Origin of the sequence: Tetragenococcus muriaticus DSM 15685 (genome assembly GCF_000423785.1) — a bacterium.
In the GTDB taxonomy this organism is placed as follows: domain Bacteria; phylum Bacillota; class Bacilli; order Lactobacillales; family Enterococcaceae; genus Tetragenococcus; species Tetragenococcus muriaticus.
In genome coordinates this window covers 1-57,671 of sequence record NZ_AUIQ01000001.1, presented here as the reverse complement: position 1 = coordinate 57,671, position 57,671 = coordinate 1, and the positions used below count along the sequence as shown (strand labels likewise).

52 protein-coding genes, 1 tRNA gene, 4 pseudogenes and 1 riboswitch (1 of these 58 running past the window's edge) are annotated in these 57,671 nt (G+C 35.6%); of the genes and pseudogenes, 4 read left to right on the top strand and 53 right to left on the bottom strand.

The annotated features are described in order from the left end of the window. The 48 genes and pseudogenes from clpB to G577_RS0100050 all read right to left on the bottom strand — a co-directional run. Positions 1–111, bottom strand: the 5' end (the start) of a protein-coding gene (clpB, locus tag G577_RS0100280; RefSeq protein ID WP_028789404.1) for an ATP-dependent chaperone ClpB. The gene continues 2,505 nt to the left of window position 1, outside the view; the window shows 111 of its 2,616 coding nt (coding positions 1–111); its start codon is at positions 109–111; its stop codon lies off the left edge, out of view. A 157-nt stretch (positions 112–268) separates the two neighbouring features. Continuing rightward, on the bottom strand, positions 269–1,294 hold the full coding sequence (locus G577_RS0100275; RefSeq protein WP_028789403.1) for a lysylphosphatidylglycerol synthase transmembrane domain-containing protein: 1,026 nt from the start codon (positions 1,292–1,294) through the stop codon (positions 269–271). Between the two features lie 80 nt (positions 1,295–1,374). Further along, positions 1,375–2,604: a peptidase T gene (gene pepT / locus G577_RS0100270; protein ID WP_028789402.1), complete on the bottom strand. Its 1,230-nt coding sequence runs from the start codon at positions 2,602–2,604 to the stop codon at positions 1,375–1,377. A 12-nt stretch (positions 2,605–2,616) separates the two neighbouring features. Beyond that, complete coding sequence (locus G577_RS0100265) at positions 2,617–3,738, bottom strand: Nif3-like dinuclear metal center hexameric protein (RefSeq protein ID WP_028789401.1); 1,122 nt, start codon at positions 3,736–3,738, stop codon at positions 2,617–2,619. Beyond that, complete coding sequence (locus G577_RS0100260; RefSeq protein ID WP_028789400.1) at positions 3,735–4,433, bottom strand: tRNA (adenine(22)-N(1))-methyltransferase; 699 nt, start codon at positions 4,431–4,433, stop codon at positions 3,735–3,737. The genes G577_RS0100265 and G577_RS0100260 overlap by 4 nt, the downstream gene beginning before the upstream one ends. 68 nt (positions 4,434–4,501) lie before the next feature. After that, on the bottom strand, positions 4,502–5,428 hold the full coding sequence (gene dnaI / locus G577_RS0100255) for a primosomal protein DnaI (protein WP_028789399.1): 927 nt from the start codon (positions 5,426–5,428) through the stop codon (positions 4,502–4,504). Then, positions 5,428–6,816: a replication initiation and membrane attachment family protein gene (locus G577_RS0100250; protein ID WP_028789398.1), complete on the bottom strand. Its 1,389-nt coding sequence runs from the start codon at positions 6,814–6,816 to the stop codon at positions 5,428–5,430. Before G577_RS0100250 ends, dnaI begins: the two co-directional genes overlap by 1 nt. A gap of 18 nt (positions 6,817–6,834) precedes the next feature. Then, positions 6,835–7,305: a transcriptional regulator NrdR gene (nrdR, locus tag G577_RS0100245; protein WP_028789397.1), complete on the bottom strand. Its 471-nt coding sequence runs from the start codon at positions 7,303–7,305 to the stop codon at positions 6,835–6,837. A 141-nt stretch (positions 7,306–7,446) separates the two neighbouring features. After that, entirely contained in the window at positions 7,447–8,043 is a 597-nt protein-coding gene (coaE, locus tag G577_RS0100240) for a dephospho-CoA kinase (protein WP_028789396.1), read from the bottom strand. Then, positions 8,040–8,885 carry a DNA-formamidopyrimidine glycosylase gene (gene mutM / locus G577_RS0100235; protein WP_028789395.1) on the bottom strand — a complete coding sequence of 282 codons (846 nt, stop codon included), beginning with the start codon at positions 8,883–8,885 and terminating at the stop codon, positions 8,040–8,042. The genes coaE and mutM overlap by 4 nt, the downstream gene beginning before the upstream one ends. A gap of 15 nt (positions 8,886–8,900) precedes the next feature. Then, on the bottom strand, positions 8,901–11,546 hold the full coding sequence (gene polA / locus G577_RS0100230) for a DNA polymerase I (RefSeq protein ID WP_028789394.1): 2,646 nt from the start codon (positions 11,544–11,546) through the stop codon (positions 8,901–8,903). Positions 11,547–11,691: 145 nt separating this feature from the next. Then, positions 11,692–12,372, bottom strand: coding sequence for a Bax inhibitor-1/YccA family protein (locus G577_RS0100225; protein WP_028789393.1), 681 nt, complete (start codon positions 12,370–12,372; stop codon positions 11,692–11,694). Next, positions 12,365–12,835, bottom strand: coding sequence for a MaoC family dehydratase (locus tag G577_RS0100220; protein WP_028789392.1), 471 nt, complete (start codon positions 12,833–12,835; stop codon positions 12,365–12,367). The genes G577_RS0100225 and G577_RS0100220 overlap by 8 nt, the downstream gene beginning before the upstream one ends. A 62-nt stretch (positions 12,836–12,897) precedes the next feature. Beyond that, positions 12,898–14,235 (bottom strand): UDP-N-acetylmuramate--L-alanine ligase, encoded by a 1,338-nt coding sequence (gene murC / locus G577_RS0100215; RefSeq protein ID WP_038027543.1) that lies wholly within the window; start codon positions 14,233–14,235, stop codon positions 12,898–12,900. A 98-nt stretch (positions 14,236–14,333) separates the two neighbouring features. Continuing rightward, positions 14,334–14,795, bottom strand: coding sequence for a SprT family protein (locus tag G577_RS0100210; protein WP_028789390.1), 462 nt, complete (start codon positions 14,793–14,795; stop codon positions 14,334–14,336). After that, positions 14,792–16,969, bottom strand: coding sequence for a Tex family protein (locus G577_RS0100205; protein ID WP_028789389.1), 2,178 nt, complete (start codon positions 16,967–16,969; stop codon positions 14,792–14,794). Before G577_RS0100205 ends, G577_RS0100210 begins: the two co-directional genes overlap by 4 nt. Positions 16,970–17,049: 80 nt before the next feature. Next, positions 17,050–17,784: a metallophosphoesterase family protein gene (locus G577_RS0100200; RefSeq protein WP_028789388.1), complete on the bottom strand. Its 735-nt coding sequence runs from the start codon at positions 17,782–17,784 to the stop codon at positions 17,050–17,052. 21 nt (positions 17,785–17,805) lie between these two features. Then, complete coding sequence (locus G577_RS0100195) at positions 17,806–18,177, bottom strand: VOC family protein (RefSeq protein WP_028789387.1); 372 nt, start codon at positions 18,175–18,177, stop codon at positions 17,806–17,808. A 13-nt stretch (positions 18,178–18,190) separates the two neighbouring features. Further along, positions 18,191–18,574, bottom strand: coding sequence for a DUF1149 family protein (locus tag G577_RS0100190; protein WP_028789386.1), 384 nt, complete (start codon positions 18,572–18,574; stop codon positions 18,191–18,193). Positions 18,575–18,685: 111 nt separating this feature from the next. Continuing rightward, a complete protein-coding gene (locus G577_RS0100185; RefSeq protein ID WP_028789385.1) occupies positions 18,686–19,729 on the bottom strand; it encodes a SepM family pheromone-processing serine protease in 1,044 nt (347 codons plus the stop codon). Then, positions 19,719–20,213, bottom strand: a complete 495-nt coding sequence (gene coaD / locus G577_RS0100180; protein ID WP_028789384.1) for a pantetheine-phosphate adenylyltransferase — start codon at positions 20,211–20,213, stop codon at positions 19,719–19,721. The genes G577_RS0100185 and coaD overlap by 11 nt, the downstream gene beginning before the upstream one ends. Beyond that, positions 20,210–20,791, bottom strand: coding sequence for a 16S rRNA (guanine(966)-N(2))-methyltransferase RsmD (rsmD, locus tag G577_RS0100175; RefSeq protein ID WP_342341847.1), 582 nt, complete (start codon positions 20,789–20,791; stop codon positions 20,210–20,212). Before rsmD ends, coaD begins: the two co-directional genes overlap by 4 nt. Positions 20,792–20,989: 198 nt before the next feature. After that, positions 20,990–21,277 (bottom strand): YlbG family protein, encoded by a 288-nt coding sequence (locus G577_RS0100170; RefSeq protein ID WP_038023334.1) that lies wholly within the window; start codon positions 21,275–21,277, stop codon positions 20,990–20,992. A gap of 62 nt (positions 21,278–21,339) precedes the next feature. Then, positions 21,340–22,458, bottom strand: coding sequence for a CAP-associated domain-containing protein (locus G577_RS0100165; protein ID WP_028789381.1), 1,119 nt, complete (start codon positions 22,456–22,458; stop codon positions 21,340–21,342). A gap of 18 nt (positions 22,459–22,476) precedes the next feature. Beyond that, on the bottom strand, positions 22,477–25,905 hold the full coding sequence (locus G577_RS0100160) for a pyruvate carboxylase (protein WP_028789380.1): 3,429 nt from the start codon (positions 25,903–25,905) through the stop codon (positions 22,477–22,479). A 73-nt stretch (positions 25,906–25,978) separates the two neighbouring features. Continuing rightward, positions 25,979–27,154: an FtsW/RodA/SpoVE family cell cycle protein gene (locus tag G577_RS0100155; protein ID WP_028789379.1), complete on the bottom strand. Its 1,176-nt coding sequence runs from the start codon at positions 27,152–27,154 to the stop codon at positions 25,979–25,981. Positions 27,155–27,157: 3 nt separating this feature from the next. After that, positions 27,158–27,457: an Fpa/YlaN family protein gene (locus tag G577_RS0100150; RefSeq protein ID WP_028789378.1), complete on the bottom strand. Its 300-nt coding sequence runs from the start codon at positions 27,455–27,457 to the stop codon at positions 27,158–27,160. A gap of 151 nt (positions 27,458–27,608) precedes the next feature. After that, a complete protein-coding gene (typA, locus tag G577_RS0100145; RefSeq protein WP_028789377.1) occupies positions 27,609–29,444 on the bottom strand; it encodes a translational GTPase TypA in 1,836 nt (611 codons plus the stop codon). 182 nt (positions 29,445–29,626) lie between these two features. Beyond that, positions 29,627–30,403: an inositol monophosphatase family protein gene (locus tag G577_RS0100140; protein WP_038023333.1), complete on the bottom strand. Its 777-nt coding sequence runs from the start codon at positions 30,401–30,403 to the stop codon at positions 29,627–29,629. Positions 30,404–30,408: 5 nt separating this feature from the next. Further along, positions 30,409–30,684, bottom strand: a complete 276-nt coding sequence (locus tag G577_RS0100135; protein ID WP_028789375.1) for a UPF0223 family protein — start codon at positions 30,682–30,684, stop codon at positions 30,409–30,411. A 256-nt stretch (positions 30,685–30,940) separates the two neighbouring features. Then, positions 30,941–32,347 (bottom strand): dihydrolipoyl dehydrogenase, encoded by a 1,407-nt coding sequence (gene lpdA / locus G577_RS0100130; protein WP_028789374.1) that lies wholly within the window; start codon positions 32,345–32,347, stop codon positions 30,941–30,943. A 7-nt stretch (positions 32,348–32,354) separates the two neighbouring features. Beyond that, positions 32,355–33,104, bottom strand: a pseudogene (locus G577_RS12680) (2-oxo acid dehydrogenase subunit E2); the annotation flags it as partial. A 71-nt stretch (positions 33,105–33,175) separates the two neighbouring features. After that, a pseudogene (locus G577_RS12675) lies at positions 33,176–33,962 on the bottom strand (biotin/lipoyl-containing protein); the annotation flags it as partial. A 96-nt stretch (positions 33,963–34,058) separates the two neighbouring features. Next, positions 34,059–35,036: an alpha-ketoacid dehydrogenase subunit beta gene (locus G577_RS0100120; RefSeq protein WP_028789372.1), complete on the bottom strand. Its 978-nt coding sequence runs from the start codon at positions 35,034–35,036 to the stop codon at positions 34,059–34,061. A gap of 2 nt (positions 35,037–35,038) precedes the next feature. Next, positions 35,039–36,145, bottom strand: coding sequence for a pyruvate dehydrogenase (acetyl-transferring) E1 component subunit alpha (pdhA, locus tag G577_RS0100115; protein WP_028789371.1), 1,107 nt, complete (start codon positions 36,143–36,145; stop codon positions 35,039–35,041). 497 nt (positions 36,146–36,642) lie between these two features. Beyond that, positions 36,643–37,755 (bottom strand): non-hydrolyzing UDP-N-acetylglucosamine 2-epimerase, encoded by a 1,113-nt coding sequence (gene wecB / locus G577_RS0100110; RefSeq protein ID WP_028789370.1) that lies wholly within the window; start codon positions 37,753–37,755, stop codon positions 36,643–36,645. Between the two features lie 49 nt (positions 37,756–37,804). Further along, complete coding sequence (gene guaC, locus G577_RS0100105; protein WP_028789369.1) at positions 37,805–38,782, bottom strand: GMP reductase; 978 nt, start codon at positions 38,780–38,782, stop codon at positions 37,805–37,807. Between the two features lie 150 nt (positions 38,783–38,932). Then, a complete protein-coding gene (locus tag G577_RS0100100; protein ID WP_028789368.1) occupies positions 38,933–39,847 on the bottom strand; it encodes an aldo/keto reductase in 915 nt (304 codons plus the stop codon). A 10-nt stretch (positions 39,848–39,857) separates the two neighbouring features. After that, positions 39,858–41,156: an adenylosuccinate lyase gene (purB, locus tag G577_RS0100095; RefSeq protein WP_028789367.1), complete on the bottom strand. Its 1,299-nt coding sequence runs from the start codon at positions 41,154–41,156 to the stop codon at positions 39,858–39,860. A 16-nt stretch (positions 41,157–41,172) separates the two neighbouring features. Further along, positions 41,173–42,276, bottom strand: a complete 1,104-nt coding sequence (purK, locus tag G577_RS0100090; RefSeq protein WP_028789366.1) for a 5-(carboxyamino)imidazole ribonucleotide synthase — start codon at positions 42,274–42,276, stop codon at positions 41,173–41,175. 188 nt (positions 42,277–42,464) lie between these two features. Continuing rightward, the gene (locus G577_RS0100085; RefSeq protein ID WP_028789365.1) at positions 42,465–43,046 is read right to left on the bottom strand and encodes a xanthine phosphoribosyltransferase; all 582 of its coding nucleotides are present in this window, start codon (positions 43,044–43,046) and stop codon (positions 42,465–42,467) included. A 62-nt stretch (positions 43,047–43,108) separates the two neighbouring features. Next, a riboswitch (purine riboswitch) is annotated at positions 43,109–43,204 on the bottom strand. Positions 43,205–43,348: 144 nt separating this feature from the next. Then, a complete protein-coding gene (locus G577_RS0100080) occupies positions 43,349–44,848 on the bottom strand; it encodes a carbon starvation CstA family protein (protein ID WP_028789364.1) in 1,500 nt (499 codons plus the stop codon). Between the two features lie 156 nt (positions 44,849–45,004). Continuing rightward, the gene (locus G577_RS0100075; RefSeq protein ID WP_028789363.1) at positions 45,005–45,733 is read right to left on the bottom strand and encodes a LytTR family transcriptional regulator DNA-binding domain-containing protein; all 729 of its coding nucleotides are present in this window, start codon (positions 45,731–45,733) and stop codon (positions 45,005–45,007) included. After that, complete coding sequence (locus G577_RS0100070) at positions 45,734–47,482, bottom strand: sensor histidine kinase (protein ID WP_028789362.1); 1,749 nt, start codon at positions 47,480–47,482, stop codon at positions 45,734–45,736. It lies immediately after the preceding gene. Between the two features lie 376 nt (positions 47,483–47,858). Next, positions 47,859–48,550: pseudogene (locus tag G577_RS10780) on the bottom strand (beta/alpha barrel domain-containing protein). 15 nt (positions 48,551–48,565) lie between these two features. After that, positions 48,566–49,174 (bottom strand): glycoside hydrolase family 73 protein, encoded by a 609-nt coding sequence (locus G577_RS0100060; protein ID WP_028789361.1) that lies wholly within the window; start codon positions 49,172–49,174, stop codon positions 48,566–48,568. A gap of 7 nt (positions 49,175–49,181) precedes the next feature. After that, the gene (locus tag G577_RS0100055; protein WP_028789360.1) at positions 49,182–49,973 is read right to left on the bottom strand and encodes a M15 family metallopeptidase; all 792 of its coding nucleotides are present in this window, start codon (positions 49,971–49,973) and stop codon (positions 49,182–49,184) included. Between the two features lie 19 nt (positions 49,974–49,992). After that, entirely contained in the window at positions 49,993–50,505 is a 513-nt protein-coding gene (locus tag G577_RS0100050; RefSeq protein WP_028789359.1) for a hypothetical protein, read from the bottom strand. A 137-nt stretch (positions 50,506–50,642) separates the two neighbouring features. On the opposite strand from G577_RS0100050, the gene G577_RS0100045 reads away from it, so the two are divergent. Continuing rightward, entirely contained in the window at positions 50,643–51,596 is a 954-nt protein-coding gene (locus G577_RS0100045) for a Gfo/Idh/MocA family protein (protein WP_028789358.1), read from the top strand. Positions 51,597–51,687: 91 nt separating this feature from the next. Next, positions 51,688–52,296 (top strand): FUSC family protein, encoded by a 609-nt coding sequence (locus G577_RS0100040; RefSeq protein ID WP_028789357.1) that lies wholly within the window; start codon positions 51,688–51,690, stop codon positions 52,294–52,296. 29 nt (positions 52,297–52,325) lie between these two features. On the opposite strand, the gene nagA is transcribed toward G577_RS0100040, so the two are convergent. Beyond that, a complete protein-coding gene (gene nagA, locus G577_RS0100035; protein WP_028789356.1) occupies positions 52,326–53,474 on the bottom strand; it encodes an N-acetylglucosamine-6-phosphate deacetylase in 1,149 nt (382 codons plus the stop codon). A gap of 219 nt (positions 53,475–53,693) precedes the next feature. Here nagA and G577_RS0100030 point away from each other — a divergent pair, with 219 nt between their 5' ends. Next, positions 53,694–53,876, top strand: coding sequence for a hypothetical protein (locus tag G577_RS0100030; protein WP_028789355.1), 183 nt, complete (start codon positions 53,694–53,696; stop codon positions 53,874–53,876). A gap of 48 nt (positions 53,877–53,924) precedes the next feature. Here G577_RS0100030 and G577_RS0100025 read toward each other — a convergent pair whose 3' ends face one another. The 4 genes from G577_RS0100025 to G577_RS10770 form a co-directional block, all read right to left on the bottom strand. Next, a complete protein-coding gene (locus G577_RS0100025) occupies positions 53,925–55,142 on the bottom strand; it encodes a pyridoxal phosphate-dependent aminotransferase (RefSeq protein ID WP_028789354.1) in 1,218 nt (405 codons plus the stop codon). Positions 55,143–55,334: 192 nt separating this feature from the next. After that, positions 55,335–55,419, bottom strand: a tRNA-Leu gene (locus G577_RS0100020). Between the two features lie 128 nt (positions 55,420–55,547). Beyond that, positions 55,548–56,087: a hypothetical protein gene (locus G577_RS11580; RefSeq protein WP_028789353.1), complete on the bottom strand. Its 540-nt coding sequence runs from the start codon at positions 56,085–56,087 to the stop codon at positions 55,548–55,550. Positions 56,088–56,296: 209 nt separating this feature from the next. Then, the gene (locus tag G577_RS10770) at positions 56,297–57,265 is read right to left on the bottom strand and encodes an aldo/keto reductase (protein ID WP_051176556.1); all 969 of its coding nucleotides are present in this window, start codon (positions 57,263–57,265) and stop codon (positions 56,297–56,299) included. Between the two features lie 219 nt (positions 57,266–57,484). Between G577_RS10770 and G577_RS12315 the strand changes: the two are divergent. Then, positions 57,485–57,671: pseudogene (locus G577_RS12315) on the top strand (IS4-like element ISTeha3 family transposase); the annotation flags it as partial.

Here is a 57,671-nt window from a genome sequence, read left to right as displayed (position 1 = left end):
TATTTTCCATAAGTGAGCAATATCAATTTCTTGTTGTCGTCTAGTTACAGCAATTTGCTGTGCTTGAGCAATGACATTTTGTAATGTTGTTGTCATTTTTTCAATATTCATTTGTCTTCCCCCTCAAAAAGGTGAATTTAACTTTTTATCTTACAATAAATAGTATAACTCATTGGTCAAAATTGGTCAAAGATAAAGAAATAAAATTTTCCTTTTATTTATAAAAATACACGTAAGTAAAATTATTTAGCTTACGTGTTAATAAAAACTATGGTTGAGAGATTTCTTCAATACCATCTGTAATGACTTTCCTGCGTTCTTTGAGAAAGACCAAAAAGCCTAATAAAAATGGCAGAACAAAACTAGCAAAGCGATATAATAATAAAGAGGAAACTGCATTGACTGTTCCGACTACAGGTTGGAACATAAACAAATAAACAAAATCAAAAGAACCAATACCAGCTGGAGACGGAATGACACCTGATAAAACTAAAGTAAAGCTAATAAGAGCAAAAGCTAAGAAGAAATTAATGTTATTGGCTTCTTCCTGTAAGCAAACAAAAGGTATAACATACCAAGCTCCTACTTTTAACAAATTAAGTAGATAAATTTTAAACAAAGATGCTTTATCATCTAACACGGATTGCATAGCTTGATGCAAAGCATTGATTTGTAAATTTGCTTGGTCAATATAGTAACGCAATTTTTCATTACGCACAAATCGATTGCAAAACAATAATACAGCTACCTGTATATTTAAGCTAAGTGATAAAAGCACTAGCGTAATGATTAACAATGAAGTTAACACCATCCCGACTAAAATCATACCAATCATTTCAGGGCGCTGATTTAACATAGAGGTAAAGTAAAAAATAAAGTTTAAAATGGCGTAAGTGATAATCGCTGTTTTGTAACTTACCATATGCAATGTTGAAGCACCCACACCTTGGCTAATTTTTATTCCTTTCTTCTTATAAAACCCAATTTCTGCAAGTAACGTTCCTGCCCCAAAAGTAATTATTCGATAAAAAGCAATATAAAACGAAGTCATCATACCATCAAAGATTGTAAATTTAGGAGCAAAACCTCGTACGGTTTCTTTGATCCCACATCCTTCAAAAAATTGGTGTAAGAGCCCTAAAAAAAGGACACCAGCTAATAAGATGAAGTTGGTTTCTTTTAATTCAATAAAAATAGCGCGCATTGAATTTTGAACAAAATAAAACATGATGCCCAAAATAACAAGAAGCAAAACTAAATTTAGTATGATTTTCCATTTGGCATTTCTTTTCATCAATTTCTCCTCTAGTGTACAACTTAATGAATCGATAGAAAAAAGAAGAGGAAGTTCAATGCTACTTCCTCACTTTTATTTTATTTGGCATTTAATTCAGCAATTTTAACAATTAATGCGGCAGCTTTTTCCATCGTTTGTAATGAAACGTACTCAAAGCGTCCGTGCATATTTTCTGCCCCAGCAAAGATATTAGGCGTAGGAAGCCCCATATAAGAAATCTTAGATCCATCAGTGCCACCACGTACAGGCGCTATAATAGGAGCAATCGCTAAATCAAGCATGGCATTTTTAGCTAATTCAACGCTAGTCATATCTTTGGCTATAACTTCTTTCATATTATAATATTGATCATACATATTGACAAAAACACGCTGTTGCTGGAACTGTTCATTCAGCTTGTTTTGTATTTGCATCATTTGCTCTTTTCGTTGCTCAAATTTTTCATGATCGTGGTCACGAATGATATAAGTCAATTGAGCTTCTTCCGGATTTCCATTGAAGTCCATCAAATGATAAAAACCTTGAGTCCCCTCTGTCTTTTCAGGGACCTCATCGGCAGGTAATTGGTTATGAAAGTCAATCGCTAATTGCAAAGCATTAATCATAATATCTTTGGCTGTTCCAGGATGGACATTCTTTCCTTGAATATGAATTTCTGCTTGTGCTGCATTAAAAGTTTCATACTCTAATTCACCAAGGGGGCCACCATCCATAGTATAAGCAAAATCAACGTTAAAGTCGGCTACATCGAATTTATCAGCCCCTACACCAATTTCTTCATCTGGCCCAAAAGCTACTTTTATGTCTCCATGCAAAATTTCTGGTTGGTTTAATAAAATTTCCATCGCTGTCATAATTTCAGCAATCCCTGCTTTATCATCCGCCCCTAAAAGAGTAGAACCATCTGTTGTGATCAAGGTTTCTCCTTGATAGTTTTTTAAATTAGGAAATTCACTAGGATTTAATGTATACATTCCTTGTTTGTCCAGTTGGATTTCAGAATGACCATCGTAATTTTCAAAAATTTGTGGTTGAACATTTTCCGCATTAAAATCAGCAGTATCCATGTGAGCAATGAACCCAATACTTGGCACTTCTTTTGTAGTGTTTCTTGGTAATGTTGCAACAACATAACCGCTATTCGAATCGTAATGAATATCTTCGAGTCCCAAGTCCTCGAGCTCTTGTTGTAATGAATGAGCAAAATCCACTTGAGTTTGAGTTGAAGGTGTCGTAGTACTTTCTGGATTTGAACGTGTTTGCGTTTTAACGTAACGCAAAAAGCGTGGTAATAAATTTTCGTACATAATCTAACTCCTCTATCTAAATTGAAATGGATTGGTGTTTACTGTAGAAGGAAGAAACTCAACATCCCATTCTTCTTCTTTTTTCCACTCTTCCATTTTTTCTATAAATTGTTTTATACAAACAGCTTCAATATTATGGCCAGGGTCAATAACTGTTAATCCATTCGCTTGCATATCGTGAGCTGTATGATAAGAAATATCTCCAGTGATATAAACATCGGCTTCTTTTTTTAGCGCATCTGAATAAAATTTCCCTCCAGAACCGCCGCAAATAGCTATTTTCTGCACTGTCTGTTTTACCTCTTTAGGCTGAATTAAACGTAATCCATCAAGCTGAAAGCTTTTTTTAACTTTTTGCACAAAATCTTCTATATGAGTGGGGCTATCTAAATATCCTACTCGTCCCAAGCCAAATGACTGTGGAAAATTATCTAAAGGTAAAATATCATAAGCAGGTTCTTCATAAGGATGCGCTTGATACATCGCTTGTAAAACCTTTTCTTGTAAAGTCTCGGGAAAAACAACCTCGATTCGAGTTTCTTGTACTTGTTCTTCTTGGTCCTGTGTACCAATTGTCGGATTGGCTTTTTTATTAGGAGTAAAACGCCCCACGCCTGTTAAAGAATAACTTGTATTGCGATAATTTCCTTGCGTTCCAGCTCCCGTTTTAGCTAAAGCTTCTCGCATTTGTTTACCATTATCACTAGGCATATACACAGCTAATTTTTTGAGACGTGCTTCATGGGTCTTAACAAGATAATGAGATTCTTTGATTCCTAACATTTCACAAAACCAATCATTTAACCCACCCCAAATGATATCCATATTCGTGTGAGCAGCATATACTGCAATATCATGTTTTACTAAATCAATATACATCTTTGTTTGTGGATCATCTGCAACTAAACGGTCCACCGGGCGAAAAATGGGAGGGTGTTTAGCCACGATTAAATCAATATCTTTTTCGATAGCCTCACTCACTACTTCTGGTCGTACGTCTAAAGTCATCATGACCCGATCAATCTTTTTATCTAAACTTCCAATATGTAAACCACAAGGATCCCCTTGTTCAGCTAACCAAAGTGGGCAAAAAGATTCAAATTTCGTAATAAATTCTTTTGCCTCAAGACTCATTCCAACACCTCCTTAATCCAGGTTATTTCTTTTTTTATTTTGTCAATTTTATCTGCAGGTGGATATTGTGCATTTTTTAAATTTATTAGAATTTTTTGCTTTGTTTGCAAAATTTTTTGCCATTTTTTTTGAAAAACAACTGATTTTTTCTCCATTAAAATAGGCCCAAAATAAAGCTCTTTTAACGTATATTCATGTTTCTTTTGAGGGAAAGCCGCGATAATTTCATATATCTTGTCATGATCTTCAATAATTTCTTCGTCATAAATTTGATAATAGTTTGTTGCTAACCAATGTCGTAACAGTTGTTCGTGGTTATTGGGTTGTAAGATTAAACGTTCTTTATTGGTCAAAATACCTTCTGCTTGTCCTTCTGTCAGAATCCTTTTGGTCAAAAGGCCACCCATGCCGGCAATAATAATCGTGTCGATTTGATCTTCTGCTTGGATAGCTGCTAGTCCATCTGCTAAACGTGGAATAATCGTATGAGTAAACCCATATTTTTTTATTTGGCTTGTAGCTGCTTGTAAAGGCCCTTGAGCAATTTCTCCAGCAATAGCAAAATCAATCTTTCCAGTAGAAGCTAAATATACAGGTAAATAAGCATGATCAGAACCAATATCAGCTAAACGCGCTTGCTCCGGAACAAAAGAAGCAATCTGAGCTAAGCGCGTAGATAACATATGAGCGTTCAAACGTTTTTCTCCCCTTCTTTTAAAGTGAAAACTAACAAATTCAAAACTTCATTGAGAGAGTTTCAAATTTAAGTGTTTCTGCGATTTCTACCAGTCAGTTGAACCTCTTGTGTTAAATAACGAATACGTTCTAATAAACGTTTCGCTTTTAAGGGCTCTTCCTCTCCTCTTTGTGTCACTGATAGGTGTTGTTCTAACTCACTCATGGTGAAATTGGAGCTAAAGAACGTTGGCAATTGTTCTTGCATACGATACTGTAAAATTACACCAAAAATATCGTCTCGAATCCAACTACTCATTGAATCAGCACCTATATCGTCTAACATCAAAATAGAGGCACTTTTAACCGCGTCCAGTTTTTCACCGACTTCATCTTTTTTAATCGATTGTTTCATATCTACTGCAAATGAAGGAAAGTGAAGAAGCGTTGAGGTATATCCTGCTTCAGCTAAATCTCTAGCAATAGCACCAAGTAGATAAGTTTTTCCAACACCAAAACTACCTACTAAAAAAAGGCCTTTATGAAAAGAATCGGGCGCGTCTTTATACGCATTAATAAAATCCATTGCACTTATAAAGGCTTTGGCACGTCCCGTTGTTCCTTCGTAGTTTTCCATACGAGCTTCTTGTATATCTTTAGGCATACTTAAAGCCTGGATACGATTACGAATTTCTTCTTGTTCTTGTTTCGCTATTAACTCTTGGGTTGGAATATAAGTAACATCTACCGAATGAAAGTTCAAAATTAATTGCGGTTCATACCCTGGTGCAATCATGCTTGGATCATTTAATTCAAATTTTCGCCTTTCTTGAACAAATTCATACAATTTAGCATAACTTCGTTCAATATCTTCTGATGATAATTCATCCTTATGTTCATCCAAAAAATTTTGTACCTCTTGATCTTTTAATACCTCGGCCATCATTTCTGAAAAACGCGTTCGGTAATCCTTTTGGTTCATTAATTTATTTAAATTTTTACTGACATCTTCCATTAGTTTTCACCTTCTTTGCGTTTCAGGTAGTCTTGAAGCTTTTGGTTAATTTCTTCTTGTACTTCTGGGTCTTCTACTTCCTCCGTAGGGTTATCTACCCAATCAGGTAAAGTTTCTTTACGAACCGGTTGACTCTTTTTACTAGTCGAATTCGTTTTCTTATTTGGTTTATTTTTTGCCTCTTTTACGAGACTTCGCACATGTTTAATAGCTTGTTCAGGACTAATAATCTCTAATTCCGACCAATTTGTTGCAATTTGATTAATGAAATTTGCTTGTAAAAAGCTATTTTTCTTAATAACGAGTACATAGTGAACCAATACATTAATGACACTATTTGGTAATGGACTACGTTCTACCAATGTTTTCATTGTCCAAGTCTCTTGGTCGGTCACATAATTATGCTTTTCATTTTTTATTGCTTGTAAAAAGTCCATAGGTGCAGTGTTTTGTGCGATTTTAATTAGTTGAATATCATTTTCAGAAAAGCCTGTTTGTCGCAAAGTATTAAAACGACGGACTTCATCATCATCTTGCTCGTCCAACGTAGGCTGCTGATTTTTTTTCTTTTTTACGGTTTTTTGTTGTCGAATTGTCTTATCTAAAGCTTTTTGATCGATCATTCCATCAACTAAAGAAACAGCTTCAGTCATTAATTCAACTAGCTTCATCTCATCAAAACCGAATAGATTGGCATATAAAGTTAATTGTTGTTTGAATTTTTCATCAAAGTTTTCTTTAGCGATAAATTTTCGTTGAGCCAGTTCAAACAGAAAGTCCCAATCGATCTGTTGTTCATCCAATTGAAGTTGATTATAATCTGAAACTTGATAGTTACGCGAAATTTTTTCTAGTTGCTGGGCGTTACGACTAAATCTTTGTTCGTCTAAAGCACCATAAACTTCTCGAAAACCGCGAGTAATCTCCTGATAGCCAGTTAAATCTGGCTTTTCTGGTTGAAAACGTCGAACCATTTGTCGGAACTTACGCTCACCTACTGTATTTAATAATAAAAAACTATACGTTTCATCTTGAAAAAAAGCTTGGGGATGAATCGGTTCTTCCAAACGATAAAGAAACATTTTACCAAATTCCGAATCTGCTTTAGCAAATACAGACAATAATCCCATACCTTCTAATTGTTTCCTGGCTTCTAAAAAATCAGGTAAGCCCATATTCAATGCGTCAAGCATATCGATATGAGCAAATTCATTTTCGAATAGATCATCTTTATCTCCTAAAAAACCATAATATAAAGCAAGTGCTTTTTGTCCGATAATGGGTTGATAAAGATACATTAACCCATTATCTCCTTCTTCTGTCAGAGGAAAGCTTTTCGTCACTTGATAAATATGATTGGGCTGTACCTCGTCCCAAGCACTATACAAAAGTATCCCTCCTATTTTTTATTCTTGTGAATCATTTGCCTTACCGACGATATCTTCCAATTCTTTTAAAAATACAGACATGTCCTTAAATTGACGATAAACGCTAGCAAAACGAATATAAGCAATTTCATCAACGTCTTTTAAGTCTTCCATAACATATTCGCCAATTTGAGTAGAAGAAATTTCATTTTCTCCTAATTCACGTATTCTACTTTCTATGTGGTCAACAATTTGTTCCATTTGTTCCATTGCTACTGGTCTTTTCTCAGCAGAGCGAATGAGTCCACGTAGAATTTTCTCACGGTTAAACTCTTCTCGTGCACCGTTTTTTTTAATAACTAAAAGAGGGGCTTCTTCAATACGTTCAAAAGTTGTAAAACGATGCCCACAGTTTTCACATTCTCTTCTTCTTCTAATGGCTCGTCCATCATCGGTTTGACGACTATCAATCACACGGGAGTTATGGTGATGGCATTTTGGACAATGCATAATCTTCACCTCATTTCTGTTTATTTCATGAAAGTTCAATCATTTTTTGTAAAATTCTTATTCTTAATTATAACACGAAATAGTCTTATTCTAATAGTTTAAGAACAAAAAAACTCTAGATTTCACTAGAGTTTTAAGCTTTCATAGAAACTTGTTAGCTTTTAACCAAGAAGTCACTTTTTGACAGATGGAAGAATACTCCTTTTGATTGTCAAAAATAATATCTGCCCGACTTTTTTTCTTTTCAATCGAAAATTGACTAGCAATTTTTTGACGAGCTTCTTTTTCTGTCAGGTTCTCCCTTTTCATTAAACGTTCAACTTGTAAATTTTCAGGAATATATACTACCGCTACTTGATCAACAACTTTCTCGTAGCCTGCTTCAAAAAGTAAAGGAATATCTGCAATAACCAAGGAAGAATCATTTGTTGCCGTATCTATTTGGCTTATAATCGCATCTTGTAGAAAGGGGGCAAGCAATTGATCCAATCTTTGTCTTTTCTTTGGTTCTGCAAAAATGATCTGACCTAATCTTCGACGATTTAAAGAGCCATCTGTAAGCAATATGTCTTCGCCAAAATTTGACACAATTTTTTTTAGGGCCGGTTTACCAGGCTCAACGATCTCTCTTGCCACAATATCAGCATCAATAACTGGAAAATTGTATTTCTTAAAAAGATCAACAACCGTACTTTTGCCTGTAGCAATCCCCCCTGTAATGCCGAGGATGAAACTCATGAGACCTTCCTCCTTAATTTCTGACAGTAAGGACAAAAATGTGTGCCCCTTTGACCTACTTTTATCTTAACAATCGGTGTCTCACAGCGAGGACATGGTTCATTCATTTTTCCATACACATTTAAGCCCATTTGAAAAGCTCCAGCCTCACCCAAAGCATTTTTATAACTGCGAACCGTTGTTCCACCGGCATTAACCGCTTTTGCCAAGATTTCAATAATAGATTGATGCAATTTTGTTATTTGTCTATGCGTTAACGTAGAAGCAGGTTGTTGAGGATGAATCTTAGCTGTCCATAAAGCTTCATCTGTATAAATATTTCCTAAACCAACGACAACTTTTTGATTTAACAACAATGGTTTTATCAGTGAAGTAGACTTTTGCAAGTTGGTTATAAATTTCGTTAAATCAAAATCTTCTCTTGTAGGTTCAGGACCTAATTGTTGAATTCCTTTATAAAGAAATCCTTGGTTTTTCCCAACTAAAACCATACGGCCAAATTTACGCACATCATTATAGTGAAGTTGGCTACCATCTGTAAATTTGAATATAACGTGCGTATGTTTATCAATTGGTGAAAGTTCTTCTTCAGGAAAATATTCATATTTTCCTTCCATGCGTAAGTGAGATATTAAGTCAAAATGAGTTAATTTAAACAAAAGAAACTTACCTCTACGTTGGACCGTTTCAATTCGTTCTCCTATTAGATTTTGACAAAATTCATCTATTGTTGGTACTTCAACGATTTTAGGCCATCTAACAATTACTTCATTGATCCTCTTATCTTGGACAAGATGAAGCAATCCTTTTCTTACTGTTTCTACTTCAGGTAATTCTGGCAACCGTGTCCACCTTCTTTATTTAGCATCATACCAAGTTTTTCCCCAGCTGCTTTCTGTGATCAATGGGACATCTAATTCCACTGCTTTTTCCATAACGCCTTTTACTAATTGATCCAATGTTTCTAACTCATCCTGTGGGACTTCAAAAACTAATTCGTCATGTACTTGTAAAAGCATCGATGCTTTGAATTGTTTTTCTTTTAACTGTTTGTCTAGTTCAATCATCGCAATTTTTAAAATATCAGCTGCGCTACCTTGTATAGGAGAATTGATGGCTGTTCGCTCCGCAAATGATCGTAAATTAAAGTTGCTAGAATTAATACTTTCAAGATAACGTCGGCGCTTATACAGTGTTTCAGCATAACCTTTTTCTTTGGCTTGAGCTACAGAATCATTCATATATTGTTTTACCCCTGGGTAACGTTCAAAATAAGTGTCAATATAATTTTTGGCTTCCTTACGAGAGATCCCCAAATTTTGTGATAAACCAAAATCAGAAATACCATAAACAATCCCAAAATTTACTGCTTTTGCTTGTCGACGTATATTAGGTGTTACATCTTCTGGTTGGCTAATATCAAACACTCTCATAGCTGTACTTGCATGAATATCTTGATTCTTATTAAAAGCTTCTTGCAAATGCTCGTCTTTTGAAACATGTGCGAGAACGCGTAGTTCAATCTGAGAATAATCAGAAGAATAAATCACCCAATCTTGTTTTCTAGGAACAAACGCTTGTCGAATTTTTCGTCCTTCTTCTAAACGAATTGGAATATTTTGTAAGTTTGGATCAACAGAGCTTAAACGTCCCGTCTGTGTCAAAGTTTGCAAATACCTTGTATGGACTTTTCCATCTTGCAAAATAACTTTTAATAAACCTTCAACATAGGTGGACTGGATTTTGGCAATTTGGCGATATTGTAAGATATCTTCAACCATTGGAGATTGGTCTTTTAGCTGTTCTAATACATCAACGGCTGTCGAGTAACCTGTTTTTGTCTTTTTTATTACAGGTAATTCCATTTTCTCAAACAAAATATGTCCTAATTGTTTAGGTGAATTAATATTAAACCTTTCTCCAGCTTGATCAAAAATCTTTTCTTCAATGTCGTTTAATCTTTGAGCAAATTCATCTTTCATTTTATTCAAGCGATTGGCGTCAACAGTGATGCCTGTAATCTCCATTTCAGCTAAAATAGAAGAAATCGGAGCTTCCATATCCCGATACAAATCCATTTGTTTTTTGTCTCTAAGTTCTTTTTCTAACTTTGGCGTAAGCCACTGAATCGCTTTGATTTTTCGAGCCAAATGAGCAAAAAATACTTCGTCATCTTCTGGGAGACCTTTTTTAGCTCCTTTACCATAAACAGCCTCATCGGATTGAATATCATGGTAATCATAGTGTGCACAAATTCCTTCGATATCCCCAGAATTATCAGTTGTATCTAGTAAGTAGGCTGCTACCAATACATCGAAAGAAAAGCCTTCAGGTAATCCAATATAACGATTTAACGCTACTTGGGTGCTTTTGGCATTATAAACTCTTTTTTGACTTTTTTTATCTAACAACCAAGATTTAAAAGCTTCATTTGAAAAAATACTTTCACTATTGGTAACATAAATTTTCTCATCATTCCCCCAAGCTACGCCTACAATATCTTCTACGTGATAATTTTCCCCTAACATTTCAACGTGTAAAGCCATATCATCTGTAAACATGTCTTCGGTGGGCTCATTGACTACTTCAAATAAAATATCATCCAAGTCGTTATTTTCTTCATTCACATCAAGATTGTCTAAAAATGAACGGAAATTCATTTCCTTATAAAAAGGAATTAATTTTTCCAAATGGCTTCCCTCATATTTTAATGAATCTATAGAAATATCTACTGGGGCCGAAGTATTAATTGTTGCTAACTTTTTAGAAAGCAAAGCTGTATCTTTATTGTTAATAAGATTGTCTTTCATCTTACTTTGTTTCATATCATCAATGTGTTGATAAATTTTTTCCACAGAACCATACTCATTCAATAATTTAATCGCTGTTTTATCACCAACTTTGGTTACGCCTGGAATATTATCTGAAGCATCTCCAGCTAAGCCTTTCATATCAATGATTTGTTTAGGTTCTAATCCATCATATTTCTCAGCGATATGTTCTGGAGTATAGTCTTCTGTATCACTAACTCCTTTTTTAGTAATAGCAACTTTAATATTATTGGTTGCTAATTGAGTTAAATCGCGATCACCAGTAAGTACAGTCACATCAAATTGATTTTTATCTACTTGACTTGCTAAAGTGCCAATAATGTCGTCAGCTTCGTAGTTTTTTAATTCATAATAAGAAATACCTAAGCCATTAATCAACTCACGAATATAGGGAAGTTGTTCATTTAATTCTCCTGGTGTTTTTGCTCTTCCTCCTTTATATTCTTCATACATTTCATTACGGAAAGTCGTTTTTCCAGCGTCAAATGCTACTAAAACATGTGTTGGATTTTCTTTTTCCATTACATTTTCAAACATTAAATTAAATGCATAAATTGCGTTAGTATGGAGTCCACTGGGGTTTTTAAAGTTTTCCAAGGACCCGTGAAGAGCATAGAATGCGCGAAACGCAACACTATTACCATCTACCAATAATAATTTATTTTTTGCCATTTTTTGTCTCCTCATTCAGATTCTATGTTTTCATTTTAACAAAGTATCAAAAACAAAGCGATCATTTCTCACTTTCTAAAAAACAAAAAAACGACCCGATTTCTTTATCGAGACGCTTTTTTATAATTATTTGTTATTGTATAAATTAATTTCTAGAGAAAATACGTAAGAACGATAAGAACAAGTTAATAAAATCAAGATAAAGCTGCAAGGCCATAAAAGCAGCAAGACCTGTATTTTCTTGTCCGGCTGTTGCAAAATACAAATTGCGAATTTGTTGATTATCATAAGCAGTCAATCCTAAAAAGATTGCTACAGTTAAATAAGACAAGAGGTAATTAACTGCTGAACTTTGTAAAAAGAAATTAATTAGTGTAGCAACAATAACACCAATCAACAAACCAATTGCAGCTCGACCAATTCCACTTAAATCACGTTTTGTTACCGCACCATATAAAGCCATTGCTAAAAAGGTGGCTGTTGCTGTCGCAAATGCTCTACCTACTAATGCTGGCGTATACATAGATAAGGTGATCGATAAAACTACTCCATTTAGTAATGAATAAACGATAAAACCTGCAATCGTTAATGATGGGTTTTTCTGAGCTTTAGCGCTTAATAGAATGACCAAAATAATTTCAACTAGCCATATTCCTGTAAGCCCCAAAGGAAAACGATCTATAAAAGAAATCGTTTGTTCAAAAAATATTGTCATCGCAATATATGCAGAAACTGCACTAATCCCTAAGCCTAAAGCAAAAATACTATATACTTTAGCATAAAATTGGTTGACACCTTTTGCTTCAATCGCTGGGTTACTATTCATGGTTATCCTCACTTTCTTCTTTATAAACCATAGGAGGTTGAACTATCACAACTGCATCTAACACCCGTTTTCCCTCTGTATTTACTGCTTCTACAGAAAGTGTCATATCTTCTTTATGTTTATCGACTTTAATCACTTCAAATAAAAAAGTTAACATTTCATAATGGTACACGGCTTCAACAAAGTTTACTGAAAGATTAACAATATGTGATCCGGGTCCAGGGAAATGTTTTGAAACTGTACTTGTAACTATGCCCATTAATAATACAGAAGGAACAATGGGTTGTTCATAAACAGTTTTTTGTGCGTAATCGTGCTGGACATACAAAGGGTTCGCATCGTTAGTTAAGCCTAAATACAATAAAATCTGGTCATCTTCAATTGCTTCAGTTACAGACATTGTCTGACCTTCTTCAATTTCATTGATTGTTTTTCCTAATTTATTCAGCTTTCCTATATCCAATCAACTAGCCTCCATGTTCATGATTTCTTCTTATTGTATCAAATGTTTAAAAATGTGCAAATTTACAAAACGCTACGTGTCGTATTGCTTAATAGGTTTTCATAACTACGTTCAAATTTCTGTACATCTCCAGCACCCATAAAAATGATTACGGCATCTTTGTGGTCTAATAAAGGAGAAACATTATCTTCTTGAATTATCTCGCCGCCCTTAGTTATTTTATTACCTAAATCTTCAATTTTTACATCGCCATCTTGCTCACGAGCAGAGCCAAATATATCACACAAATAAACATTATCTGCTAGATTAAGAGCCTCAGCAAAATCATCCATTAAAGCAATGGTTCGAGAGAAAGTATGAGGCTGAAAAACAGCAATAATTTCTTTATCCGGATATTTTTGACGCGCCCCATCGATAGTAGCTTTTATTTCAGCTGGATGATGCGCATAATCATCAACAATAACCATATCAGAAACTTTCTTTTCACTAAACCGACGTTTTACGCCGGAAAATGATCCCATTTCTTCAGCAACATCTTGCATATTAAAACCTTCTAAATGAGCAGTTGCTATAGCACCTAAAGCATTATTGATATTATGTTGGCCAAAAGCTGGTAAATCAAAATGACCAATAAGGTCCTCATGAAAATATACATCAAAAGCAGAACCAGTTGTCGTACGCGTAATATTTTCAGCTCGAATATCGTCTTCTTGATTTACTCCATAATAATAAATAGGAACATCTGCTTCCAGTTTTTGCAAATAGGGGTCATCTCCAAAAGCTAAGATCCCTTTTTTTACTTGCTTAGCCATAGTTTGAAAAGCAGAGAACACATCATCAATGCTTTTAAAATAATCTGGATGATCAAAATCAATGTTTGTCATAATAACATAATCCGGACGGTAGGCTAGAAAATGACGTTGATATTCACATGCTTCAAAGGCGAAAAACTGAGCATCTGGACGACCATGCCCCGTACCATCGCCGATCAAAAAACTAGTAGGCATAATGCCACTTAACACGTGAGCTAACAACCCTGTTGTACTTGTTTTCCCATGGGAGCCTGTCACAGCAATACTTGTAAAATGTTGGATCAAATGTCCAATAAAATCATGATAGCGAATAACATCTAAGCCCATTTCTCTAGCTCGAACTAGTTCTTTATGATCATCAGGAAAAGCATTTCCAGCTATAACAGTTAAGCCCTGAGTAATATTATCCGCATCAAAAGTATAGATCGGTATGCCCGCTTTTTCTAAACCAACTTGAGTGAAAAAATATTTTTCAACATCAGAACCTTGCACTGGTTTTCCTTGTTCATGCAATATTAATGCTAAAGAGCTCATTCCTGAGCCTTTAATGCCTACAAAGTGATAAGTTTTTTCTTCTTGTTTTGCCATAATTATTTGTCCTCTTTTCTCGGAAAACTTGATAATAAGCACTTATTATCAAACTGCAACACATTATCTAATAAATTTGTAAAAATAGCAAAGGATTTTTATTCCGACTTATTTTTTTGATAGGTGTGTCTATAGTGCAAACGGCCTCCACACTTACCACAAACAAAACGGTGCGTATTCATCTTTTTTTGCCTTGTTATTAAGGATTGACAATTTTGACATTGATAAACATGAAATTTTCGTTTTGTTTGAACATTCGGAGCATAGCGTAATCCCCCAGTTTTTGTCAACAATTCTTTAAAATCAGCGTCTTTATGTTGATACCCCTTATTTTCAATATGCAAATGGTAATGGCACAGTTCATGTTTAATAACGCCAATAAAAGTTTCACGTTTGAGAGTAGCCATTTTAGGATTAAAGTCTAAATGGTGATCTTTCATATGATATCTGCCACCAGTAGTTCGTAAGCGAGTGTTGAAAGATGCTCGATGTGTAAATGGCTTTTTAAAGAATTGCCATGAAACACTTTCTACTAAGGACTGTAATTCATCTTCGGTCATTTCGATTCACCTGGATCAATCATCGTTAAACTAATTCGCCCCTTTTGTAAATCAACTTGTTCTATCCAAACAGTCACAATTTCACCCACAGAAACAATATCATTCGGTTTTTTTACAAACTTTGGGCTTAACTTGGAGATATGAACCAAACCATCTTGCTTAACACCAATATCTACAAAAGCGCCAAAGTCAAGAACATTACGCACTGTTCCTTTAATTTCCATGCCTGCTTGCAAATCTTCCATAGATAAAACATCTTTTCTTAACAGAGGACCAGACATGCTATCCCTCATATCTCGACCAGGTTGAATCAAAGCATTAATAATATCTTTTAACGTTTCGAAACCAATATTCAATTGTTCAGAAAGAAAGGAAAAAGAAAAACTTTCTAGGTTTTCTTGAGCACGAGAGGTTCCAACTTCTGACAAATCTAGCTGAACGATTTTTAATAATTCTTTGGCTACTGGGTAGCTTTCTGGATGTATAGCTGTATTGTCTAGAATATTTTGAGCTTTCGGAATTCGTAAAAATCCAATCGCTTGTTCATAAGCTTTAGGTCCTAGACGCGAAACCTTTTTTAGTTGTGTTCGTTTAGTAAATGCCCCGTTTTCTTCTCGATAGCTAACAATATTTCCAGCAGTGGTTTTATTTAAGCCAGCGACATGTTGCAAAAGTTGAGGACTTGCCGTGTTCACATCAATCCCTACTTGGTTTACAACTGTCTCTACTACAAAATTTAATTGTTCATTCAGTCTTTTTTGTGAAACATCATGTTGATATTGACCGACACCGACAGCTTTGGGATCAATTTTTACCAATTCAGCTAGCGGGTCTTGGAGTCGCCGGCCAATACTAATTGCACTACGTTCTTCAACTTGTAAATTAGGGAATTCTTCCCGAGCAATTTCACTGGCTGAATAAACCGAAGCCCCTGCCTCATTGACTATAGCATAAAAAACATCGTGTGTAACAGATTGAAGATTTCGAGCAACAAATTGTTCCGATTCACGACTAGCTGTTCCATTGCCTATTGCAATCATATCAATTTGATACTTTTCCACAAGGTGACAAAACTGATTATCTGCAGCTTTCCGTTTTTCTTCAGAAGCTGGCTTATGAGGATAAATAACCTCAATAGCTAGTACTTTTCCGGTAGCATCACAAATGGCTAATTTACAACCTGTACGATAAGCAGGATCAAATCCCATCACGGTTTTTCCTTTTAAAGGAGATTGTAATAGCAAATTACGTAAGTTTTCCCCGAAAATTGCAATGGCTTGTTCATCCGCTTTTTGCGTTAGTTCATTACGAATTTCTCGTTTTACCGCAGGTCCTATGAACCGTTTATAAGCATCTTGGTAAGCAGCTACTATTAAAGGAACAGCTGGTGAGTTTCCATCTTTTATCAATTGATGATTTAAATAAGCAAAGACTTTTGTTTCATCGTTTTCAATAGAAATAGTTAATATCCCTTCTTTTTCTCCACGGTTACAAGCCAGAATCCGATGTGAAACGATTTTTTTGATAGGTTCTGAAAAAGAATAGTACATCTCATAAACGCTTTTTTCATCTTTTTCTGCGTCTTTAACCTGACTTTCAAATAAGCCATTCTCAAAAATTTCTTCGCGAACCCAGCTGCGAAATTTGGCTGTATCTCCAAATTGTTCTGCCATAATTTCGTGAGCTCCAGAAAGAACATCTTCTATTGTAGAAACATTATCATTAATAAAAGTTTCAGCTTTTTTTTCGATGTCTTGCTGTGGGAAACTCAACAGCCATTGACTTAAGGGCGCTAAACCATTTTCTTTGGCAATGGTCGCTTTTGTCCTTCGCTTTTGCTTATAAGGACGGTAAAGATCTTCGACTTGTTGCACCTTATTAGCTCTGACAATGCTATTTTTTAAATCAGAAGTTAACTTTCCTTGTTCATTGATTAAACGAAGGACTTCTTCTTTTCTTTTTTCTAAATTTTCTAGATAATGATGACGTTCTTCAATTTCTCTGATTTGAACTTCATCCAGACCACCGGTTGCTTCTTTACGATATCGTGCAATAAACGGGACAGTGTTACTATCTGATAATAAGTTTAATACAGCTTGTAACTGTCTAGGTTGGTATTGTGGTAATTCTTGTTGTAATAAAGAAAATAACTCTTTTTCTAATTCTTGCGTCATTTTGATACACCTTTCATTTCACATGCCTTTAAGTATAACATAAAAAACGTGGATTTCATTTAAGAAACCCACGTTTTAGCTTAAAAATCGGGTTGCCAACCCTCTGTCAAGTTCGGATACTCAATATCTTGTACTATACCATTTGAATCAAAAATGACTCCATGAACCGAACCGCCAAACACAGCGCCACCATCGATACCAATTTTTTGATCGGAAAACCATAGCTTTGTTGTTTGCATATCCCCATACAATAAAGGTGTTATCGTATGACCAAAGACGATCGTTTTTCCTGTATGATTATTCCCACGGTGAAAGGGTTCTCTAATCCAAAGAAAGTCAGAGGGGTTCGTCTGTTTCCAATCACTTTTTGACAAATCTACTCCAGCGTGAACAAAAAGATAGTCTTTCCATTCAAAATACAAAGGGCGTTCTACAAGAAATTGAATTAATGATGAATAATAGGAACGAATAGTCATCGCAATTTCAGTAGGCGAGAATTCTTCACAACACCCCTGAAAAAGCAGACTTTCCATGGTTTCTTTGCCACCATTTTGTACGTAAGCTTGATACCATTCTTCAGGAGAATTTAAAAATTGTAAAAAATACTCTTCATGATTTCCACGCAAATACACAGCATGATGTTCTTCAACTAATTTTTTTCCTAATAAAAAGCACTCTTTGCTTTTTTTACCGCGATCATTTAAATCGCCAATCAAAACGAGTTGGTGGTTTTCCGAATCAAAATCTTTTAAAAGTTTTTTAAATAATCCTAATTCTCCATGAATATCACTAATAGCGTAAATAAAGGTTTTCAAGAAGAGGCCTCCTTCTTCTTTTTAAGCTTCAGTTACAGCAAAATAATTCCCATCAGGATCTACAAAATTAAATACTAAAGTCTCTTCTAATTGAATTAATTCACCCAATTCAATCGGTAAGGTTTGCATTGTTTTATATAGCTGAGTGATATCTTCACTGAAAAACATGATCTGTGGAGGGTTAGTTGCTACCTCTGGCGATTGTTTTTCTACGAAATTCCGATCATAAATAACAAAATGCATGTCTGCATTTTGACTAGGGGCAATTTCTACTACTAAAGAGCCATCTGTTTCTTGTTTGTCAAACACTATAAAATCTAATTTCTGCCAAAAATCTACTTCTTTTTGGACATCATCTACAAAAAGACTAATTTGTACTTTATTTGAAAACATTTTTTCCTCTTTTCTACTCTCGACGTTCAAAGTCTAAATTAACACCTGGTTTATCTGTTATAATTTCAGTAACTTCATAAGTTAAACGTTGTAAAATATCAAACAAAGGAGCCATTAATTCATCCATTTCTTCTTTAGTTAAGTCTTCTTGACTTTGAATATCTCGATTCACAATATGGTTAATCTGCCCCATTGCCCCGCGAATAATAAATTGAGTAAAAACAATTTCATAACGTAAACGTGAGCCAATAATGCTATTTTCTTTGGGGTAATCCTCACTGGGAGCTTTTAACGGAGTAAAGCCTATATGTATTCTTGTTTCAAGTTCTTGCTCATCTTCTTTGCGTTGATCAAAATGATAAGCTTCTACCAACGGTTGTTGTCTTCTAATCTCCACACTATTTCACCTTCCTTGGCAACCAGTATAGCATAATTTTTAGTTGAATAAAAAAGCAGAAAAGCTTTTTTGAAGGAGCTTTTTGATAACTCCTATTAAACTTCACTGCTTTTAAGCGATCTGCTCTAAGTAATCAATGGCATCTTGTAAGTTTTTTATTGGAACAATCTTCATATCTGTGTCTAATTCATCCGCAGCTTTTTGAGCTTCTTGATAATTGGATTGCGCCTCAGGGTGATTGTTTTGCTCTTGTTTTGTTAATGTGTCGTTAGGTGCAAAGAAAATTTCTGATCCCTTTTCATCAGCACTAGCTATTTTTTTGTCAATACCACCAATGCGCCCTACATTTCCTTTATCATCAATGGTACCGGTACCTGCGATTTCTTTTCCTTTACGTAAGTTCTGTTCGGTTAACTGTTCATAAATTTCTAGTGTAAACATTAAACCAGCTGAAGGACCGCCAATGTTGTCTGTATGAAAATCGATATCATCTTCTGAACTAATTTCTGTGTGATCGGCTAAAGTAATTCCTATTCCAGCCTGTTCGTTACTTGGAAGCTCCATCAGATTTCCACTGGCTTCTTTTGCCTCATCATTATGTACATAAGTAATTTCCACTGTGTCATCCACAGACTTATGTTGAACATAGTCCATGAAATCTTGATTATTGTCAAAACTTCTGCCATCAACTTTTGTTACAGTGTCACCAACTTCTACTTCGTCTTTAAAACTTGAATTTTCCATAACATCCATAACGTAAACGCCTTTGTACTCAAAATCATAAGGGCGATTCGCTAATTTTAAAGCTTGTTGAATCGCTGTATTTTGTGAGGATTCCATATAATAATTTTGTATTTGATCGTACTCTTCTCCACTAGCGCCTCCAAACAATTCGTCTTCAGAAATAAGTTCTTCAAAAGGAGAAATTTTAGCTTTTAATGCTGTAACAGCCGAAGCTTGCTGAATGCCTACAGAAGTTAATGAAAAAGACCCTTGTTCTTCATCTTCTTGTTCATTAACCGTGATCACTTCTTTTAAGTCAATGGTCGATCCGGGTTTTTCAATATAATAAGGCAAAGGAAAAAAGACACCCGCGCAAACGGCGAGTGTAATAAAAAACAAGAGAAAAAGTCTTTTAAACGAGTTATGCTTCATCCTGATCACGCTTTTTCTTTATGGCTTCATAAATGTTGTTTGGAAGATATTTTTTTACATCTCCATGAAATAATAATGTTTCTTTTAATAAGCTAGAGCTTATATGGCTATATTGTGTTTCAGCCATTAAAAAGACAGTTTCAATCTCAGGGTCAAGATGTTGGTTCATTGTCATAACTTCTTTTTCATATTCGTAATCGTTAAAATTACGGATACCACGCAATAAAAACTTAGCTCCTAAACGTCGAGCTGTTTGTACGGTTAATTCAGTTTGTTGAGAAGTGACCTTAACATTGGACAAATGAGCTACAGCTTCTTGAGTTAATTGAACCTTTTCTTCTGTTGAAAGAAGGGATTTTTTATTTGTATTAACAAAAATACCTACAATCACTTCATCAAATATTTGAGCTCCACGTTCAATTGTTGACAGATGTCCCATAGTTAAAGGGTCAAAACTTCCAGGGAATAACGCGATCTTTTTCATTGTTCTGCCTCATTTCTATAAATGGTAATTTTTGTAATACCATAGTTTTGCTTACGTACACACTGCAATGTCTGAATTGTTTCAGGTAACTCCACTTGTTTATCCGTTTCACAAACTATTTGGCTCCCATTTCTTAATAAATCTAAACTTAATAATCGTTGAATGTCTTGTAAAATAGTTTGTTTGGCATACGGCGGATCTAAAAAAACCAAATCAAAAGTTTGATTATCATTAGCAAGTTGAAAAAGAGCTTTTTGCGCAGACTGTTTCAAAGTAATAAATTTGTGTTCTTCTTTAGTTAAATCAATATTTTCTTGAATGACTTTCAATGCTGGATAATACTTTTCGACACATACAGCGCTTCTTGCTCCTCTAGAAACAGCCTCAATAGCTAAAGCACCACTACCAGAATAAAGATCTAAAACTTGTTCGCCATTAAAATACGGACCGATCATATTAAAAAGCGCTTCTTTAATTTTATCGGTGGTGGGACGTGTTGTATCTTTAGACAAACTTTTTAACGCCATTTTTCGATAATTTCCCGATATTACACGCAAGGCCATACTTCCTTCCATCATTTACACAAAATGTTAATATCCACATGTCTTTAACTTATATGAGTTTAGAATGTATTTTCAAAAAATTTTCCCTAAAACTAACTAACTTCAGAACATAAATCTAATAGAGTTACGCCCTGAGAGTACACTCAGGACACACCTCTGCATAGCCATGTCCTAACTTCTCAAAAAAGATCGATTTTCTCTAGCTTATTTCTTTTATTTATTAGGATTGTCGTCTATATTTTCTCGCACCTGAAAAGCAGCATTTGTACCAATTTTTTCTGCAAAATTCATATCAATATCAGGACGATGAGAAATATCAACACTGCGTACAAAGTGAAGACGATTTAATTTCTCAATACTTTTTTGGGTATCTTCTTCGTTCACATACAAAACGATATATTTCATTTTTTGTGAAACATAATGGACAAAACCATAGCGTCGTAAATTTTTTAATTGTTTTAAACTATACACCCATACGATGAGGCCACGCCTTTTTTGCATAGTAAATGTTTCTTCTTTATCCAAGATGATATCCCTTTCTGTTCTTCAATAATCAATCATTATTAATAACTATTGCTCTCTTCTGCTTGCTCCATTTCTCTCCATAAGATTAACACATCTTCTTTTGAAAAGGCAACGGCTAGAGAAGATGCTTCGTCAGACATCATTTGCTCATGAAGAAGCGGCGTACTATACCAGGATAAAACAGAAAAGCTAGGATCATAAACTGGTAATTCCAAGTGACCAGAAACTAACGGATCCTCGATCTCTTGTAACAAAACATCCATCTCTGTATCGTTTAAAGTAAAAGCTCCTGGTTCGTCTTGTTTGAATCTTTGGAGCTCTTGTAACCTTTCTGTAGTCAAAACGTCTTCTTTATTCTGGCTAAAGAATTGCAAAACATCTTCACTGGCATTTTGAAGATTCGGATCAATTGAAAACATAGATTGTTCATCTTTTTCCCGAAGGATTTGAATAAGTTCCATTGTTTGTTGGTTTTTAAATTGGTCAATCTCTTCCCAATGATGATCTGTTTCTTGATTATACTTAGGACTTTCTTCATTAGCTATGGGATAAGGAGCAAGCTTTAATAAAGTTTCCTCATCTAAGTAATCGATAGCATATAATTGACTTTCTTGATTTTGATCAAAGAAAAGAATTGCGAAACTATCATTATCAAAAGCAATGAGTGGACGATAGTTCATATCCTCTTCTTCTAATTCTAAATCAATTGTTTTTTCATCCTGTTCAATAGTAAAATTGGGATAGATCATCGTAATTTCAGCTAATTCATCCATTGTCATGCCAAAATTGAATGGTTCGATCTGCTCATTTTCCCCTCCAAGATATTTAATACTTTTAATAACTTCATCTTCAGTATTTATTTCTAAAAATTCATCCTCAACTAAGTAACGATGAATTGTAAAGGAAAATCCTGACGCCATACTTTCTTCTGGCCGTCCGTAAGTTTTCTCAAATTCGTCTAAGTCTTGGCCAATCCAATCAGCAAAACCTGACGTTGGAATTGGCTCATAACTTAAATTCGTCGCAGGAGGTTCCCTATTGATGTTTTGATCTTGCGTATCTTCTGCCGCATTTTTTTGGAACCAGACAGGTTGCATATAAAGGAAAAGAAGAAAAAGAAGAAGTAGACCTACAAATAGAATGCCTCTTTTTTTCATGAAAATACAACCTTTCTTCTATTTTTCTTCAACTTCAATTAATAAGTCACCTGATGCAATCGGTTCTCCTTGTTTTACATACACATGTTTAACTTCTCCATCAAAGCCAGCATCAATAGAGGTTTCCATTTTCATAGCTTCAGTAACCATCAGAGTATCCCCTCTTTTAACTCGGTCACCTCGGTTAACAAACACTTCTAAAACTGTACCAGACATAGTAGCGCCGATATGTTCCTTATTAGTAGGTTCAGCTTTCTTTTTGACTGCAACGCTTGTTTTTATAGAAGTATCTTTTACTTCAATTTCACGACGTTGACCGTTCAAATTGAAAAAGAGTGTTCGATTTCCTTCAATATCTGGTTCACCAATTTCATCTAATAGAATAATTAGATCTTTTCCTTGTTCAATAGTTACAGTTATTTTTTCTCCTTGACGCATACCATTGAAAAATGTCGGTGTATCTAAAACTTTGATATCAGCATATTGTTCATAAGCTTTACGATAACCTAAGAAAACATCCGGATACATCAAATAACTCAACACTTCATCCTGACTAGGCGTATAACCAATTAATGCAGATAGTTCATCTTTTACTTGATTGAAATCTACAGGATCAGCAAAAGCACCTGGACGATCAGTATAAGCTTGTCTTCCTTTTAAAATAATTTGTTGTAGCTTTTCAGGAAAACCGCCTACAGGTTGACCCAAATCCCCTTGGAAAAGAGAAATAACCGATTCTGGAAAACTAATCGATGTTCCTTTTTCATAAATGTCTTCTTCTGATAAGTCGTTTTGAACCATAAACAAAGCCATATCCCCTACAACTTTAGACGAAGGTGTCACTTTCACAATGTCACCAAACATCATATTCACTTGATGATACATTTCTTTAATTTCATCCCAGCGATCAAAAAGGCCTACAGCTTTTGCTTGCTGTTGTAAGTTCGAATATTGCCCACCTGGCATTTCATGCATATAAACTTCTGTCTGAGGTGCATTCATACCACTTTCAAACGGTTCATAATAAGGGCGCACATCTTCCCAATAGTGATTTAATTTTTGTACGTTTTCAACTTGGATATGAGGAACGCGCTCATTGTCGTCTAAAGCATAATATAAACTACTCATGCTTGGTTGACTTGTGCCGCCACTCATTGAACTCATTGCCACATCGACAATATCCACTCCTGCACGTACTGCTTCAGAGTAGGTCATAATACCATTCCCACTCGTATCATGAGTATGCAAATGAATCGGTAAGTTAACCGTTTCTTTTAATTCATTAATTAAGCGATAAGCCGCTTGTGGTTTTAGTAAGCCCGCCATATCTTTAATCGCAATAATATGAGCGCCTAGTGCTTCTAACTCTTTGGCCATATCTTTATAATATTGAACCGAATACTTCGGTCGATTGGGATCATTAATATCTCCAGTATAACAAATAGCAGCCTCTGCAATTTTACCTGTATCTCTGACTGCTTGAATGCTTTTTTCCATTTGCGGCAACCAATTCAAGCTGTCAAAAATACGAAAGACATCCATTCCTTGCTTGGCCGCTTCGTCGATAAAAGCCGTTAACACATTATCAGGATAATTCGAATAACCTACTGCATTTGAGCCACGGAACAACATTTGTAATAAAGTATTTGGCATCATTTTACGCAACGTACGTAATCTTTCCCATGGATCTTCTGTTAAAAACCGATAACTTACATCGAAGGTAGCGCCACCCCACATTTCACTAGAAAACAGTTGAGGGATTCCTTTTTCTGTTTGATAGGCGATCTTTGCTAAATCATGAGTACGCACGCGAGTAGCAAGTAAACTTTGATGCGCATCACGAAAAGTTGTATCTGTCAAAAGGACTTCATTTTGTTGACGTACCCAATGACTTAATTGCTCTGCACCTTGGTCGTCTAAAATGTTTTTGGGTGATTGCCCCACTTGTATATCAGTTAAATCTTTTGGAATACGTGGCTCATCGTAAAAGGGTTTTTCCCGCATTGCAATACCGGGAAAACCATTCACTGTGATTTCACCAATATATTTCATCGTTTTGTTTCCGCGATCTCGTGTAAATGAAAACTCAAATAATTCAGGGGTTTGGTCAATAAAAAGAGTTGTCATTTTACCGGAACGAAACTCTGGATGGGAAATGACATTTTTTAAAAACGGCATATTGGTTTTTACCCCACGTATCCGAAATTCTTGGATACAACGGGCCATTTTTCCAATTGCCTGTTCAAATGTAGCTGCGTGTGTACATACTTTGACTAATAAAGAATCAAAGTAAGGAGTAACAACTGCACCAGCATAAGCATTTCCAACATCAAGGCGTACACCAAATCCTCCTGGAGAACGATAAGTATCGATCTTACCGGTATCAGGCATAAAGTCATTCAGTGGGTCTTCTGTCGTAATTCGACACTGAATAGCCGCTCCTTTAAAAGAAATATTTTCTTGTTTAGGTAATCCAATTTCTTGATGTAAGTCTTGGCCTTGAGCAATTAAAATTTGAGTTGCCACTATATCTACATCCGTGATCATTTCTGTAATAGTATGTTCTACTTGTACACGGGGGTTTACTTCAATAAAATAAAACTGGTTATTTTCAACTAAAAACTCAACCGTTCCGGCATTCACATAGCCTACATGCTGCATCAGATGAACAGCTGCCGTACATATTTTTTCACGCAGCTCTTCATCAAGAGAAACACATGGAGCTACCTCAACAACTTTTTGATGTCTTCTTTGTACAGAGCAGTCTCGTTCAAATAAATGGAGTACATTTCCATGGCTATCTCCTAAGATTTGTACTTCGATATGCTTTGGGTTCGCAATATATTTTTCTACGTAGATTTCATCACTACCAAAAGCAGCTTTTGCTTCACTTTTTGCACGTTCAAATCCTTCTTGAGCTTGCTTTTTGTCATAAGCTACTCGCATACCACGACCACCGCCGCCTAAGGCAGCTTTTATCATAATTGGATAGCCATGTTCATCAGCAAATGATATGACTTCATCAACGTCAGTAACGGGCCCATCGGACCCAGGGATTGCCTGAATTCCTGCAGCCACCGCCGCTTGTTTAGCCTTAATTTTATCGCCAAAGATATCCAAATGATGAGGTTTAGGACCAATAAAGGTAATTCCTTCTTCTTGACACCGAGTCACAAACTCTAAGTTTTCGGATAAAAATCCATATCCAGGATGAATGGCTTGGGCCCCTGAAAGCTTTGCAATACGGATAATATCTTCAATATCCAAATAAGCATCAATAGGCTTTTTCCCTTCACCTACTAAGTAAGCTTCATCAGCTTTAAAACGATGAACCGAATATTCATCTTCTTTTGCATAAATTGCAACCGTTTGTATATTTAACTCTACACAAGCTCGAAAAACACGTGTAGCTATCTCTCCTCGATTAGCAACAAGGATTTTATCCATTCGACCACTCCTAATCCATAAATATATTTAATAACAATTAAATTATAGAAATGCTGAAAAATAAGGAGATTTCTTATTCTTCAGCATTTTGTACCCTAAACATAGCTTTTTTCTTTTCATCTGCACTAATGTTTAGTGCAAATCCAACACAGATCGAAAACATCATTAAACTAGACCCCCCTTGACTAATAAAAGGGAATGTAATTCCTGTTAAAGGAATAATCCCAGTGATACCTCCTAAATTAATAAAGATAGAAAGCAAAAACAATGAGCTAATCCCAATACACATAATTGAATTAAATGAATCTTTTGAGCGAATGCCAATTAATAGGATACGTATAACCATGTAAAATAAAGCTCCTAGAATTAAAATGGCTACAATTAGCCCTAGCTCTTCAACCACAATAGCAAATGCATAATCAGTATGCGCAAACTGTAAAAATCCCTTTTTTTGAATACTATTTCCCAAACCTCGGCCAAACAATCCACCATTAAACAAAGCATAATACCCATGGATCATCTGATAGCCGTCACCGTATTCGTCGATAAAGGGATTGCGAAAAACAGCAAATCTGGACAAGACATACTCTGGCAAGAAATACCTACCAAAGGCGTTTATGCCAAAAATAGCTAAAACACTACCAATAATGCCAATTAATCCGGTATAAAGCATATAAAGGTAATTAACACCACTTGCTAGCAACAGAACTAATACAATCAAAACAATAATGGCCGCATTACCTAAATCAGGATAAAGTATTAGCATTATAATAGGAGGAACCATAGCAAACAATGAACCTTTAATGCTATATAAAAAATGGTATTGTACTTGATTTTGCTGTCTTGAAAGTGTCGTAGCAAAAAACCATACAACGACAATCTTAAAAAATTCTGCTGGCTGAATTGTCCCCATACCAGGAACCTGTATCCAACCATAAGCCCCGTTAACAGGGCTAAAAGCAAAAGCTAATAATAAAAAGAAGCTAACAAATAGCAAAGCTCCATATGTAAGTTTCTTATTTTTTAATACATCTGTCTTTAATTTATAAATAAAAAAGATCAAAAATAAACTAATAAACCAAAAAATAAACTGAAAAATTGCTTGACGGGCAGGATTTTCTCCATTTTCTAACAACACATAAGAGGTCGTACTATAAACCATCATCAAGCCAACAATGGATAAAAATAAGTAAGGGATTAAAATTCCCCAATCTATAAAGTGCCTTTTTTTAATCTTGTTGTTAGGCAAGCATTATACCTCCCTGCCTTCTATATTTATTTTATTTTCTTCATAAGCTTGATTATATAATTGATTTAAATCACGCTCAAGATCACTAAGCAATTGTTGTCCCGTTTCGTTTGAAATTATCCCCAAACGTATTGAAAAAGAAACTTGCCTAGATAGTCCATACATTTGCGTATCGACGACCTCTTCAAACGCCTTACATTGGAAAATACAAAATTGATTCTGCTGGTTTTTAATTAGCATTTTTATACGATCTGCCTCTTCATAGAGCAAATCTAACGCTAAATCCGGAGAAATAGTTTCCATTAGGACCCCTCCTGTTCTTATATTTTCATATTATAGCACAAAATTTTTCCAAGTTGGGTAATTGGTTTTAGCAATTTATTATAAATTAAACAATTATTCATCAAAAAATAAGACCGAAACAAAAAGTTTCGGTCTTATTTTTTATTAAAGATTAGTTACTTTTCTTTTGTTTTTTTGCTACTTTTCCACGTTCGTTCGTATTTAAGATTTGTTTACGTAAACGAACATTCTCTGGAGTAATTTCACAATACTCATCTTCATTGATAAACTCAATGGATTCTTCAAGTGTTAAAATACGTGGTTTCCTTATAGTAGAAGTTTGATCTTTTGTAGCTGAACGAACGTTAGTCATTTGTTTTGCTTTGACAATATTCACGGATAAATCATTTTCCCGAGAATTTTCACCTACAATCATTCCTTCATACACTTCAGTATTCGGTTCTACAAAAATTGTACCACGGTCTTCAAGGTTCATAATAGAATAAGCAGTAGCCTTACCAGAATCGATGGAAACTAACGCTCCATGGTTTCTACCTGCAAGTTGTGTTTTCAACATAGGCAAATATTGATCAAAAGTATGATGCATAATGCCATAACCATGTGTCATGGATAAAAATTCATTGTTGTAACCAATCAATCCACGTGATGGAACTTGAAAGATGAGGCGAACTTGACCATTTCCACTATTGATCATATCTTGCATCTCACCTTTACGCAGTCCCAAAGATTCGATTACTGATCCCATGTATTCTTCTGGCGTATCAATTTGCGCGCTTTCAAATGGTTCACATTTGACACCGTCAATTTCTCTTTCAATAACTTCTGGTCGAGAAACTTGAAGCTCATAACCTTCCCTACGTAAATTTTCAATTAAAATAGATAAATGAAGCTCACCACGACCAGAAACAGTCCAAGATTCTGGTGTCAAAGGCTCAACTTTTAATGAAACATCTGTCTGCAATTCCATCATTAAACGTTCTTCAAGTTTACGGGCAGTTATGAATTTTCCTTCTTGTCCAGCAAATGGGGAATTATTTACTAAAAATGTCATTTGCAAAGTTGGCTCATCAATACGCAGAACTGGCAATGCATCTTGATGATCAAAAGGTGTAATTGTTTCACCAACAAAGATATCTCCCATACCAGCAATTGCAATCAAATCTCCAGCCTTCGCTTCTTCGATTTCTTCTCGTTGTAAACCAAAATAACCATATAATTGACTTACGCGGAATTTCTGCACAGTTCCATCTAGTTTTATCAAGGCTACTTGATCGCCAACTTTAATCTTTCCGCGAAAGACACGTCCAATACCAATTCGACCAACATAGTCATTATAATCCAATAAAGAAACTTGAAATTGCAGCGGTTCATCACTATTATCAATAGGTTCTGGAATATGATCGATAATGGTATCAAATACTGGCGCCATTGTTGATTTTTGTTCACTAGGGTCTTCTGAAAGACTTGAAGTTCCATTAATTGCTGAAGAATAGATTACTGGAAAGTCTAGTTGATCGTCGTCAGCGCCTAGTTCAATAAATAATTCTAGTACTTGATCAACGACAAATTGCGGACGAGCAGCTGGTTTGTCAATTTTATTCACCACAACAATAGGCGTCACATTTTGATCAAGGGCTTTTTTCAATACGAAACGGGTTTGTGGCATCGTTCCTTCGTAAGCATCTACTAATAAAACTACACCATCAACCATTTTCATAATGCGTTCAACTTCACCACCGAAGTCTGCGTGCCCGGGAGTATCTAAAATATTGATCCGTGTTCCACGATATTGTACAGCAGTGTTTTTAGACAAGATCGTAATGCCACGTTCTTTTTCTAAATCGTTTGTGTCCATGGCTCTTTCTTGTAAATCTGTTCTACCTTCTAATGTTTCGGATTGCTTTAATAACTCATCAACTAATGTTGTTTTTCCGTGGTCAACGTGAGCAATAATTGCTACGTTGCGAATTGTATCTCTATATTTCAATGTTAATTTGCTCCTTTAAAATTTAACCTATTATCAACTGTTTATCTATTAGAAAACGACCTTGAAATCCTTTTTACTCTAATAAACGTTATTACACTCACCAAAGGATTATAACAAAAAATCTTTCTGAAAACTAGTGAAAAGGTTTCAAATTTGTAAATTTCCCACAAAAATTTAACATTTTAATTTTTTCTCTGTCCAATAAACTGCATCATTTCTTTATAAGCTGTAGGTGTCGCTGCTATAAAACGCTCTCGACCATCAAATTTCAAAGGAGCTCCGTTAATGTTGGAGGATTTCATATTTAAAGCTTCTAGCATGACACTACCTGCTGCATAATCCCAAGGAGCTAAACTAGAGACATAGGCATTACGTTTCCCCCTAAGCAAGCTAATCAGTTCGATACCCGCACAGCCTGACATACGTACCCCCATAGAATATTCCGCCATGGTTTGAGCGTTATAGCTATTTTTTCTGTACATGCTTGAGTTCATTCCTACTAAACCTTCAGCTAAGTCCAAATCTGCAGGGGCAGGTAAATTTTCTTCATTTATAAAAACACCAACCTCTGGACCTCCCCATAAAAGGATATCTTCCATAACATTATAAATAAATCCTAGCTTTCCTTGCCCTTCTTCATACACAGCAATCATAATACAAAAGTTTTCCCCTTCTAATACAAAGTTCAACGTGCCATCTATTGGATCAATGATAAATACACGTCCAGAAAAGTCAGTAAGACGATCTCTTCCATTTTCTTCACCTAAAATTTTAGCCTCTGGGTCAAAATCATACATTTGTTCGATTAGAAAATCTTGTACTTGCTTATCTACATTTGTTACTAAATCTTTACGATCTTTCTTAGTATCGACAGTCATATCATTGTTAGCAATTTCATTTTTTATTATTTCTGCTGCTTCTTGGAGCCAATTTTTTATTTCATTGATCATAATTTGCATTTTATTCATCCTTTCATTTTCAATTTTTTATCAGGATGGGCCTTAGCTTGTTTTACTGCTTTATACAATGAATAACCAGAAAGTTTCTCAAATTCTCGGCCTAATTTTCGTTCTTCTCCAATGCTTTTTACCACCGTTTTGAACCCCTGATAAGTTTGGAGAAATTTTTCAGCAGAGATCCCTTTTTCATAGCTATCTTCTAATGCTTGCCATAAATTAACGACTAAAATAATTTCCTCTTTTGTCCATTCCATATCTAATGGATATTGGTAATCTTGCATAAAAACTCACCTGTTTTCTTTTTTTCATGATTCTAGTGTACCAATATATAGATAAATGAACAACTAATGCGAAAAAAGCCTAGTAAAAACATTCATGCCAATTTTTGATTAGACCTATGTACGGAAAAAATTTCAGCAAACAATTCTCTGAATAGCTCTCTCATTTTAAATATTCAAGGATAAACTATTTTATAATAAACAAATTCAAAATAAAAAACCTACGGATCTGCTTTTAGATCCGTAGGCACTTCATCATTTAAGCATGGATTGGTAACCCAAGAGCTAGTTCGGAAGCATCCATTGTAATTTCACCTAAAGAAGGATGAGGATGAATCGTTAATGCAATGTCTTCTGCATTCATTCCTGATTCAATCGCTAGCGCTAACTCTGAAACCATATCAGACGCACCAACACCACCGATCTGTGCTCCTACAACAACGTCATCTTCGACAGTAGTTACAAGGCGCATGAATCCTTCTGTTTTATTTAAAGATAAGGCACGACCGTTGCCGGCAAAAGGAAATTTATAAGCTTTTGCATCTAAACCAGCTTCTCGAGCTTCATTAATTGTCATACCAACTGTCACAATTTCAGGGTCAGTAAAAGCAACTGACGGCATTGCTTTATAATCGACTGCGACTTTTTCACCTGAAATAGCTTCAGCAGCAATTTTTGCTTCATAACTTGCTTTGTGAGCTAAAGCAGCACCAGGGACAACATCTCCAATCGCAAAAATGCTTTTAACATTTGTTCGTCCTTGATTATCTACTTGTAGTAAACCATGGTCACCAATTTCTACACCAGCTTGTTCTAATCCCATTTCGTCTGTATTCGGACGACGACCTACAGTAACCATGACATAATCTGCTGTTATGGATTCTTGTTTTCCATCAGCTTCATAGTTAACAGTTACGCTGTCGCCATTGTCAACGGCTTCTTTGGCCATCGCGCTTGTAATAATATTAACGTCTCTTTTCTTGAAGTCATTTTCAACAAGCTGTACCAAATCTTTTTCATAAGTAGGCAAAATTTGAGGTGTTCCTTCAAGGATGGTCACATCAGCTCCTAAATTAGCATAAGCACTACCTAATTCTGCTCCAATAACACCGCCACCGATAATGACTAACTTTTCTGGAACTTCTTCCAAAGCTAATCCACCTGTTGAGTCTATGACACGACCACCAAATTTAAAACCTGGGATTTCGATAGGACGAGAACCAGTAGCTACAATAGCATGATTAAATGTATACGTTTGGGCCGAGTCAGGGTGAATCACACGTAAACTATTTTCATCAACAAAGAAAGCGTCCCCTTCGATAACGTCCACTTTATTTTTCTTAAGAAGTCCCTTTACACCAGAAGTCAATTTATTTACGACTTGTTTTTCTTTCCATTCTTGTGTTTTGGTAAAATCTAAAGTAGCATTCTCTGTTTTTATACCAAAAGCTTCTGAATTTTTAGCATCTTGATAATGATGTCCTGCAGCAATTAATGCTTTGGAAGGAATACATCCTACGTTTAGACAAACCCCACCGATATTTTCTCTTTCAATAATAGCAACTTTTTGACCCTTTTGGCTGGCACGGATAGCAGCAACATAGCCACCAGGTCCTGAACCAACTACAACTGTATCTAACTCTATGGCAAAATCTCCAACGACCATTTATCTATCATCCTTCCATTAATAGTAACTCTGGATCATTAAGCAGACGTTTAATATTGTTCATCGCTGTTTGGGCAGTAGCTCCGTCTACAATACGATGGTCAAAGCTCAATGATAATTTCATCATACGACCTACGACAATCTCTCCTTCGTCATTTACAATAGGCTCTTGCTTGATCGTACCCACGCCTAAAATAGCTACTTCAGGATAGTTAATGACCGGAGTGAACCAAGTACCACCTACAGATCCAATGTTACTAACTGTAACTGATCCATCACGCATATCCTGCCCTGATAACTTACCTTCATGAGCAAGACCAGCTTTTTCGTTAATTTCGTCTGCGATAGCAAACATTCCTTTACGATCAGCTTCTTTAATGTTTGGTACATATAAACCATGATCTGTATCTGTTGCGATCCCAATATTGTAGTAATGTTTATATACAATTTCTTGAGATTCGTCATCAATAGAAGCATTTAAGACAGGGAATTTCTTCACTGTAGCTGTCAAAGCCTTAACTACATATGGCAAGAACGTTAATTTTGTGCCATTTTCTTGAGCAACAGATTTAAATCTCTTACGTTGATCCCAAAGTTTGGTTACTTCAACTTCATCATGCAAAGTAACATGTGGCGCTGTGTCTTTACTATTTCTCATTGATTTTGCGATAGCTTTGCGCGTAGCCGTCATTTTTTCTCGTGTTTCTAAGTCGGACAAGCTAGAAGTAAATGGCTTAGCTGGTGCAGCTTTTGCTTCCGGTTGAGATACTTGAGCTGCTTCAGCTTTTTCACTAGTTTGTTGAGTTGTCGTTTCTTTAGAAGCGCCAGAAATAAAACCTTCAATATCTTCTTTAGTTACACGTCCACCTTTACCAGTTGCTGTTACTTGTGTAATATCTACATCATTTTTACGAGCAAATTGACGCACAGATGGCATTGCTAATACACGTTTATTAGGATCGGCGGCTGTTACTACACCTGCAGAGCCCGTCGTATCTGTGCTAACTTCTTCTTGGCTTTCTTCTTCAGCTGCTGGTGAGCTTGGTTTAGAACTGTTATGACCAGGTGCATCGATTTCGACTAATGTATCTCCCACATTAGCTACTGAACCTTCATCGACTAAAATGTTTTTAATCGTTCCAGTTACTGGTGAAGGGATCTCTTCTACTGATTTGTCATTTTGGACTTCAAGTAAAGTATCGTCTTCGTTAATTGTATCTCCTGCTTTTACCATCCATTTAGCAATTTCACCTTCTGCAATGCCTTCGCCAATGTCAGGTAACTTGAATTCATAATAACCTTGCGCATCAGCATCCTCAGATATTGATGCTTCTTCTGAAGAGCTATCTTCCGCAGCTGAGCTGTCATCTTCATAACCTTCAGCATCAATTTCCACTAATGTATCTCCAACAGCTGCTGTTTCTCCTTCATCGACTAAAATGTTTTTAATTGTTCCAGTTACTGGTGAAGGAATCTCTTCTACTGACTTGTCATTTTGGACTTCAAGTAAAGTATCGTCTTCGTTAATCGTATCTCCTGCTTTTACCATCCATTTAGCAATTTCACCTTCTGCAATGCCTTCACCGATATCTGGTAATTTAAATTGAAATGCCATTTTGATATCCCCTTTATTTAAAGTTCCACACGTTTTAAGAGATAAGAAAAAGATTGGCTTTACTCTTATCTCTTAAATTGTACTTGTTTTTTACTGTTAGAAGTTTATGATTTCTTTAACTTTTTCTTCAATGTCTGTTGCATTTGGCAACCAAATTCCTTCTGCTTGACCAAATGGATAAACTGTATCTGGTGCAGAAACACGTCCAATGGGTGCTTCTAATGAAAGGATTGCTTTTTCAGCAATATCAGAAGAAATCTTTGCGGCTACACCGGCTTGTTTCTGTGCCTCTTGCACAATAATCACACGATTAGTCTTTTCAACTGACGCAATAATAGTTTCCATATCAACTGGAGAAACAGTACGTAAGTCAATAATTTCTGTACTAATATTTTCTTTTTCCAAATTTTCAGCTGCCTTTAAAGCTTCGCGAACCATTGCGCCATAAGCGACAACAGTGATATCTTTACCTTCTCTAGCAATTCCTGCTTTGTCCAATGGAACTTCATATTCCCCATCTGGAACTTCTTCACGGAAGGAACGATAAAGTTTCATATGTTCCAAAAAAACGACTGGATCGTTACTTCTAATAGAAGAAATCAATAATCCTTTGGCATCATAAGGATTTGATGGGATAACTAAACGAATGCCTGGAGCTTGCGCAATAATACCTTCTAAACTATCAGAATGTAATTCTGGGGTGTGAACGCCACCGCCAAATGGGGAGCGTAATGTAATTGGCAAATGACGAGTCCCCCCCATACGATAACGAGTACGCGCGATTTGTCCTATAATTTCATCCATTGCTTCAAATACAAAACCGAAGAATTGAATTTCAGGCACAGAACGAAAGCCCTCTAAAGCTAAGCCAAAAGATAAACCCATAATACCAGACTCGGCTAGCGGCGTATCAAAGACCTGTTCTTCGCCGAATTTATCTTGTAAATCAGCAGTCGCACGGAATACCCCACCGTTTTTACCAACGTCTTCACCAAACACCAAGACATCCTTGTCTTTTTCCAATTCAACAGCTAAGGCATCCGTGATTGCTTGAATCATTGTTTTTTGTGCCATGATTATTTCGACTCCTTCGCTTCGTAAAATTTAATTTGTTCTTGAATATTTTGTGGTTGTTCTTCGAACATATTATTCAAGAAATCAGTTACTTTTTGTTTTGGAACTTTGTCCGCTTCAGCAATGGCATCTTTAATTTCTTGCCGGGCGTTTTCCATGACTTCTTCTTCTTTTTCTTCTGACCATAATCCTTTATTTTCCAAATAGTTACGGAAACGAATCAATGGATCTTTCTTTTGCCATTCATCATTTAGTTCTTGTGAACGATAGCGGGTTGGATCATCACCAGATAAGGTGTGAGCCCCATAACGATAAGTAACAGTTTCGATCAATACCGGACCATTACCATTAGCCGTCCATTCGCGAGCCTGTTTTGATACAGTGTATACTGCAAACGGATCCATCCCATCTACTTGAATGCCAGGAATTCCAGCGGCTACCGCTTTTTGAGCAAGTGTTGTTGCTGCTGTTTGGTGTTCACGAGGTACAGAAATTGCAAAACCATTATTTTGTACGTAAAATACGCCATTTGCTTGATAAGAACCAGCAAAATTTATTGCTTCATAAAAGTCCCCTTGGGAGGTACCTCCGTCTCCTGTGTAAGTAAAGACTACATTATTTTTGCCGCGTTTTTTCAAACCTAAGGCAACACCTGCAGCTTGTACATATTGAGCACCAATAATAATTTGGGGGGGTAAAGCTTGCAATTCATCTTCATAATCGTTACCAGCTACATGGCCACGTGACCACAAAAAGGCCTTATACAAAGGCAATCCATGCTTTATTAATTGGGGAACATCACGATAAGCTGGTAGCAAAACATCTTCTTTTTCAAAAGCAAAATGACTTGCTAATTGACTTGCTTCTTGTCCGGCTGTAGGAGCAAAAAATCCTAATCGTCCTTGTCGGTTCAAAGCTGTTGAACGTTGGTCTAATACACGTGACCAAACCATTTGACTCATCAATTCCACCAATTCGTCATCACTTAAATCAGGTACCAACGATTCGTCTACCACATTTCCATCTTGATCCAAGGCTTGGTAAGTTGGAAATAGCGCGTCAACGTCATTTAGCAACGCTTGAAAGTCAATCGTTTTCTTTTTTGCCATCTTGTCACACAATCCTCTCTTTTAATCGATTGATTATATATTGTGGTTTATTATAACAGTAATAAATTCTGTATTACTAATTTAACTACCTTCAATTATAAAATTATCACTTTTATCACAAAAATACAAGCACATTCTTTATGAAAATCCATTTATTCTTATTTCAAGGCAAAAGAAACATAAACTTTTTTTAATTTTTGTTAATTCTAGGAAGCGTTTGCCTTTGTGAAGTAACTTCGTGGCTTTTATCACAAAAATAGTACAGTTAAAAAAACAAAAGAAACAGTTTATGTTTTTATATTCCTTTAAATCTTTACCTCCCTAATGAAAAACGCCCTTAATAATAAACTCTCTTTGTATAAAAAAAGATGAGACACTAGTTCTCATCTTTCATTTAACTCTTTTGTTGTTATAAAACAATCGTCTAGAGATCACTGACTTTTTCATCAATTTATAAAATAAGCACAGGACCATATTGTAGATTTATCTTCTGATTCTTATCTGATATATTGACAAAAGTATTGCTCAATCGCTGTTAAAATATAATCACTGGCAAAGCCATCCCCATAAGGATTTTGAGCTTGCGCCATAGCCGCATATTTTTGCGGGTTTACCAGAAGCTCTTTTGTTGCTTGATAGATATCTTCTTCTTGAGTTCCAACCAACTTTAATGTACCTGCTTCGACCCCTTCTGGACGTTCGGTTGTGTTTCGCAAGACAAGGACAGGCACACCTAAGGAAGGAGCTTCTTCTTGTACGCCTCCAGAATCACTTAAAACTAAATAACTATTCGCAATGAAATTATGGAAATCGATAACACCCAGAGGTTCAACCAAGCGAACATTTTCTAAATCTGACAATTTTTCTTTAGCTAATTGACGTACCTGAGGGTTTTTATGCATAGGAAAAACAATAGTAACATCCAAAAACTCTTGAGCAATACGTCTTAAAGCAGAAAAAACTTGTGTCATCGGCGCTCCTAAGTTTTCTCGTCGATGCATTGTAAGTACTAATTGCCGCTGCTTATTTGACGCCAATGAAGCGGCAGTGTAATCTTTTTTTACAGTAAACTTCATCGCATCAATAGCCGTATTCCCTGTTACCACAACAGCATTTTGGGGATGATTTTCTGCTAATAAATTTTGTTTACTTTGAACAGTAGGAGCAAAAAATAAATCCGTTAAAACATCTGTCATTTGTCTATTCGCTTCTTCAGGAAATGGCGAATATTTATTCCAGGTTCGTAAACCAGCCTCCACATGACCGATTCTTATTTGTTGATAAAAAGCTGCCGTAGCTGCCGCAAATGTGGTGGTAGTATCTCCATGAACAAGAACCATGTCTGGTTTTTCTTTTTGTAAAATGGGGTGTAAATCTAATAAAACTTTCGTTGTAATATCCGTTAACGTCTGACCTTGTGCCATAATATTTGAATCATAATCAGGAACAATATCAAAAATGGGCAATACTTGATCTAACATATCGCGATGTTGAGCTGTAATAACTGTTTTAGCTACAAACCGTTCATCATTTTTTAATGCGTTAACAACCGGTGCCATTTTAATTGCTTCTGGCCGTGTACCAAATATGGACATCACTTTAATTGGCATCATTTTCACCTCAACGTTATTTTACCAGACCAGGCAAAATCAAGCCATTCTAAATTGTGTCTCCATTAAAAATAGAGTTTTTTACAATAGCATAATCAACCGTACGAATGGAATCTAAATCTTTACCTCCAGCATAAGAAATCGATGACTGTAAATCTTGTTGCATTTCATCTAGAGTATCTTGAAATGAACCCTTATGAACAACCCAGATCTTCTTACCTTCAACGTTTTTCTTTTCACCTTTTTGAAATTCAGATGCAGAACCAAAGTATTCTTTATAGACCGTTCCATTTTCCACCTTAGTTTCACCTGGAGATTCCTCATGGCCTGCAAATAAAGAACCAATCATAACCATCGTTGCACCAAAACGAACAGATTTAGCAATATCGCCATGCGTGCGAATGCCACCATCAGCAATAATTGGTTTTCTAGCTGCCTTTGAACACCAATGTAGAGCAGCTAATTGCCATCCACCTGTACCAAAACCTGTTTTTAATTTTGTAATACAAACTTTTCCAGGACCAATTCCAACTTTTGTCGCATCAGCACCCGCATTTTCTAACTCTCGAACAGCTTCGGGAGTTCCCACGTTTCCAGCAATAACAAACGTATTAGGCAAGTTCTTTTTAATGTATTGAATCATTGCGATCACTGCATTAGAGTGCCCATGTGCAATATCAATCGTGATATAGTCTGGGAGAAGTTTTTCTTTAGCTAATTCGTCAACAAAAGTATATTCTTCCTCTTTTACGCCTACACTAATTGAAGTAATCAAGCCTTTTTTCTTCATTCTTTTGATAAACGGAATTCTTGCCTGTTCATCAAAGCGGTGCATAATGTAAAAATAGCCTTTTTTTGCCAAAGATTCGGAAATAGACTCATCAACAATTGTTTGCATATTCGCTGGAACAACTGGCATTTTAAATGTATGACTTCCTAAAGTAACACTTGTGTCACACTCTGAACGACTATCTACGATACATTTATTAGGAACCAGCTGAATGTCTTCATAATCAAATACTTGCATATCAAACATAGGGAACATCCTCTCGTTTCGCACGTTATTTTTCAAACCTCTAATAAACTTAACGTAAATATATTCTATTTGCAATTAAAGTCTTGATTCTATATAAAGAAAGTAGACGATCATTCGCTTATCACGAACAATCGTCTATTTTTAAGGCAAATGATTACCAGCAGCTAAATAAAGTTGATACCAGTCTTTTCTACTCAATTGAATATCAGAAGCTTGAGCAATCTCTTCAATTCTTCGGGGGCTCATTGTTCCAGCAATTACTTGCATATTCGCTGGATGTCGTAAAATCCATGCTGAAACAAGGCCAGTAGGTGTAGTATGGTATGTTTCAGCTAATTCAACTAACTTTTGATTTATTTCAGGAAAACGTTCATTATTAATAAATACTTCCTTTATAAGACTTACTTGATAAGGAGACCATGCTTGAATCGTCATATTTTCCAAACGGGAAAAATCCAACATGCCTTCATTTTGTTGACTTAGGGATTCTTTTTTACGATTCACATTGAACCCTTCATCTATCATTCCCGAATGCATAAGTCCAAATTGTAATTGGTTAGCTTCTAATGGTTGTTTAACAACACTTTGTAAAAGTTTAATTTGTAAAGGGCTATGATTACTTACTCCGAAATGATGAACTTTTCCTTGGGTTTTTAATTCATCAAAAGCTGCTGCTACTTCTTCTGGATCAGTTAATGCGTCCGGTCGATGTAAAAGTAAGCTGTCTAAATATTCCGTTTGTAGACGTTTTAAGCTGCCATTCACCGATTCAATAATATGTTCTTTTGAAAAATCATACATTTTTCCTGGGACAATCCCGCATTTTGATTGGATAAACAAGTCTTCTCGCTTAATCGATGTGTTAGCTAAACTTTTAGCAAAAATTTCTTCGCATTCACCTTGGCCATAGATATCTGCATGATCGAAAAAAGTGATGCCATTATCTACTGCTGTTTGCAATACTTTTACTGGATCATTAGCTGAATTCATGCGCATACAACCTAAAACAATACTTGAGACCTTTAAACTTGTTGACCCAAAAGTTACTTGCTTCATTTTCTCCCTCCTAGTCTTCTAATCCTACCCGTCTAAAGATATCATCCACATGTTTTAAATGATAATGATAATCAAAAGCGTCATCGAGTTCTTCTGTAGACAAAATAGAGGTAATTGTTTGATCTTTTTCTAATAAGGAACGAAAATCTAAATGTTTTTCCCAAGCCTGTGCGGTTTTAGGTTGAATTAAATCATAGGCTTCTTCTCGTGTCATCCCATTGTCAATTAATTTTAACAAGACACGTTGGCTGTAAATTAAACCAAAAGTCGCTCCCATATTTTTTTGCATATTTTCCGGCAATACTGTGAGGTTTTCTATAATATTGGTAAACCTGTGTAACATATAATCAAGTAAAATGGTCGTATCCGGAATAATGACTCGTTCAGCAGAAGAATGCGAAATATCTCTTTCGTGCCACAAAGAAACATCTTCATAGGCTGTAAGCATATGACCACGCATAACACGCGCTAAACCAGCCATATTTTCTGAACCAATAGGATTTCTTTTATGAGGCATTGCAGAAGACCCCTTCTGTCCTTGAGCAAAATATTCCTCTACTTCATGTGTCTCTGATTTTTGCAATCCTCGAATTTCTGTCCCAAATTTTTCAATACTTGTTGCAATCAATGCCATAGAAGCAATATATTCTGCATGCAAATCACGCGGTAAAATTTGTGTGGAAATATCTTGAGCTTTTAATCCTAACTTTTCACATACATACTGTTCAACAAAAGGAGGAATGTTTGCAAATGTTCCTACAGCACCACTGATTTTCCCCGCTTCTACACCACTAGCAGCATGCTCAAATCGTTCCATTTGTCGTTTTACTTCCGCATACCATAAAGCAAGTTTTAACCCAAACGTTGTTGGTTCTGCATGGACGCCATGAGTTCTTCCCATCATAACTGTATATTTATGTTCTTTGGCTTTTTTTCCAATAGTTTCAGCAAATTTAGCTAGATCTTGGCGCAAAATTTCATTGGCTTGTTTCATTAAATAACCATAAGCTGTATCAACAACATCAGTAGAAGTAAGCCCGTAATGGATCCATTTACTTTCTTCACCTAAAGTTTCAGAAACAGCACGAGTAAAGCTAACGACATCATGCTTTGTTTGCGCTTCAATTTCTTGGATTCTAGCAACATCGAAAGAAGCGTTAGACTTAATTTTTTCCACATCTTCTTGCGGAATTTCTCCTAATTCGCCCCAGGCTTCATCAGCTAAAATTTCGACAGCTAACCAAGCATTATACCGGTTCTCATCCGACCAAATTTTCCCCATATTTTTACGTGTATAACGTGCTAACATTTTCTTCTCCTTTTAACTATAAATTCGTCGCGGCAATTTCTGTTAAAACTGAATCTGGCGTAGATGTTGGAATCGTTATATGGCCCATTTTTCTATTATTCACCATTCTTTTTTTACCATAATAATAAAAATTCCAATTGGATTTTTCTAGTATCAATCGTAAACTAGTATTTAATGCTTCTCCCAAAATATTAACCGTTACTGCTTGGCTAAATAATTGGACATCTCCTAGCGGCCAACCACAAATTCCACGTATATGTGCATCAAATTGACTTATATTACAAACATCAATCGAATAATTCCCTATACTGTGAGGTCTAGGCGTTAAATTAGTAACGTAAAGACTTCCTGCTTCGGTCAAAAGTATTTCAACGGCTAAAATACCATGCAATCCCAAAGATTCCCCAATTTGATAGCCGATTCGTTGAATCTCTTCACTTACTTCTACAGCTACATCTGCCGTTGCAATTGTTTCAAATAATACACCATCACGGTAAATATTTTCCACTACAGGAAAAGTTGTATATTCTAGGCCATTTCCCGCAACTAGAACAGACAATTCTTTCTTAAAAGGAATCGAGGCTTCTAATACACAAGTTCCTTCTCTAAGTAACCCCATTGAAGGCGCAAAGTCGGACATACTATTTAGAGTATATTGTTGTGTGCTATCTCGAGTGGTTTTTAACACACAAGGAAACCCTATACTATCCACTGCATCTTGAATATCTGTAGGACTAATAATTGTTTCATACGGTGGAATGACAATGTTATTGGTTTCTAAAAATGATTTTTCCATCAAACGGTCTTGCGTAATTGCCAATAAATCGGTTCCTTGAGGCACATTTGCTAACTCAATTACAGCATTTAAACTTTCAACGCCAATCTTACTGGTTTCATAAGTAACCGTATCACTGCGCTTAGCTAAAGTTTCTAAAGCAAGTACATCATCACAATCAGCAACAATGTTCCAATCGGCTAGCTGCGCGGTAAGACAATCGCTTGCAGGATCTAAAACTCCTACATGAAATCCCATATTTTTCGCACTGATCGCCATCATCTTACCTAACTGTCCGCCACCGACAATACCAATTGTTCCACCTGGCATCAAAGGTCTGACCAAATTGATCCCTACTTTCCATATTGTTTCATTTCTACTTTTAAATGATACCTTGAAAACTATGCAGCTGCAAGTGTTCTTCAAGTAGTTAAAAAATTTTTTCTAAAAAATAATAAATAACCAGCTGAGCAATTTACTGCCTAGCTGGTTCATAAAAACACTCTCTTGTATAGAAGGGACGCTATTTAAATTTAAGCGTCAGCTTGTTTAAACGAAACTTCACCCTCTTTTAAAGAATCAATACGCGCTAGCGAAACAACCGGGACATCCATATCTTCTAGCAACTGCCTACCCGTTTGGAAACTTTTTTCAATCACAATACCAATTCCTTCTACTTGCGCCCCTGCTTGTTGACATAGTTCAATTAATCCCTTAGCAGCTTGACCGTTAGCTAAAAAGTCGTCAACAATTAACACATGATCTTGCTCGTTTAAAAATTTTCGGGAAATAGAAATTGTGCTAGCTAATTGTTTAGTAAACGAATAAACAGAACTTGTCAATAACTCTTCATCCATTGTTAAACTTTTTTCTTTCCGAGCAAAAATCATGGGAGTTGCCAAACTTTGAGCTGTATAGATTGCTGGAGCAATACCAGAAGACTCAATCGTCACTACTTTTGTAATATTTTTTTGGGAAAAGACTTCTGCAAACCGAGACCCAATTTGCTCCATTAGCTTAGGATCAACTTGGTGAGTAATAAAACGATCGACTTTTAAAACTCCTTCAGATAAGACATTTCCTTCTTCTTGAATACGACGAACCAATTCTTCCATTCTTTACTCTCCTTTTTCAATTAAAAAAGCACCTTTTTTGACCGAGCAAAAAAGTGTGCAAGTAAACACAATTTTTTACTTATAGACCAATATTACGGTATTGGGTAGAAACAGTCGTCCAATTACGGCTATATATAAGTATAAAGTACTTACCAATATTATGCCTATGTAAAAAGGAAATTACAAGTACTGCTCCCTGATTTTCTAATAAAAAGTTGGAAATTATAATAATAACGCTTTTTTATAAAAAATAACGCTCTAGCCTTGATTTTGCTAAAGCGTTGTTTTCGATGTTTATCATCTTATTTTCCTAGTTCAGAGATTTCATTATTTTTACTTAATGTTTTGATAGGCCACTGGTCATTTAAGAATCGACTATTAGACGAAAGTGAAGATTTTTGCTTAAGCCCTGTAGCCCAAAATAGCCACAATATGCCCAAAGAGATAGCTGCTGATAAAGTGTAAGAAAGAGGCGTTAACCCCATTTGCAAGCCGATCGGTTGACTGAGTATATAAACAATACATGCGTATAACATGAAACTTCCTGGAACAAGCGTCACAAAATAATTTCTTTCCTTCAAAAAGAGGTAACGAGTAGACACTAGCAATGCAATAACCGCGGTTACTTGGTTAGCCCAATTAAAATAACGCCATAAAATATTAAAATCAATTTGAGTCAAAGCAAAAGAAATAACAAATAAAGGAACTGCAACCATCAAAATCTTTTTAATTTTATCTTGTTTTAAGCCAATATAATCAGCTATTATTGTCCGACAGCTTCTAAAGGCTGACAAACCAGAAGATATTGGGAGCACAATAACACCGATAATTGCAATCATTCCCACTACATTGCCAAGAAGCATAATAGAAACTTCGTTAACAACAGCAGAAGGTGTACCAGCATTAATCATTCCACTTAATGTTTGTCCATCAAACAATGACATTGAAGCTGCCGCCCAAACCATAGCAACAATTCCTTCACCTATCATCATACCGTAGAAAGTAAAACGTCCTTCTCGCTCATTTTCAGTAGTACGTGAAACCATTGGTGCCTGAGTTGCATGAAAACCAGATAAAGCACCGCAAGAAATAGTAAAGAAAAGTGCTGGGAAAATAGCTGTTCCTTCAGGGTTAAAATTACGCATTGTTTGCATACTAAGATTTGGAATACTATAGCCGCTAAATAGTAAGCTTACCCCTATCGCAATCGTGCTAATAATTAAGATAGCACCAAAAATAGGAAACACCTTGCCTAAGGCTTTATCAATTGGCAGAACGGTTGAAATCAAATAATAGATAAATATGAGTACAGTAATGATCCCTACTGTCATCCAACTAGGTGTGATACTTGCAATTAGATTAGCTGGAGAAGTAACAAAAACCGTTGCTACAAGTAACAAAAGTAGTATTGCAAATAGGTTTACAATATGCTTAACTGGTTTTCCTAAATACTTACTAGCTAATTCAGGTAAATGAGCTCCATTATTGCGTAAAGAAATCATTCCCAACATGTAATCATGAACCCCTCCTGCAAAGATACAACCTAATACTATCCATAAATAGGCAACGGGTCCATAAAGCGCTCCCATAATAGGTCCAAAAATAGGACCTGTACCTGCGATATTTAATAATTCAATAATAGCATTTTTAGATTTGGGCATAGGCACAAAATCATAACCATCTCGCAGAGCTTTAGCAGGTGTTTCTCGTTCAGGTTTAATTTGGAAATTCTTTTCTATATAAGTTCCGTAGAAAAAGTATCCTAAAATTAGTATCCCAATGCCACCTAATAATGTAATCATCTTCTAACCTCCTTGTTTATTTCATACATTTAGTATAAATAATGAAAAGTTTAACAAAGTAGTTTCAAGACAGAATGATAAAAAAGCAGGCTAACTTACATACCTGCTTTTCTTAAATGCAATATCATTCGTTTTACGTAAACAAAAATACTATTTTTAAATTCCTACTTTTTCTTTAAAACTTTTTAAGTAAGATCGGCTTACTGGTATTTTTAATGTTTCAGTAAGTGTCAGTTGATAGGTATGATTAAACCATGGTTGAATTTCTTGAATAGCACCTATTTTGACGATAAAAGAGCGATGAACACGCATAAACATTTGCTGATCCAATTTTTTCTCCCAATAAGTTAATGGCGTTTGTGTTTGATAAGTTTTTCTTTTAGTATAAATTTTTGTCACACCTTTTGAAGCTTCTAAAGCTAAAATTTCCTCTACATTCACCATAATTATACGATCTTGATCCCAAATAGGCACACTTTTGTTGACTAAAATTTGTGTTTCTTGTTCTTTTAATGAATTTTCTCTGTTAAATCGATGTCGTACTCGACGAACAGCTTCTTGTACTCGTTCGAGTTCAAATGGTTTCAAAATATAATCTTCGGCGTTTTTTTCAAAGGCTTCAATAGCATACTCATCATATGCTGTCGCAAAAACAAACTCTGGCGGGCGTGACATATTCCTTATTTTATCTGCTAAGTCTAATCCTGATCCGTCTGTTAACTGAATATCTAAAAATGCAAGGTCGATAGATTCAGTAAGTAAAATTTCTAAAGCTTCCTGAACAGTGTTAGCCTCCATAATAGAAGAATTTTCTTCACATTGACGTAATAGATACTTTAGTTCATTTCGTGCTAAATCCTCATCATCTACTAACAAAATATTCATTTAATCACTCTCCTTTTTGATAGGAACCAAACAAGACACACAAGTCCCTTCATGGGAAGACTCAAATGAAAGTGCTGCTATTTGTCCAAATAAGTTGATCAAGCGACGATTTAAGTTTTCTAAAGCAGAACCAGTTCCATCATTAGACGAAATGACTTCTTTACCAAGCTTATTTACAATATCTTCGGGCAGCCCTACCCCATTATCTTCCACCTGAATAAGCGCATACTCCCCCTTTTTTGCTACTTTAACCCAAATATGGTTATCTTCTTTTCTTGAGCCAAATGCGTGTTTAAATGCGTTTTCAACTAAAATTTGTATAATAAATGGAGGTACAACAATATTTTCTATTTCTTCTTCTATTTCAAAATAAAGCTCATAGCGATCGGGAAATCGAGCTTGCTCTAAATCTTGGTACGCCTTCACATGTTCAATTTCTTTTTCCAAGGGAATGAGTTTTCGACGTGCGCCTTGTAAATTGGAGCGAAAAAATTGGCTTAATCGCAATAATAATTTACGTGCATGTTCACTATCTACACGAATCAGTGCAGAAACAGTATTAATTGCATTAAAAAAGAAATGTGGGTTAACTTGAGCTTGTAAAGATTTTATTTCAGCATCTTGTAGCAATCTAGCATGAATTTCTGCTTTTCCTAATTCAATTTGACTCGAAAAAATATTTCCTAGTCCTTCAGCTAATTGCCGCTCAACAAATGTTAATTCCTCCGCATTAGTAAAGTACAGTTTTAATGTGCCCACGGTTTCTTCAGTGGTTTTAAGCGGAATCACAATCGCAGCTTCAAGCGGACAATTGGAAACATCACAACCAATCTCTTGACGTGAGTGAGCTTCTTTTATTTCTCCTGTACGTAAAACGTCATGTGATAAATCTGTAATTATCTCATGAGATGGAAGATGATGATCGCTTCCAGCACCAACATGGGTAAGAATCCGTTCTTTATCAGTGATGCTTACAGCAGAAACTTGCATAAACTTTTTTATAACTTCCGCAGCTTTTTTACAAGATTGTTCATCCAAACCTGAACGAAAATAAGGCAGTGTTGCATTTGCCAGTTTTAGCACATCATGCGTTTGAATAGCACGTGTTTGCAGTTCTTGTTTTTGAGCAGAATGAATAATAGATAAAAAAACAGCGACACCTAAACTATTGATCAATGTCATCGGTAAAATGATAAAACGGACCAGATGAAAGGCATCTATAAAAGATTGACTAAGCACAAGTATGCATGTCATTTGGATTCCTTCTACTATCGCACCTATAAAAATTCCTTTTGCAGGAGATGGAAAATTTGCCCTCTTTATAAATTTTAACCCATATAATCCAGCGACTAACCCAATAAATAAAGAAGAAAATACATAAACTTGCGGATCGATTCCCCCTAAGCTAAAGCGAGTGATTCCGGAAATAGCTCCCACTAAAACGCCGACCACAGGCCCCCCGATAAGTCCCGAGATACCAATTGTTAATGTTCTTGTGTTTACCAAAGAAGCTTCCTCAGACAACGATAAAAGTGGCGTATTTGAAATAATTTTTCCTGGTAAAATTTCAATTCCATTAAAATTAGAAATGGTCGCAAACAAACTAAAAATTAAAATTAACAAAAACTGCGTCGTCCATTTTTCACGGTGGATTAAACTTTGCTTAAATGCAGGTATATTCAATAACAGATAAGCAAGCAGAATAATCAACCCCACTCGTTCAAGTAATAATATGAATAATGAAATCATGGTCTTCTCCTTTATTTCTTCACTGAGTTCATTATAATCTCTCAACGTTTTTACGTCTATGTCTACTTGATTTTTCATATGGAATATCGTTGGCTTTTCACTTTTAGAAGAAAAGTTCATCGATAACGTTTCTATCTTCTCCTATAAAGTGATACGCAAGACAATATCTATATAAAAATTCTTGGCATAAAAAAGAAGCTATGTCATAAGTAAAAGTAAAGCAAAACTATCCAAACTATAGGAAGTTGGTTCCTACGGTCTAACAGGTTCTCGTCGCAAATTTATCACGATGAACAAACCTCAATAAATATCGTTCGGATATTTGATGGCTCAAACAACTTATGTCACAGCTATTTTGTCTTTATTGGAAAAGGAGTTATTGTAATCTTTCATATTTATCAATTTCTTGTTGGCGGTAAAGATCCATTTTTTTACTAAAAAGTTCACCATTGGAAGGCGGCGTATAAGTAATAGCATTCGCTCCAGCTTGGATCGTTTGTCGGATATTTTCATCCGTAGGACCCCCAGTGGCCATTATGGGAAGATCGGGATACAACTTTCGAAAATAAGCGACAACTTCCGGCGTTTTTTCTGCTGCACTAATATTAATAATCTGCACTCCAGAGTCCAATTTTTCTTGGATAAGCGAATAAGTACTTGTTACCGTACTAACAACAGGGATATCAACAACTTTACAAACTTCTTGGACAGTACTAGCTGGAGTTGGCCCATTAAGACAACACCAATTGAACCTTGTGCTTCTGCAAAAAGACTCATATAATTCGCTCGAGTCCCTTGTGTTAAACCGCCTCCTACACCCGAAAAAACAGGGATATCGGCGGCTTCGATAATGCTCTTAGTAATTGCTGGATGCGGCGTAAATGGATAGACAGCAATCACAGCATTAGCGTTTGTATTGCGAATAATCGCAATATCTGTTGTATAAATAATAGAGCGGATTTTTTTACCAAAAACGATAATGCCACTAGCTTCTTGAATTGCTTCAGGCACTTTCACAATATCTTTTCTTAACTCGGTGGTAATATTGGGAATAAATTGCTCGCTCATTGTCAATCAGCTCCTTTAATCATATTGATCTAGTTGGTAGTTTTCAATTACGTTTTTTACTTTTTCTGAATAATCAGGATCTGTGGCATACCCAGCTTCTTGCAAGGCATCTGCAGCTTGCTGATAATTTTGTGCTGTTAACACTTCTTCGTATTTTTGTGGATCCCAATCAACGCCATTGACAAATAACATCGTATGATCATCCATTGATTCTTCCCAAGACTGATAAACACGAAAGTCTCCTTCAATAACTACCCATTGCTGATTGATATATTCTCTTGTCTCAAGATTCACCTTATCTTGACTGCCTTCTGCTTTAACGCCAAATAAATTATTATATTCATGAGCTAATTGACTTGTACCCCAATTAGACTCCAAAATCGCCTGGCCAATAATAATACTAGGAAGAACGCCATACCCTTCCTGCAATTCTTCCGCATGAGGTTGCAGTCGGTCAATAAATTCTTGTTTCGTCATGTTTTCATCTTCTTGTTGTATAAGGGGACTGCTATTATCCACGGGGTCAGTTAAACTCACTAAGGAAAAGACAAATCCTATTAGTATTAAGAGCAAACCGACAATGATGGCAGGGATTTTAAATTGCTTTTTCTTTTTTCTTGCCATACACAACCTACTTTTCGTTTAATTGATCGAGAAATTCTTCCAGCGTCAAATCATATTTTTCCATATATTCAGCGTTTTCTTGTCCTACATAACGAAAATGCCAAGGCTCATAATTAATATGAGTAACCTCTTCTTTTCCTCTTGGATAACGAAGAATAAACCCATAGTCACTTGCATGTTCAGCCATCCATTTTGCGCTATCTTCTTTGCCAAAGTTTTCTTCTAAGATATTTTGTGAATAAGATTGCTGCCAATTTTCATCCACAATATCCAAAGCAAGACCCGTATGATGCTCACTGTACCCTGGCTCTGTTGACGTTTCTTTTGTCTTTTCAACTGCTTGGTTTTCATCCATTCCTTGATTTTTATACTGAGTCACTCGCCGATCAAAAATTTGGTCCTGTTCACTGACCGAACGATAAGCAGAAATAATAACTAAAGAATGACCAGCCCTTTGAGCATCTTCGCTAAATTCTTGATAAGCTTCAATAACACGGTTGTCTAATTGCATATTTGTATTAGGAATATAAGATAATTGTTCAGAAGAAATTTCCTCTTCTAATGGTTGGTCAGGACCTACTAAAGTAAGGGACCAATCTTCAGATGAAACATCAGGCAGCTCATCTCTAGCCTTTTCCTGCCTACTTTCTTGGGTGCTATCTGTGCTTGCATTTGTTTCTTCAGCCACAAAAGCTTCGTTATTAGGATCCTCTACTTGTTGAGTTACAAACCGATTGATCCCGTAAATAATAAAAATAGCGGCAATGCCTAGCACAATAAATCTCACATAGCGCTTCAAAAAATTGGTCACCTCCTTATTATGAATTATAAGTTTCCTCTAATTTGTCATTAACCCAATCTAATAGAGCAACTTGTTCGTTATTGATTTGTTGTTGAACATAAGCAGGTAAACGGAAATTTATAATATCGTCATATCCCCACTCTTGATAATCAATTGTTACACGCAAGTCAAGAGATTTTCCTGTATCATTTTCTTCTTGTGTATCAAGAATTTCCACTGTACCGATACCACTGTTCAACCATTGTCTAGCAATCTTAGTTTTCATACGACGAAATTCTGTTACTGCAATCGTCCGTTTTTCTGGATAAATAATTGTTTGTCGCAATACCTTTTGTAGTAACATCCATTCGTAATCACTGAAAAGATTCTTTATTTTTTGCATCTCTTCAGCCGACAAATTGCTAAATCCTTTTTTCCAATCTTCCCATCTAGTTGATGAGAGGCCTAAACGGTCTTGATAAAATGCTTCTTCAGTGCCAAAATTTTCAATAATTGTACTAATAATCAAATTAATATAAATATCGTTCATTTTCTATTCCTCCAATTTCTATTTTACTGAAAATATTGAAAAAATAAAAACTTTTCTTTCCAACTTTAGTCATTCTTATGATCTATCTGTTATACTAAGATAGAGACGATACATTTCGCAATAAGGAGAGAGCTAACATGCAGAATTATTATCATTGGGGCATCATAGGAACAGGAGATATTGCTCATCAATTTGCTCGTAACTTTGAAAGTTCCCAAAGTAGTATTTTAGGCGTAGCTGCCCGAAATTTTGAAAAAACAAAAGCTTTTGCAGAAGAGTACGGACTACCTTCTGCCTATGAAACCGTAGAAGAATTATTAGATAATCCGCAAATCGATATGGTTTATATTGCAGTGCCTAATAACATACATCATTACTATATCACAAAGTCCTTGCAAAAGGGAAAGCATGTGTTATGTGAAAAGGCCATTACAATGACAAGCGAAGAACTTCGTGAAGAGACAGCTCTAGCTAAAGAAAATAACTTAGTATTACAAGAAGCAATGACGATTTTCAGTATGCCATTGTATCAAAAATTAAAAGAAATTGCAGATTCTGGTGAATTAGGCCAATTAAAAATGATTCAAGCTCCGTTTGGAAGTTATAAAGAACCTGATCCTACCAACCGATTTTTTAATCCAGACTTAGCTGGAGGAGCTTTGTTAGATATTGGAACTTATGCCGTTTCGTTTGCTCGCTTTTTCTTATCTAGTGCCCCTACCGTTTTGTTCAGCGAAATGGTTCCTTTTGAAACAGGAGTTGACGAAGAATCAATAACAATTTTAAAAAATGAACACAATGAACTCGCTTCTGTTAACTTATCATTTCAAGCAAAAATGCCTAAAAAAGGGATTGTCGCTTACGAGAAAGGGTATATGACCATTAATGAATATCCTAGAGCAGATCAAGCTGAGATTACTTATCGAACAGGAGAAACTCAAACAATCGAAGCTGGTCAAACGAAAGATGCTCTCAATTATGAAGTACAAAATATGATCCAAACAATTGAAGGAGAGCGAAACAATACTCTTCCTCTAACGACTGATGTCATACAAATCTTAGATGAAATGCGTGGATTTTGGGAGTCCTGATGATGCACTGAAGCTCAATTTTTTGAGTTTCGTTGTATCAGATAGAAAAATACACAAAATTGAATAAAATATTTCTATAAGGAGGAATTCCATGCAAATCGGACGATTTAGGCTTGGGATGAGAACATTCAAGACTTCTTTATCTGTCGTACTGTGTATTTTATTATTTCATATTCTTGGAAGAGACAATCCATTAATTGCAACTATCTCCGCCATTTTTGCTTTGCGACAAGATATGACAACTACCGTGAATTCTGGTAAAGAACGTATTTTAGGAAACACTGTCGGTAGTGTAGCTGCTATGGTCTACCTTTTTGCGCGTTCTGTTATTCCTCAAACTTTATTTTTACAATTAGTTTTATTACCCATATTAGTTGCTTGTGTCATCATTTTTCAAGATGGCATCGGCAACAATACAGGAATTATAACGGGAATCGCCACGTTAATTTTGATTACCTTAACTACTCCCCAAGGGGATTCCATTATTGTAGCTTTAGATCGGATTATAGATACATTTATCGGAACAGGAGTCGCCATATTTTTGAATTCCATTTTACGTCCTCCCAATGTTGAAAAACAAAGAGAAATTGAAAATGACTTATCAGACCTAAAAGAAAAAGAACAAGATTTGCAAGACAGCTTAGCTAAAGTTCATAAGAAAATCCAAGATAAAGAAAAAGACGAAGAAAAAAGAAGTTAATATCTTTTTCTTCGTCTTTTTGCTAATCCTTATGCTCGGTATCTTTCTTGACCGTCTAAATACGTAGCGGCCAATGTCATATCTGGATTTAAAACAATAAAATCAGCTGCACGGTCTTTTTTTATTTTTCCGCAAACGTCATCGATATTTGAACTGATAGCAGGAAGCAAACTTCCCATTGTAATAGCTTGTTGAGGCGTAGCGATATTCCAATCTACCACATTTTTTACGCCTTCTTTTAATTGCAAAATGCTTCCAGCTAAGTTCCCTTCTTGCATCCTAGCTGTACCATCTTTAACAACTACAGGAAATTCTCCTAAAATATAATCACCTTCAGGCATTCCCCCAGCCATCATACAGTCTGTAATTAATGCGACTCGATCATAACCGAGACTTTGCACGACAAGTTCCGCTGCTTTAGGGTGAACATGATAACCATCGCAAATTAATTCCGCATATACATTAGGTAATGTTAACAAAGCGCCTACCATACCTGGTTCACGATGATTTAAACCACTCATGCCATTATAAGCATGAACAAAGACATCAGCACCCGCTTCGACTGCTGCAGTTGCTTGTTGCAAAGTAGCACTACTGTGACCTAGAGATACCACCACATCTTCTTTTCTCACTTGTTTGACAAAAGATTCTACGCCATTTCTTTCTGGTGCTAATGCAATTTTTTTAATATTATTTCCAGAAGCTTTTTGCCATTCATGAAAAACATTAATATCAGGATCGCTAAAATAAGAAGGATTTTGCGCACCTTTATGTTCTTCTGTAAAAAAAGGACCTTCAAAATAAATTCCTTGAATCTTGGCCCCTGTAACTTGCTCTTTTACTTCGCCTAACATTTTAGCTACGTTTGTTAAATCCTTTCTGCTTGAAGTAAGCGTAGTAGGCAAAAAAGAAGTCACACCACAAGCAAGCAAGCCTTCTGAAATTTCGTGCATTCCCTGTGTGTCATTATCCATAACATCGTGATTTTTAAACCCATGAATATGTGTATCAACAAGTCCAGGAGCAATCCACTTACCTTTTTGGTCAACGACAGTAACTTCTTCATCTGGAAGTTCACGATAAAAATCACCAAATTTACCATCTTTAATTTCTAAATAACCATCATTTTCAACATGAGATTCTAAGAAAAACTTATCTGCTGCTACAAATTTTCTCATCTTACTCTCTCCTTGCTTCCAATTTACTACATTTAACCTACTCTATTTTTTTGATAAAGTCAAGAAAGGTCTAAACCACTTTAGCTTAGAAAATATTTCTTGCATCCCACATCAATTAATAGTATATTCTAGCAAGGGACTTCATTATTTCGTCCTTTTAAAACAAGGTAAGAATATGATAAAAGATATTTTCGTACCAATTAGATAGGAGCCGAGGTCATGTCAGAAAACACAACAGTCACGTTTACTTGGGAGAATACCACATTATCTGGTTATATTGAAAAAGAATATGAAAACTCATATCTAGTGAATATTAACAACCCCACCAAAGAGATCGCAGATAGTTATAATGGACGTATGGTGGTTAGTAAAAAGGAATGTAAAATAGAAGATAATAACTAAAAAATCTGATTTCATACATACTATTTATGTATGAAATCAGATTTTTTATCATTTTTGATGATAATGAGCTAAAAACTCACTCATCTTATCCGTTGTTTGCTTTAAAACATCTAAATTTGGCAAATAAACAATTCGAAAATGGTCTGGGCTTTGCCAGTTAAACCCACCACCATGAACTAATAAGACATGATATTCGTGTAGAAAATCCAAAACAAATTGCTCATCATCAACAATGTTAAAACGTTTTGTATCGATTTTTGGAAACATATAAAAAGCGGCTTTAGGTTTGACTACTGAAAGCCCCTCAATATTATTAATGGCGTTGTAAATATACTCTCGTTGTTCGTAAATGCGGCCTCCCGGAAGCAAGAGATCATCAACACTTTGATAACCGCCTAGAGCTGTTTGAATCACTTGTTGTGATAAAACATTGGAACATAATCGCATAGACGAGAGCATATTTAATCCCTCAATATAGCCTTTAATGTGAGACTTATCTCCACTTATAACCATCCAACCAACACGAAATCCAGCCACGCGATGGGATTTTGACAGACCGCTAAAAGTTACCACCGGACGATCTGGAGCTAAAGTTGCAATGGGAATGTGAGTGTATTCATCCATGATTAAACGATCATAAATCTCATCAGAAAAAATGATTAAATCAAATTCTCGAGCAAGTTCAACGACTTTTTCCAAAATTTTTTTTGGATAAACTGCTCCAGTAGGATTGTTAGGATTAATCATAACAATCGCTTTTGTTTTACTAGTAATCTTAGAACGAATATCAGCTAGGTCGGGATTCCATTCACTAGCTTCATCGCAAATATAGTGAACTGGTTTACCTCCTGCCAAAGATATGGCAGCTGTCCACAATGGATAATCCGGCGTAGGGACCAAAATTTCATCTCCATTATCGCAAAGACCTTGCATTGACATAGTAATCAATTCACTAACACCATTTCCAGTGTAAATATCATTTATTGTAACATCAGGAAAATCTCGTAACTGACAATACTGCTCGATAGCTTTTCGAGCTGAAAAGATCCCCTTAGAATCAGAATAACCCTCGGAACTTCTCACATTCATAATCAAATCACGAACAACTTCATTAGGGGCTTCAAACCCGAAAGTTGCGGGGTTTCCGGTATTTAACTTTAAAATACTGACCCCTTCTTCTTGCATACGATCCGCTTCTTCTACCACAGGGCCACGTACATCATAGCTAACCCCTTCAAGTTTTCCAGACTTTTCAAAATCTCTCATAAGCTTTCCTCTTTCCAAAAATCTTTTATTAAATCAAAAGATAAAATAAGATTACAAAAATATATTATAGCAAAAAATTTTTTCAAGCAATCGAATGTTAACTTTTTTTAATGTTTTATAGCTTTGACTTTTAATGAAAAATACAAAAAAACCAGTTGGAGAGTAGTATCTCCAACTGGCCCAAGGTGCTTCTGCGGATGGTGGGACTCGAACCCACACGAGCGATATGCTCACAAGATCCTTAATCTTGCTTGTCTACCAGTTCCAACACATCCGCAAACTCACAGCCATTATTATAACAATGATTAAGACTTTGTCAATAAAAATTCAAAAGCATAATTTATCGTAAGTAGACCTTTTCAACAATAGGCTTTGTTTGTTTCGGTTGGTTCTTTTAATAAGCGTTCAATAACTAGTTTTTTTCTTCCGAACTTTTTCTTTAGAAGCAATATCATCTGTATCAAATAACAAGAAATCTTCTTTTGGCTTTTTCAAAGCATCCATAATTTCTCTTTTATTATTATTTTTTGTCTTTGCCGGGACATGCTCAGAGGCGAAATATGAATCTTTTTTTCCCTTTTGCTTTGCTGATGAAAACCTTTGGCCGAATGAAGGTTTTTTAAGTGCAGATTTCTTTGTCTCTTTGCCTGCTTTAAAACCGTAATTGGGTAAATGTTTCTTATGTTCTTTCAATTCACTTTGCTCTTGAGTAGTTAAACCAACTTTTTCTTGAATCTCTTTTTTAGAGGGACGCAACCTCGGTTTCTTTTTATTTGTTTGCGAAGCCTTAGTTAAAGGAACATTCTTTTCTTCCGTTAGGATCCAATTTTCCTCGTTTGAGAAAGGCGCATGGTACCTTTTTGATTGAATTTTTACACCAGTATCATCTGAATAAGCTGGAAAGCGAGCATGCTTACGCTTAATTTGATTAATCTCTTTCATCATCTTCAGTCCCTTATTCATTTTCTTCATCATACCATAAAAAAGGGACCTTACAAAGTTTGGTTATTGACTTTGTAAGATCCTTTTACCCTTAATTAGGAAAAAATTCGATCAATCAATTGTGCTTCATCTTTTGTTAGGCTTTGTAAGATCCTTTTACCCTTAATTAGGAAAAAATTCGATCAATCAATTGTGCTTCATCTTTGTTTAATTCAGTATGTGTCAAGTTTATTGAGGTTGAATAAAAAAACCGTCTTTTGGGCAGACACGAAGTTATTTTTCATTCTCCCGTTTGTTAGCGTAACATCAAGAGTTTTTAGATTACTGTCCACTTGCTCTTTTCTTTTCGCTCCTGGAATCACTGCATCGATAACATCGATTTGTAAATAGAAAGCAAGGACAACATTTGCAATAGAAGTGTTTTTAGCTGTAGCAATTTTTTCCAATTGTTCTACTTTCTTAATGTTTTCTTGAAACTTATCTCCTTGAAAATCTTCTTGTCCACTACGTAAATCTCCTTCAGGAAAAGTTTCATCTCCATTGTACTTACCAGTTAGTAAACCTGATTGGAATGGGAAGTATGGAACAAAAGAAATATCGTTTTCTCGTAAATAAGGGAATAATTCATTTTCTGGATCACGATGTAACAAATTATAATAGCCTTCAAATACATCCACGTCACCATTTTTATTAGCTTCTTTAAGTTGTTCTAAAGAAAAATTCGATACGCCGATAGAACGAATAAGCCCTTGATCTTTTAATTCCTTTAAAGCTTGTACAGATTCATCTTTAGGCGTATGATCATCTGGAAAGTGAATATAAAACAGATCAATATAATCTGTTTGTAGACGTTTAAGAGATTCATACACCGTTTGTTTCAAAAACTCCGGAGAATTATCAAGATCATCGCCATTTTGTGCACCTTTAGAAGCAATAACTAATTGATCCCGATTACCTAATTCTTTAACGACTTCTCCGATTAATTCTTCGGAGCGACCTAATCCGTAAACATAAGCTGTATCTATAAAATCGATGCCTGAATGAATCACATATTTCAATAATTGCTTGTTTTGATCCTCATCTAAATTAGGATATAAGTTATGTCCGCCGATGGCATTTGCACCAAAACCAATGGGATTAATATTTAATCCAGATTTTCCAAGTTCTACTTTAGTTGACATCTTCTATTCCTCCTTGTTTCTATTCTAAGCTTTATTTTAAAACTTTTGCTATTATTAACGCAAGTTTCGCATACCCAAAATGATGATGTCCCTTTGATAGAACAACGCTGATAGTAAAATAATGGTTCGCTTGACTTTTGTTCAAAGGATACAAAAAGAACTCCTTTTGTTTTATAATGGATTTAACGACAAATCTAAAAACAAGGAGTTCTTGCTCTTATGATACACTTAAAAAACATCAAAAATCAATTACCAAATGAAATGAACGCAATTTTTTCTGAACTGAACGTCCTGAAATTTTTACGACAAACCTCTATTTGTAAGCAAAAAGGCTATTCTCCCGCCATTATTTTTACTTTTCTTTTCAGTTTAGTGTTTAAGGGCAAGACCTTGAACCAAGTCCTCA

What these genes read in the sequence shown, in the direction of transcription:
- nrdR (WP_028789397.1), bottom strand. Translation starts at nt 7,305, where the DNA reads ATGCATTGTCCAAAATGCCATCACCATAACTCCCGTGTGATTGATAGT.
- wecB (WP_028789370.1), bottom strand. Translation starts at nt 37,755, where the DNA reads ATGCCAATTAAAGTGATGTCCATATTTGGTACACGGCCAGAAGCAATT.
- G577_RS0100070 (WP_028789362.1), bottom strand. Translation starts at nt 47,482, where the DNA reads ATGATTTCATTATTCATATTATTACTTGAACGAGTGGGGTTGATTATT.
- pdhA (WP_028789371.1), bottom strand. Translation starts at nt 36,145, where the DNA reads ATGGCAAAAAAGAAAACGATTGACTTTCAAGCGTTGCTAAATGACGTT.
- G577_RS0100080 (WP_028789364.1), bottom strand. Translation starts at nt 44,848, where the DNA reads ATGATTACATTATTAGGTGGCATTGGGATACTAATTTTAGGATACTTT.
- G577_RS0100040 (WP_028789357.1), top strand. Translation starts at nt 51,688, where the DNA reads ATGCAAATCGGACGATTTAGGCTTGGGATGAGAACATTCAAGACTTCT.
- G577_RS0100120 (WP_028789372.1), bottom strand. Translation starts at nt 35,036, where the DNA reads ATGGCACAAAAAACAATGATTCAAGCAATCACGGATGCCTTAGCTGTT.
- G577_RS0100135 (WP_028789375.1), bottom strand. Translation starts at nt 30,684, where the DNA reads ATGCAAGATTACCAATATCCATTAGATATGGAATGGACAAAAGAGGAA.
- dnaI (WP_028789399.1), bottom strand. Translation starts at nt 5,428, where the DNA reads ATGGAAGATGTCAGTAAAAATTTAAATAAATTAATGAACCAAAAGGAT.
- G577_RS0100045 (WP_028789358.1), top strand. Translation starts at nt 50,643, where the DNA reads ATGCAGAATTATTATCATTGGGGCATCATAGGAACAGGAGATATTGCT.
- pepT (WP_028789402.1), bottom strand. Translation starts at nt 2,604, where the DNA reads ATGTACGAAAATTTATTACCACGCTTTTTGCGTTACGTTAAAACGCAA.
- purB (WP_028789367.1), bottom strand. Translation starts at nt 41,156, where the DNA reads ATGTTAGCACGTTATACACGTAAAAATATGGGGAAAATTTGGTCGGAT.
- G577_RS0100025 (WP_028789354.1), bottom strand. Translation starts at nt 55,142, where the DNA reads ATGAGAGATTTTGAAAAGTCTGGAAAACTTGAAGGGGTTAGCTATGAT.
- G577_RS0100210 (WP_028789390.1), bottom strand. Translation starts at nt 14,795, where the DNA reads ATGACCGAAGATGAATTACAGTCCTTAGTAGAAAGTGTTTCATGGCAA.
- guaC (WP_028789369.1), bottom strand. Translation starts at nt 38,782, where the DNA reads ATGCAAGTATTTGATTATGAAGACATTCAGCTGGTTCCTAATAAATGT.
- G577_RS0100165 (WP_028789381.1), bottom strand. Translation starts at nt 22,458, where the DNA reads ATGAAAAAAAGAGGCATTCTATTTGTAGGTCTACTTCTTCTTTTTCTT.
- coaE (WP_028789396.1), bottom strand. Translation starts at nt 8,043, where the DNA reads ATGAGTTTCATCCTCGGCATTACAGGGGGGATTGCTACAGGCAAAAGT.
- lpdA (WP_028789374.1), bottom strand. Translation starts at nt 32,347, where the DNA reads ATGGTCGTTGGAGATTTTGCCATAGAGTTAGATACAGTTGTAGTTGGT.
- G577_RS0100140 (WP_038023333.1), bottom strand. Translation starts at nt 30,403, where the DNA reads ATGCAAATTATGATCAATGAAATAAAAAATTGGCTCCAAGAAGCAGCA.
- G577_RS0100265 (WP_028789401.1), bottom strand. Translation starts at nt 3,738, where the DNA reads ATGAGTCTTGAGGCAAAAGAATTTATTACGAAATTTGAATCTTTTTGC.
- G577_RS0100030 (WP_028789355.1), top strand. Translation starts at nt 53,694, where the DNA reads ATGTCAGAAAACACAACAGTCACGTTTACTTGGGAGAATACCACATTA.
- coaD (WP_028789384.1), bottom strand. Translation starts at nt 20,213, where the DNA reads ATGAAAAAGATCGCGTTATTCCCTGGAAGTTTTGACCCTTTAACTATG.
- G577_RS11580 (WP_028789353.1), bottom strand. Translation starts at nt 56,087, where the DNA reads ATGATGAAAGAGATTAATCAAATTAAGCGTAAGCATGCTCGCTTTCCA.
- nagA (WP_028789356.1), bottom strand. Translation starts at nt 53,474, where the DNA reads ATGAGAAAATTTGTAGCAGCAGATAAGTTTTTCTTAGAATCTCATGTT.
- G577_RS0100075 (WP_028789363.1), bottom strand. Translation starts at nt 45,733, where the DNA reads ATGAATATTTTGTTAGTAGATGATGAGGATTTAGCACGAAATGAACTA.
- G577_RS10770 (WP_051176556.1), bottom strand. Translation starts at nt 57,265, where the DNA reads ATGTCAACTAAAGTAGAACTTGGAAAATCTGGATTAAATATTAATCCC.
- G577_RS0100275 (WP_028789403.1), bottom strand. Translation starts at nt 1,294, where the DNA reads ATGAAAAGAAATGCCAAATGGAAAATCATACTAAATTTAGTTTTGCTT.
- G577_RS0100185 (WP_028789385.1), bottom strand. Translation starts at nt 19,729, where the DNA reads ATGAAGCATAACTCGTTTAAAAGACTTTTTCTCTTGTTTTTTATTACA.
- polA (WP_028789394.1), bottom strand. Translation starts at nt 11,546, where the DNA reads ATGGCAAAAAATAAATTATTATTGGTAGATGGTAATAGTGTTGCGTTT.
- rsmD (WP_342341847.1), bottom strand. Translation starts at nt 20,791, where the DNA reads ATGATGGAAGGAAGTATGGCCTTGCGTGTAATATCGGGAAATTATCGA.
- G577_RS0100205 (WP_028789389.1), bottom strand. Translation starts at nt 16,969, where the DNA reads ATGACGCAAGAATTAGAAAAAGAGTTATTTTCTTTATTACAACAAGAA.
- G577_RS0100170 (WP_038023334.1), bottom strand. Translation starts at nt 21,277, where the DNA reads ATGCAAAAAAGGCGTGGCCTCATCGTATGGGTGTATAGTTTAAAACAA.
- G577_RS0100225 (WP_028789393.1), bottom strand. Translation starts at nt 12,372, where the DNA reads ATGAATAGTAACCCAGCGATTGAAGCAAAAGGTGTCAACCAATTTTAT.
- G577_RS0100050 (WP_028789359.1), bottom strand. Translation starts at nt 50,505, where the DNA reads ATGAACGATATTTATATTAATTTGATTATTAGTACAATTATTGAAAAT.
- G577_RS0100085 (WP_028789365.1), bottom strand. Translation starts at nt 43,046, where the DNA reads ATGGAAGAATTGGTTCGTCGTATTCAAGAAGAAGGAAATGTCTTATCT.
- G577_RS0100160 (WP_028789380.1), bottom strand. Translation starts at nt 25,905, where the DNA reads ATGGATAAAATCCTTGTTGCTAATCGAGGAGAGATAGCTACACGTGTT.
- G577_RS0100195 (WP_028789387.1), bottom strand. Translation starts at nt 18,177, where the DNA reads ATGTTTTCAAATAAAGTACAAATTAGTCTTTTTGTAGATGATGTCCAA.
- G577_RS0100100 (WP_028789368.1), bottom strand. Translation starts at nt 39,847, where the DNA reads ATGAAGCAAGTAACTTTTGGGTCAACAAGTTTAAAGGTCTCAAGTATT.
- murC (WP_038027543.1), bottom strand. Translation starts at nt 14,235, where the DNA reads ATGGCAAAACAAGAAGAAAAAACTTATCACTTTGTAGGCATTAAAGGC.
- G577_RS0100060 (WP_028789361.1), bottom strand. Translation starts at nt 49,174, where the DNA reads ATGGCAAGAAAAAAGAAAAAGCAATTTAAAATCCCTGCCATCATTGTC.
- G577_RS0100150 (WP_028789378.1), bottom strand. Translation starts at nt 27,457, where the DNA reads ATGGAAACTATTTCTCCGGATTTAGCGTTAGATTTGCTCTATGAAGAG.